Source organism: Marinifilum fragile JCM 15579, from assembly GCF_001310955.1.
Taxonomy (GTDB): domain Bacteria; phylum Bacteroidota; class Bacteroidia; order Bacteroidales; family Marinifilaceae; genus Marinifilum; species Marinifilum fragile.
Genome location: NZ_BAZX01000022.1, coordinates 1 through 57,671, shown reverse-complemented (window position 1 = coordinate 57,671; position 57,671 = coordinate 1). Strand labels below are relative to the sequence as shown.

The 57,671-nt window shown below is 36.1% G+C and carries 51 protein-coding genes, 2 tRNA genes and 3 pseudogenes (1 of these 56 running past the window's edge); 19 read left to right on the top strand and 37 right to left on the bottom strand.

Features of this window, described 5'->3' with window-relative positions; translation table 11 throughout:
* The 3 genes from JCM15579_RS14770 to mtaB form a co-directional block, all read left to right on the top strand.
* On the top strand, positions 1-288 hold the 3' portion of the coding sequence (locus JCM15579_RS14770) for a ferredoxin--NADP reductase (protein ID WP_054721209.1). Its footprint begins 357 nt before the window's first position; only the last 288 of its 645 coding nucleotides appear in the window; its start codon lies off the left edge, out of view; the stop codon is at positions 286-288.
* 93 nt (positions 289-381) lie between these two features.
* Positions 382-1,725: a tRNA (N6-isopentenyl adenosine(37)-C2)-methylthiotransferase MiaB gene (gene miaB / locus JCM15579_RS14765; protein WP_054721208.1), complete on the top strand. Its 1,344-nt coding sequence runs from the start codon at positions 382-384 to the stop codon at positions 1,723-1,725.
* Complete coding sequence (gene mtaB / locus JCM15579_RS14760) at positions 1,722-3,005, top strand: tRNA (N(6)-L-threonylcarbamoyladenosine(37)-C(2))-methylthiotransferase MtaB (RefSeq protein WP_054721207.1); 1,284 nt, start codon at positions 1,722-1,724, stop codon at positions 3,003-3,005. The genes miaB and mtaB overlap by 4 nt, the downstream gene beginning before the upstream one ends.
* 45 nt (positions 3,006-3,050) lie before the next feature.
* On the opposite strand, the gene JCM15579_RS14755 is transcribed toward mtaB, so the two are convergent.
* A complete protein-coding gene (locus JCM15579_RS14755) occupies positions 3,051-3,722 on the bottom strand; it encodes a universal stress protein (RefSeq protein ID WP_054721206.1) in 672 nt (223 codons plus the stop codon).
* Positions 3,676-4,176 (bottom strand): putative signal transducing protein, encoded by a 501-nt coding sequence (locus JCM15579_RS14750; protein WP_083464701.1) that lies wholly within the window; start codon positions 4,174-4,176, stop codon positions 3,676-3,678. Before JCM15579_RS14750 ends, JCM15579_RS14755 begins: the two co-directional genes overlap by 47 nt.
* Positions 4,177-4,465: 289 nt before the next feature.
* Here JCM15579_RS14750 and rpsF point away from each other — a divergent pair, with 289 nt between their 5' ends.
* The 3 genes from rpsF to rplI are packed head-to-tail and all read left to right on the top strand — an operon-like array spanning position 4,466 to position 5,556.
* The gene (rpsF, locus tag JCM15579_RS14745) at positions 4,466-4,816 is read left to right on the top strand and encodes a 30S ribosomal protein S6 (protein ID WP_110359545.1); all 351 of its coding nucleotides are present in this window, start codon (positions 4,466-4,468) and stop codon (positions 4,814-4,816) included.
* Positions 4,817-4,819: 3 nt separating this feature from the next.
* Complete coding sequence (gene rpsR / locus JCM15579_RS14740; RefSeq protein WP_054721204.1) at positions 4,820-5,089, top strand: 30S ribosomal protein S18; 270 nt, start codon at positions 4,820-4,822, stop codon at positions 5,087-5,089.
* A gap of 23 nt (positions 5,090-5,112) precedes the next feature.
* Complete coding sequence (gene rplI / locus JCM15579_RS14735; RefSeq protein ID WP_054721203.1) at positions 5,113-5,556, top strand: 50S ribosomal protein L9; 444 nt, start codon at positions 5,113-5,115, stop codon at positions 5,554-5,556.
* A 115-nt stretch (positions 5,557-5,671) separates the two neighbouring features.
* On the opposite strand, the gene JCM15579_RS14730 is transcribed toward rplI, so the two are convergent.
* Positions 5,672-6,175 carry a CAP domain-containing protein gene (locus tag JCM15579_RS14730; protein WP_054721202.1) on the bottom strand — a complete coding sequence of 168 codons (504 nt, stop codon included), beginning with the start codon at positions 6,173-6,175 and terminating at the stop codon, positions 5,672-5,674.
* A 278-nt stretch (positions 6,176-6,453) separates the two neighbouring features.
* On the opposite strand from JCM15579_RS14730, the gene JCM15579_RS14725 reads away from it, so the two are divergent.
* Positions 6,454-7,086, top strand: coding sequence for a TapB family protein (locus JCM15579_RS14725; RefSeq protein WP_054721201.1), 633 nt, complete (start codon positions 6,454-6,456; stop codon positions 7,084-7,086).
* Positions 7,087-7,102: 16 nt separating this feature from the next.
* Here JCM15579_RS14725 and JCM15579_RS14720 read toward each other — a convergent pair whose 3' ends face one another.
* From JCM15579_RS14720 to JCM15579_RS14710, 3 genes are read right to left on the bottom strand one after another with little or no spacing between them, the layout of a single operon-like run.
* Entirely contained in the window at positions 7,103-7,972 is an 870-nt protein-coding gene (locus tag JCM15579_RS14720) for a fructosamine kinase family protein (protein ID WP_054721200.1), read from the bottom strand.
* Positions 7,969-8,442 carry a low molecular weight protein-tyrosine-phosphatase gene (locus tag JCM15579_RS14715; RefSeq protein WP_054721199.1) on the bottom strand — a complete coding sequence of 158 codons (474 nt, stop codon included), beginning with the start codon at positions 8,440-8,442 and terminating at the stop codon, positions 7,969-7,971. The genes JCM15579_RS14720 and JCM15579_RS14715 overlap by 4 nt, the downstream gene beginning before the upstream one ends.
* A 10-nt stretch (positions 8,443-8,452) precedes the next feature.
* Entirely contained in the window at positions 8,453-8,662 is a 210-nt protein-coding gene (locus JCM15579_RS14710) for a zinc ribbon domain-containing protein (RefSeq protein WP_054721198.1), read from the bottom strand.
* A 405-nt stretch (positions 8,663-9,067) separates the two neighbouring features.
* Here JCM15579_RS14710 and JCM15579_RS21585 point away from each other — a divergent pair, with 405 nt between their 5' ends.
* From JCM15579_RS21585 to cysK, 3 genes are read left to right on the top strand one after another with little or no spacing between them, the layout of a single operon-like run.
* Entirely contained in the window at positions 9,068-9,421 is a 354-nt protein-coding gene (locus tag JCM15579_RS21585; RefSeq protein ID WP_245625927.1) for a hypothetical protein, read from the top strand.
* 26 nt (positions 9,422-9,447) lie between these two features.
* The gene (locus JCM15579_RS21580) at positions 9,448-9,906 is read left to right on the top strand and encodes a serine O-acetyltransferase (RefSeq protein WP_245625925.1); all 459 of its coding nucleotides are present in this window, start codon (positions 9,448-9,450) and stop codon (positions 9,904-9,906) included.
* A gap of 11 nt (positions 9,907-9,917) precedes the next feature.
* On the top strand, positions 9,918-10,826 hold the full coding sequence (gene cysK, locus JCM15579_RS14700) for a cysteine synthase A (RefSeq protein ID WP_054721197.1): 909 nt from the start codon (positions 9,918-9,920) through the stop codon (positions 10,824-10,826).
* A 55-nt stretch (positions 10,827-10,881) separates the two neighbouring features.
* Here cysK and JCM15579_RS14695 read toward each other — a convergent pair whose 3' ends face one another.
* The 4 genes from JCM15579_RS14695 to JCM15579_RS14680 all read right to left on the bottom strand — a co-directional run bounded on the left by JCM15579_RS14695 (position 10,882) and on the right by JCM15579_RS14680 (position 15,123).
* Positions 10,882-11,550, bottom strand: a complete 669-nt coding sequence (locus JCM15579_RS14695) for a TonB-dependent receptor plug domain-containing protein (protein WP_054721196.1) — start codon at positions 11,548-11,550, stop codon at positions 10,882-10,884.
* A 111-nt stretch (positions 11,551-11,661) separates the two neighbouring features.
* Positions 11,662-12,333, bottom strand: a complete 672-nt coding sequence (locus tag JCM15579_RS14690) for a TonB-dependent receptor plug domain-containing protein (protein WP_054721195.1) — start codon at positions 12,331-12,333, stop codon at positions 11,662-11,664.
* A 242-nt stretch (positions 12,334-12,575) separates the two neighbouring features.
* On the bottom strand, positions 12,576-13,844 hold the full coding sequence (locus JCM15579_RS14685) for an ABC transporter permease (protein WP_054721194.1): 1,269 nt from the start codon (positions 13,842-13,844) through the stop codon (positions 12,576-12,578).
* A gap of 52 nt (positions 13,845-13,896) precedes the next feature.
* Positions 13,897-15,123 (bottom strand): ABC transporter permease, encoded by a 1,227-nt coding sequence (locus JCM15579_RS14680; RefSeq protein WP_054721193.1) that lies wholly within the window; start codon positions 15,121-15,123, stop codon positions 13,897-13,899.
* 620 nt (positions 15,124-15,743) lie between these two features.
* Between JCM15579_RS14680 and JCM15579_RS14675 the strand changes: the two genes are divergently transcribed.
* Positions 15,744-16,373, top strand: coding sequence for a class I SAM-dependent methyltransferase (locus JCM15579_RS14675; protein WP_054721192.1), 630 nt, complete (start codon positions 15,744-15,746; stop codon positions 16,371-16,373).
* Here JCM15579_RS14675 and JCM15579_RS14670 read toward each other — a convergent pair.
* The 4 genes and pseudogenes from JCM15579_RS14670 to JCM15579_RS14655 form a co-directional block, all read right to left on the bottom strand.
* Positions 16,370-16,675 (bottom strand): annotated as a pseudogene (locus tag JCM15579_RS14670) (acyl-CoA thioesterase); the annotation flags it as partial. The gene JCM15579_RS14675 and the pseudogene JCM15579_RS14670 sit on opposite strands and share 4 nt — an antisense overlap.
* A gap of 155 nt (positions 16,676-16,830) precedes the next feature.
* A complete protein-coding gene (locus JCM15579_RS14665; protein WP_054721191.1) occupies positions 16,831-17,910 on the bottom strand; it encodes an adenylate/guanylate cyclase domain-containing protein in 1,080 nt (359 codons plus the stop codon).
* A 273-nt stretch (positions 17,911-18,183) separates the two neighbouring features.
* Positions 18,184-19,491, bottom strand: coding sequence for a GEVED domain-containing protein (locus JCM15579_RS14660; RefSeq protein ID WP_172677446.1), 1,308 nt, complete (start codon positions 19,489-19,491; stop codon positions 18,184-18,186).
* Positions 19,455-21,131: a C25 family cysteine peptidase gene (locus tag JCM15579_RS14655; protein ID WP_054721189.1), complete on the bottom strand. Its 1,677-nt coding sequence runs from the start codon at positions 21,129-21,131 to the stop codon at positions 19,455-19,457. The genes JCM15579_RS14660 and JCM15579_RS14655 overlap by 37 nt, the downstream gene beginning before the upstream one ends.
* A 668-nt stretch (positions 21,132-21,799) precedes the next feature.
* On the opposite strand from JCM15579_RS14655, the gene JCM15579_RS14650 reads away from it, so the two are divergent.
* On the top strand, positions 21,800-22,390 hold the full coding sequence (locus JCM15579_RS14650; protein ID WP_054721188.1) for a DNA-binding domain-containing protein: 591 nt from the start codon (positions 21,800-21,802) through the stop codon (positions 22,388-22,390).
* A gap of 553 nt (positions 22,391-22,943) precedes the next feature.
* On the opposite strand, the gene JCM15579_RS14645 is transcribed toward JCM15579_RS14650, so the two are convergent.
* From JCM15579_RS14645 to JCM15579_RS20300, 12 genes and pseudogenes are all read right to left on the bottom strand, one after another.
* Positions 22,944-24,023, bottom strand: a complete 1,080-nt coding sequence (locus JCM15579_RS14645) for a PepSY-associated TM helix domain-containing protein (RefSeq protein WP_054721187.1) — start codon at positions 24,021-24,023, stop codon at positions 22,944-22,946.
* A gap of 202 nt (positions 24,024-24,225) precedes the next feature.
* Positions 24,226-26,574, bottom strand: coding sequence for a TonB-dependent receptor (locus tag JCM15579_RS14640; protein WP_218186190.1), 2,349 nt, complete (start codon positions 26,572-26,574; stop codon positions 24,226-24,228).
* A 460-nt stretch (positions 26,575-27,034) separates the two neighbouring features.
* A complete protein-coding gene (carB, locus tag JCM15579_RS14635; RefSeq protein WP_245625923.1) occupies positions 27,035-30,274 on the bottom strand; it encodes a carbamoyl-phosphate synthase (glutamine-hydrolyzing) large subunit in 3,240 nt (1,079 codons plus the stop codon).
* Positions 30,275-30,348: 74 nt separating this feature from the next.
* A pseudogene (gene carA / locus JCM15579_RS14630) lies at positions 30,349-31,430 on the bottom strand (glutamine-hydrolyzing carbamoyl-phosphate synthase small subunit).
* A gap of 62 nt (positions 31,431-31,492) precedes the next feature.
* A pseudogene (argH, locus tag JCM15579_RS14625) lies at positions 31,493-32,769 on the bottom strand (argininosuccinate lyase).
* An 85-nt stretch (positions 32,770-32,854) separates the two neighbouring features.
* On the bottom strand, positions 32,855-33,931 hold the full coding sequence (locus JCM15579_RS14620; RefSeq protein WP_054721186.1) for a M20 family metallo-hydrolase: 1,077 nt from the start codon (positions 33,929-33,931) through the stop codon (positions 32,855-32,857).
* Positions 33,932-33,938: 7 nt separating this feature from the next.
* A complete protein-coding gene (gene argB / locus JCM15579_RS14615; RefSeq protein ID WP_054721185.1) occupies positions 33,939-34,715 on the bottom strand; it encodes an acetylglutamate kinase in 777 nt (258 codons plus the stop codon).
* Between the two features lie 33 nt (positions 34,716-34,748).
* Complete coding sequence (locus JCM15579_RS14610) at positions 34,749-35,885, bottom strand: aspartate aminotransferase family protein (protein ID WP_054721184.1); 1,137 nt, start codon at positions 35,883-35,885, stop codon at positions 34,749-34,751.
* Between the two features lie 15 nt (positions 35,886-35,900).
* The gene (gene argC, locus JCM15579_RS14605) at positions 35,901-36,866 is read right to left on the bottom strand and encodes an N-acetyl-gamma-glutamyl-phosphate reductase (RefSeq protein WP_054721183.1); all 966 of its coding nucleotides are present in this window, start codon (positions 36,864-36,866) and stop codon (positions 35,901-35,903) included.
* Position 36,867: 1 nt separating this feature from the next.
* Positions 36,868-38,067 (bottom strand): argininosuccinate synthase, encoded by a 1,200-nt coding sequence (locus tag JCM15579_RS14600; protein WP_054721182.1) that lies wholly within the window; start codon positions 38,065-38,067, stop codon positions 36,868-36,870.
* Between the two features lie 30 nt (positions 38,068-38,097).
* Entirely contained in the window at positions 38,098-38,685 is a 588-nt protein-coding gene (locus tag JCM15579_RS14595) for a GNAT family N-acetyltransferase (protein ID WP_245625921.1), read from the bottom strand.
* A 10-nt stretch (positions 38,686-38,695) separates the two neighbouring features.
* Complete coding sequence (locus JCM15579_RS20300) at positions 38,696-38,836, bottom strand: hypothetical protein (protein WP_157471498.1); 141 nt, start codon at positions 38,834-38,836, stop codon at positions 38,696-38,698.
* An 841-nt stretch (positions 38,837-39,677) separates the two neighbouring features.
* Here JCM15579_RS20300 and JCM15579_RS14590 point away from each other — a divergent pair.
* The 5 genes from JCM15579_RS14590 (at position 39,678) to JCM15579_RS14575 (ending at position 47,089) form a co-directional block, all read left to right on the top strand.
* Entirely contained in the window at positions 39,678-39,953 is a 276-nt protein-coding gene (locus JCM15579_RS14590; RefSeq protein ID WP_054721180.1) for a hypothetical protein, read from the top strand.
* A 416-nt stretch (positions 39,954-40,369) separates the two neighbouring features.
* On the top strand, positions 40,370-44,890 hold the full coding sequence (gene gltB, locus JCM15579_RS14585; protein WP_054721224.1) for a glutamate synthase large subunit: 4,521 nt from the start codon (positions 40,370-40,372) through the stop codon (positions 44,888-44,890).
* A gap of 85 nt (positions 44,891-44,975) precedes the next feature.
* On the top strand, positions 44,976-46,031 hold the full coding sequence (locus tag JCM15579_RS14580; RefSeq protein ID WP_245625919.1) for a glutamate synthase subunit beta: 1,056 nt from the start codon (positions 44,976-44,978) through the stop codon (positions 46,029-46,031).
* Positions 46,028-46,396: an FAD-dependent oxidoreductase gene (locus JCM15579_RS21575; protein WP_245625917.1), complete on the top strand. Its 369-nt coding sequence runs from the start codon at positions 46,028-46,030 to the stop codon at positions 46,394-46,396. The genes JCM15579_RS14580 and JCM15579_RS21575 overlap by 4 nt, the downstream gene beginning before the upstream one ends.
* Positions 46,397-46,585: 189 nt before the next feature.
* Positions 46,586-47,089, top strand: a complete 504-nt coding sequence (locus tag JCM15579_RS14575) for a DUF6155 family protein (protein ID WP_054721179.1) — start codon at positions 46,586-46,588, stop codon at positions 47,087-47,089.
* Here JCM15579_RS14575 and JCM15579_RS14570 read toward each other — a convergent pair whose 3' ends face one another.
* The 8 genes from JCM15579_RS14570 to JCM15579_RS14530 all read right to left on the bottom strand — a co-directional run bounded on the left by JCM15579_RS14570 (position 47,090) and on the right by JCM15579_RS14530 (position 54,946).
* The gene (locus JCM15579_RS14570) at positions 47,090-48,037 is read right to left on the bottom strand and encodes an NAD(P)H-dependent flavin oxidoreductase (RefSeq protein WP_054721178.1); all 948 of its coding nucleotides are present in this window, start codon (positions 48,035-48,037) and stop codon (positions 47,090-47,092) included.
* Positions 48,038-48,109: 72 nt separating this feature from the next.
* Positions 48,110-49,000 (bottom strand): alpha/beta hydrolase, encoded by an 891-nt coding sequence (locus JCM15579_RS14565; RefSeq protein WP_054721177.1) that lies wholly within the window; start codon positions 48,998-49,000, stop codon positions 48,110-48,112.
* Between the two features lie 175 nt (positions 49,001-49,175).
* Positions 49,176-49,257: transfer RNA gene (locus tag JCM15579_RS14560), tRNA-Leu, on the bottom strand.
* 214 nt (positions 49,258-49,471) lie between these two features.
* Positions 49,472-50,800 (bottom strand): Na+/H+ antiporter NhaA, encoded by a 1,329-nt coding sequence (gene nhaA / locus JCM15579_RS14555; protein WP_054721176.1) that lies wholly within the window; start codon positions 50,798-50,800, stop codon positions 49,472-49,474.
* Positions 50,801-51,022: 222 nt separating this feature from the next.
* Positions 51,023-51,676 carry a response regulator transcription factor gene (locus JCM15579_RS14550; RefSeq protein WP_054721175.1) on the bottom strand — a complete coding sequence of 218 codons (654 nt, stop codon included), beginning with the start codon at positions 51,674-51,676 and terminating at the stop codon, positions 51,023-51,025.
* Entirely contained in the window at positions 51,677-52,606 is a 930-nt protein-coding gene (locus tag JCM15579_RS14545) for a sensor histidine kinase (RefSeq protein ID WP_054721174.1), read from the bottom strand.
* A 585-nt stretch (positions 52,607-53,191) separates the two neighbouring features.
* Positions 53,192-54,130, bottom strand: coding sequence for a universal stress protein (locus JCM15579_RS14535; RefSeq protein ID WP_054721172.1), 939 nt, complete (start codon positions 54,128-54,130; stop codon positions 53,192-53,194).
* Between the two features lie 12 nt (positions 54,131-54,142).
* The gene (locus tag JCM15579_RS14530; protein ID WP_054721171.1) at positions 54,143-54,946 is read right to left on the bottom strand and encodes a hypothetical protein; all 804 of its coding nucleotides are present in this window, start codon (positions 54,944-54,946) and stop codon (positions 54,143-54,145) included.
* Positions 54,947-55,137: 191 nt separating this feature from the next.
* On the opposite strand from JCM15579_RS14530, the gene JCM15579_RS14525 reads away from it, so the two are divergent.
* Together JCM15579_RS14525 and JCM15579_RS14520 are read left to right on the top strand one after the other, a co-directional pair.
* Positions 55,138-55,407: a hypothetical protein gene (locus tag JCM15579_RS14525; RefSeq protein ID WP_157471497.1), complete on the top strand. Its 270-nt coding sequence runs from the start codon at positions 55,138-55,140 to the stop codon at positions 55,405-55,407.
* Between the two features lie 113 nt (positions 55,408-55,520).
* On the top strand, positions 55,521-56,144 hold the full coding sequence (locus JCM15579_RS14520; RefSeq protein ID WP_054721169.1) for a YqaA family protein: 624 nt from the start codon (positions 55,521-55,523) through the stop codon (positions 56,142-56,144).
* A 466-nt stretch (positions 56,145-56,610) separates the two neighbouring features.
* On the opposite strand, the gene JCM15579_RS14515 is transcribed toward JCM15579_RS14520, so the two are convergent.
* The 3 genes from JCM15579_RS14515 to JCM15579_RS14505 all read right to left on the bottom strand — a co-directional run bounded on the left by JCM15579_RS14515 (position 56,611) and on the right by JCM15579_RS14505 (position 57,580).
* Positions 56,611-56,692, bottom strand: a tRNA-Leu gene (locus JCM15579_RS14515).
* Between the two features lie 154 nt (positions 56,693-56,846).
* Positions 56,847-57,197 (bottom strand): hypothetical protein, encoded by a 351-nt coding sequence (locus JCM15579_RS14510; protein ID WP_054721168.1) that lies wholly within the window; start codon positions 57,195-57,197, stop codon positions 56,847-56,849.
* A 47-nt stretch (positions 57,198-57,244) separates the two neighbouring features.
* A complete protein-coding gene (locus JCM15579_RS14505) occupies positions 57,245-57,580 on the bottom strand; it encodes a DUF6686 family protein (RefSeq protein ID WP_157471496.1) in 336 nt (111 codons plus the stop codon).
* Positions 57,581-57,671 lie beyond the last annotated feature (91 nt).

The window sequence follows — 57,671 nt, the reverse complement described above, 5'->3', positions numbered from 1 at the left end:
ATAGCAACTCATCCCAATATGGATTACCAACTGTTGCATGGCGTGAGAAAGGAAGAAGAAGCCTACGAAAGAGAGGCCTACAAAAAAAACAAATATATATTGTGTACTTCCAGAGAGAAATCAGGTGATTTTCATGGTAGAGTAACAGAATATTTAAAACAAAACCCTGTGTCTTCTGATACGGTCTGTTATTTGTGCGGGAATTGCCATATGATTTATGAGGCATATGATATACTTGAAAAACAGGGCATTAATTTGGGACCTATTCATACGGAAGTATATTTTTAGTTCTGGATTTTGATTGAGTAAATTTTAGATATACAATATCTTAAATACTACTTATCAAATGCATAAAAGTAATTTACAATTCAAATAATAAACATGAAATATCACTTAGTATCGTTGGGTTGCCAAATGAATGCTTCCGATGGAGAACGTGTTCGTTCGGTTATTGAAAAAATGGGATACCAATGGACCGATCATGAAGAAGAAGCTAATTTAATTGGTATATTAGCTTGTTCTGTGCGCCAAAAAGCGATTGATAAAGTATACTCCAAAATTCATAAATGGAACCTTTGGAAGAACAAACGAAATCTTGTGACCTTTGTTTCTGGTTGCATTTTACCATCAGATTTAGAGAAGTTTTTAAAACTGTTTGATATCATTTTTCAGATGAAAGATTTGCCCAAATTGCCTGAAATGATTCAGCAATATGGAATTTCTACTCCAGTTGGATTGCAAAGTGGTTTTGATGCTCGAAATGAGAATATTTCTGAATTTTGGAATGTAAAACCAAATTACACTTCAGATTTTGAAGCATTTGTGCCAATTCAAAATGGATGTGATAAATTCTGTTCTTTTTGTGCTGTGCCATATACAAGAGGTAGAGAGGTGTCTCGCCCATCTGATGAAATTGTAAAAGAGATTAAAAACTTGGTAGAGAATGGTTTTAAATCCATTACATTGCTTGGACAGAATGTTAATTCTTATGGACTGGATAAAAAGGGTGAAGAGATTGATTTTCCTGAGCTTTTAAGACGAATAGGAAAATTAGGCAATGAACTACAAAAGGAATTTTGGGTTTATTTTACTTCGCCACATCCGCGTGATATGACGGATGAAGTGATTGAGGTAATTGCTAACTATGACTGTCTTGCAAAGCAGATTCATCTTCCTATACAATCGGGTGACGATAAGGTTTTGATTCACATGAATAGAAAACATGGTGTCGAAAAGTACCGCCAGATTGTACATACAATAAGAAGATTAATTCCTCAAGCAACTTTATTTACGGATATTATTGTTGGATTTACAGGTGAAAATGACGAACAGTTTGAGAATACAAGAAAAGCCATGAACGAATTCCAATACAATATGGCTTATATTGCCATGTATTCTCCTCGTCCTGGAGCATTAAGTCACAGATGGTTTGATGATGTAAGTTTAGATGTAAAAAAGCAGCGTCATCATCAATTGACCGAAGACTTAAAAGTTCATTCCAGAGCCTATAATGATACCATGGTTGGTAAAATATTTAGAGTCTTGGTAAAAGGAGAAGCAAGACACGATGGATATTTAACTGCATTAACAGAAGGAAAGATAAATGTTCGATTTTTATCGTCGGACAGTTCCTTAATAGGTGAGTTTGTTGATATTAAAATTACATCAGCTGCCGATTTTTCTGTAGAAGGAGAACTGGTTGCTGTAAATGAAAAAGTAGCGTGAAAAAAGTAGCTTTTAAAACCTTAGGTTGTAGGTTGAATCAATATGAGACCGATGCCATAGCTTCTCAATTTCAGGATAATGGCTTTAAGCTAGTTCCTTTTAATAAAGAGGCAGATGTGTATGTAATTAACTCATGTACAGTAACTCACCAAAGTGATCATAAATCTAGAAATTTCATCAGTCAAGCCAACCGAAAAAATCCAGATTCTGTTTTAGTGGTAACAGGATGTATGGCAAATAATGCCAAAAATGAACTCGAAGGCCGCGATGAGATTAATTATGTAGTTGAAAATGACCACAAAAGTTCGGTATTCTCGTTGGTAGAAGCACATTATAATGGTGAGATTTTTCATCCATCGAAATTAAATTATGATCTATTTTCTTATGGATCAACTGATAAGGGTTTTCACACAAGAAGCATGGTAAAAATACAAGATGGATGTGATAATTTTTGCACATTTTGTATCATTCCTTCGGTACGTGGTAGAGCGGTAAGTAGACCTATTCAGGACATTTTGGAAAATGTTAAAAGCGTAATTGCTAAAGGAGCAAAAGAGGTTGTTTTAACTGGTGTAAACATTGGCCGATATGAATACGAGAATTTCAAATTCGACGATGTAGTTGAGCAAATTCTGGATTTAGATGGAGATTTTCGTTTGCGTATATCATCCATCGAACCTGATGGCTTTGGTGATAAATTTTTGGGTTTGTTAAATCACCCTAAAATGACTCCACATCTTCATCTTTGTTTGCAAAGTGGCTCTGACCCTATCCTTTTGCAAATGAGAAGAATGTATAGTATTAAGAGATTTATGGAAATTGCAAATAAAATTAGATCCTATCGTCCTGATTTTAATATTACTACCGATATTATTATTGGTTTTCCTGGCGAGTCTGATCAAGATTTTGAAGCAACATGTAATGTCATCAAAGAGCTGCAATTTGGCCATGTTCATGCTTTTAAATATTCTATAAGAAAAGGAACACGGGCCGAACGAATGCAATCTCAGGTTGATGAAAGAATTAAAACTCAAAGAAGTGAAGTTTTAAGAGAAATTGCGGATGATGTAAAATTTCAATACAGAAATGGGTTTATAGATAAAGAACAAATCGTTTTGGTAGAAAAAACGGATGGGGAAAATGCGAAAGGATATGGAGAGCATTATGTCCCTGTAGAGTTTAAAGGATTCAAACTAAAGAAGAATCACTTCTACAGAGTAAAAATAAAGAATATCACTACCGATACAGAGCCTGTATTGATTGGGGAGCAAGTAAAATAAAAAGAGACGCAATTTGCGTCTTTTTCTTATTAAACCTATTGCTATTTAATGGAAAACCAAAATTGGCATATGCGTTTTTATAAATAGCTTTCGTGACATTTGCCCAAAGAATAATCTTTGCAACAGATTGTGTTTTCTAGCCAAAATTGCTATTACTCCTATATCATGATCATGAATATATTTGTCAATTCCTTCCATCTTTTCATCTTCATAAATAATTCTACAACTCACTTCAGAATCTCCAAATGCACGTTTTAAATACTTGCGAAGAATCTGCATTCGGTGTTCTTCGAGTGGATCATTAGTAGATTTATCTTCAAAATGAATGCAGTGTATTTTCATATCATAAGGCTGAGTAATGTATTTAAGATTGGCAATTGCCCTAAAATCTGCTTTATCAAAATCTGTCGCATACATGATGTTGCGAATGTTTTCAAAATCAACTTCATCACCTTGATCAGATAAAATAAGCATAGGGACATTTGTTTCTTCTATTACATTAGAAACTACACTGCCAAGGAGGTTTGTTGTTCCTGCAGTTTCACCTCTACTGCCCATTATCATTAAATCGGGTTGATATTTGTTACATATATTTAAAATTTCGGACGAAGCAGTTCCTCCGCTAAGTGCATAATCCACCTCTATCCCTTCAATTTTTTCCTTTTCTAACCTATTTCGTATATCGTAATACAGCTCTTTGATTTTTGCTTTTGTCATTCTTTTCAACTTCCGATAATACTTCTACAACAGTTGAATTGTAAGAATAACTATCAGAAAATGGAACAGTTTCAATGGCTGAAGCAAAATAGGTGTGAAAAAGTAGAATGTCAGCATTAAACTTTTTCGCAATCCCAACTGCAGAATCACAAAGCTTTGGAGAGAAATCTGAAAAATCAACAGGAACCAGAATGCGATTTATATCAATATTTTGATGTGGAAACGCTGCATCTAAATCTTCCTGTGCGTAACTTAAATCAAGTTCTTCGATAATTTTTAAAGCCCGATTAAGATCTTCTTCTTTTATTCTTACCTTTACTCCTCCTCCAATGGCAGATTGGATTAGGTTTAAATTTTTTAAATAGCACTCTACCCCTTCTGATTCCAGACGAGTTTGAAGCAACTGGGCTCTAGAGTAACTATAGGTCGCTAATGTTATCATCCTGTCCTTCATAAGCCTGAGTTTAGTTATACTGTTACAATAAGGTACAAAAAAATAGATATCTTGCCAAGGAAGTTAGAGAATACAGATTGATTAAAAACAGCATATTTTATGCCCTTCCAGCTTCAAATTACTTTAAATTAATTCGCTAAAGTCCTTTACTAATAAACTTGCATTCTGTACATTTGTAATTCGTAGCTGAATAAAGAATTGATATTCTTGAAAAATCAAAAAAGAATAGTTAATTTTGCGGCTCGATAAAAACACTTAATTATTAAGTATTAATTAAATTATTTAAGTTATGTTGAATCATTATGAAACCGTTTTCATTGTAACTCCCGTTTTATCTGAAGCTCAGGTAAAGGAAGCGGTAGAAAAATTCAAGACTCTTATTACCGAAAATGGCGGTAAGATTGAAAATGAAGAGAACTGGGGACTGCGCAAGCTGGCTTATCCAATTCAGAAAAAAAGCACTGGTTTTTACCAATTGCTTCAATTTGAAGCTCCAGGTGAATTCATCGAGAAATTAGAAGTTAACTACAGACGTGATGAAAGAATCATGCGTTTCTTAACTTTCAAGCTTGATAAATACGCTTATGAGTATTCAATTAAAAGAAAAGGAAACCTTAAAGAAACTAAAGAGGAGAAATAAGCTATGGCACAGAATCAATCAGAAATCAGATATTTGACCCCACCTTCAGTTGAGATCAAAAAGAAAAAATACTGTCGTTTCAAGAAAAACAAGATCAAGTACATTGATTACAAAGATCCTGAATTCTTGAAGAAATTCTTAAACGAGCAAGGTAAGATTTTACCTCGTCGTATCACAGGTACTTCTTTAAAATATCAAAGAAAGGTAGCTACTGCTGTTAAACGTGCTCGTCACTTAGCATTACTACCATACGTAACTGACATGATGAAATAATCTTTAAAGAAGGAGGAAACGAAATGGAAGTAATCTTAAAACAAGATATCCATACTTTAGGATATAAGAACGATATCGTAACTGTTAAGAATGGTTACGGAAGAAACTATTTAATTCCTAACGGTTTTGCTGTTTTAGCTACAGAGTCAGCTAAGAAAATGCATGCTGAAAACATGAGACAAAGAGCTCATAAAGAGGAAAAAATTAAGAACGAAGCATTAGAAGTTGCTAAAAAACTAGAAGGTGTTACTTTAAGTTTAGGTGCTAAAACTAGTACTACTGGTAAGATTTTCGGTTCTGTTAACAATATCCAAATCGCTGAAGCATTAGTTGAAAAAGGATTTGAAATTGACAGAAAAGTGATTTCTATTAAAGACGCTGTAAAAGAGATCGGTAAATATACCGCTTCAATCAAACTTCACAAAGAAGTTAAGGTTGAGATCGAATTTGAAGTAGTGTCGGAATAATTCGCTTCACAACAAAATTAATTTAAGTTTTAACAGACAGACTTAAAGCTTTTCAAACAAACAGATATAAGCCACACCGATTAACGCTCGGTGTGGTTTTTTTATGTCTGTAATTTTATCTTTGTGCTCCAAAATTCTGAGTCCAGTAGTTCCCCACTCGCCACTCGCCCATTTCTTTAAAATTACCGTTCATAATATTTGCACAATGTCCCTCACTCACTAACCAGCCATTTAAAACCTGCTGTTCATTCAAATAACCTTTAGCTATGTTTTCTCCTGCTTTAGAGTAATTATAACAAACCTCTCGCAAGCGCTTTGTTAGGGTACTTCCGTCAGGAGATTCATGAGAGAAAAAATTATTTTCATGCATGTCCTTGCTATGATTTACAGCCGCCTGTTCCAACTTATTATTCCAAACTATGGCATCTACCGGAGGATAGTATGTATTTCCACAAGTTGTACCTGAAGCTCTTACTTCATTTACCAAATCAATGAGAAGTTCTGAATTTATTTCGATAGTTTGGGATATCTCTTCTTCGCTAATTTCATCCACACTACTACTGCAAGCACTAAATCCCAATAGAATAGCGGTAAAACCTACTAAAAAATTTCTCTTCATTCATAAAACGTTTAAAAATTAATATTATAGGTTGGTGTTAAGATTGTAACAGCTAATATAGTGGATTTTAATAATAATTAAATATCTCTACCATAATTTAGAATACAATAGAAGTTTGACAAATTAAGGCAATAAAGTTTTTAGCCGCTTCTAAATTTATGTAAATTTGATTAAGAAACGACCTCTATCTTAATCTCAATTTAATGAAGCAAATTTATTCTATTCTCATTCTTATACTTTTTTCAGCTAATTGCTACGCACAAAGAAATTTTTCATACATGCCTTCGAAGAGAAATTTTAAGGTATGGTATGTAAATTACGACAAAAAAAATCGTAAAACTTATACCGAAGTTTGGCAATTGGTAGGAAAAACCCAAGATGAAAGAGACAAAATCAGATATAATATTGAATCAGAAATTACTACTGTAAAACAGGACACCTTCTACCAATATTTTCATTTCTCTTCAAAAGATTCAATTTTCTATATTGGAGTCGATAAATATTTGGATCCTATTAAATTGAATTCTTACAAGAAAATGGAAGTTAAAATTGATGCAGATAGTATTGTTTTGCCTTTTAAACCATTTATTGGAGAAATGCTGCCCGAAGCATCTTGTCAAGCCGATATTTTGAGGGGGACAGGGGCAGTTTTGATGTCTATGACTATTTTATTGGTAAATCGTAAGGTAGATGGAGTAGAAAATATTGAAACACCTGTTGGCAAATTTAAATGCTATAAGGTTTCCTCTGATAAAATCTCTTATTCAGGAATTTCACGAAACAAAACAAAGCTAATTGAATGGTACGCAATCAACGTTGGCTTAGTCAGAATAGAGGAATATCACAGAAATGGAAAGCTAATCTCCTATAAACAGCTTGAAAATATTGCAGAAGATTTCTTTTTGCCTTAACCCAATTAGTTTGTTCCTAGTGCAAATAAGACCATACCAAACGGACAGCTTGTCCATAATATGAAGATCCAAATAAATTTAAGTGATTAAGTACATGATATAACAGGTAAATATTTTCCCGGTAATCATATCCTTGTGGTAAAGGTTTGCTCTTACTGTAAGATTGGTAGAATTCATTATTAAATCCTCCAAAAAGCTTAGTCATTGCCAAATCGGCTTCGCGATGCCCATAATACACTGCAGGATCAATTAAAACCGGATTTGAAGCCAAATCACACAAATAGTTCCCTCCCCACAAATCTCCATGCAACAAACAAGGCTTTTCTTCACTTCCTTCAAGTATTTCCTCAATTCTGTTTTCGAGAACTAAAAATCCATTTTTTAATTCATTTCCAACCAATTGTTTTTTTTCTGCTAATTTATATTGATATAACAACCTTTTGTTATAGTAAAAGTCAATCCAACTATCAGCTTCAGTTCCCATTGGAATATTAAGCTGAGGCGTACTACCGATATAATTGTCTTCTTTAAAACCAAACTTCAAACTTGTGCGACTGTGCAATTCGGCCAGTTGTTTTCCAAATTTAATAAAGAAGTCCTGATTTTTAAGTCCTTGTTCAATGAACTCCATTAATAACAATTCTTCTTCAACGAGATAAATCTTTGGGGTTCTGATACAAGCAGCCTTCTCAATTTCCTTAAGTCCATTAGCTTCCTTAATAAAGCCATCGGAATATTCAGAACCTGTTTTAAGCAAACAGGTTCTGCCATCCTCTAATTTAATTAAATTGGTTTGGGAAATAGAACCTCCCGATACAGATTTTTGCTTCTGTATTTTGCATTCTGCCCAATCTTCTATTTTCTCAATAATTTGAGATTCTATCATTTACTGATTTGTTTTAATAATCCATCGCATGCATCTTCTAAAATATCAAGAACCAATTCAAAACCATCTGCTCCACCATAGTATGGATCAGGAACCGAATTGTAATGTTTGTATCGGGTACAATAATCAGTCATAGACTTGATTTTATGTAAATCTTCCGAATTTCTTGCTATATCTTGCAAATCGGATACATTTTGTGCATCCATACCAATAATAAGGTCAAATTCATCAAAATCATTCTTCGGATTAAACTGTCTTGCAATGCTTGTTAAGTCATAATCCCTTCGAGCAGCGTGAGTCCGCATTCGGCTATCAGCTCTTTCTCCAACATGCCATCCTCCTGTTCCTGCAGAATCACATTCGAATTCATCATTGAGCATATTTACTTTTAAAAATCCATTCATAACTGCCTCAGCACTTGGTGATCGACATATATTTCCCAAACACACAAAAAGTAATTTTTTCTTCATTAAAATGATTTTAATTGGTTAAGAAATCAAAGATATTTCCTAATTGGCTAGTGGTTCCTTTGTACAATTCAGTATAAGAACATCTGGAACATGTTATTGTAGTAAATTTTTTGTTTTGAACATCAAAAATCTTAGCAAACCTACCCCCTGTAGCTCTAAACTCATCAGTTTCAAACTTATTATTCCCACATTTCGGGCAAACATATTTTGATGTATTCATTTTCAGTTAGTTTGTGTTACAATATTAAAAGTAATAAAAAAGCTCGTTAAAGTTATTTTTTTACATTGCTAAAATAAATAACATTTTTTTAACAGAAATATTCAGACTTAAGAGTCTTGTTTAATTTATTTTTTTTAAGTTTGCTTCTAGAAACTTCAAAATGAAAAGGAATTTAAAGCATATCAGAATCAAACAATCAGATCGAACTTATTCGATTACGTTTGGCGTGCATTCAATTCAACAATCCTTTTCAAATTATTCCCAAATGTTTGAATACAACAACAATCAAGTCTGTTGTTGCTGTTGTTGTTGGTAGATAGTCAATCTTACTAACAATCCCCTCTTAGGTTTACTTAAATGTTTACCTAAATATTTACGTATCAATATATTAAAAATCATAAAACGATGAGTTATTTAAGTAAAGTAATGGATGAATTGCAAGCTTCCAGAAACAACAATGAAATTGACATGCCTGCAAGAGATTTAGCACACCGATTTGTTGAAGAGGCCATGAACACCCTATTTCCAATTAGCGCTAGGAGAAGCAAAAGTTGTTGTGCCGAAGAATCTTTACTTTATCAGATGGAATCAACTTTAAAACTATTGCTCTTACCTGTAAAATTTGAATTGAAAAAGTCGGTTGAACAAATCACACAAGATTTTATGGTAAAAATCCCATCTGTGTATCGTGCCCTTTTGAAAGATGCTGAAGCAATACAAAAGTTTGATCCAGCTGCGGAAACTATTGGTGAAGTATAATAGCCTATCCAGGTTTTTTTGCAATAATGGTTTACCGTCTTAGCAATGTCTTGTATCGACTTGGAGTTCCAACCGTTCCTAGACTCATGAGTGAGTATGCTCATACAAAAACGGGTATTGACATTCACCCTGGAGCAACAATCGGGGAATCATTTTTTATAGATCATGGAACTGGTGTTGTAATTGGTGAAACTGCAGTAATAAGGAATAATGTAAAAATATATCAGGGAGTGACTTTAGGAGCACTACAAGTTAAAAAAAGTTTAGCCAAAAAGAAGAGACATCCCACCGTAGAGGATAATGTAATTATCTATTCAAGTGCCACGATATTAGGTGGTGATACTGTAATTGGGCGAAACAGTATTATTGGGGGTAATGTATGGTTAACTTCGAGTGTAGAATCAAATAGTATCGTTTATCACAAACATGAAACTAAGGTTAGAACAAACCTTGATGAAAGTAAAATTATCAATTTTCAAATTTAAATATCAACCAAATGAAACTGAACAATATTTTAGAAGGAGTTGGAAATACTCCAGTATTAAAACTTAATAAAATTTTTAATGGTGCCAATGTTTGGATGAAACTTGAAAGATCAAATCCTGCAGGAAGTATTAAAGATAGAATTGCCTTATCTATGGTAGAAACGGCTGAAAAAGATGGATCTCTAAAGGAAGGATCAATAATCATTGAACCAACTTCTGGAAATACTGGTGTTGGATTAGCAATGGTAGCTGCTGTTAAAGGATATAAGTTAATTTTGGTAATGCCAGAATCAATGTCGGTTGAAAGACGAAGTCTTATGGCAGCATATGGAGCCGAATTTGTGCTTACACCAAGAGAGTTGGGAATGAAAGGTGCGATCGAAAAGGCCGAAGAATTAATTGCTAGCAATCCTAATTCATGGATGCCATCACAATTTGACAATGAGGCCAATGTTGAAATTCACAGAACCACCACCGCTAAGGAAATTATAGCAGATTTCCCTGAAGGTATAGATTACCTAATAACAGGTGTTGGAACAGGAGGACATATTAGTGGTGTTGCTGAAATTTTAAAGCAAAAATTTCCAAACCTTAAAGTATTTGCTGTAGAACCAGAGGCATCACCTGTAATTAGTGGAGGCCAACCAGGACCTCACCCATTGCAAGGCATTGGTGCAGGTTTTATACCTAAAAACTTAAATACAGAAATACTTGATGGAGCGATTCAGGTAAGTAAAGACGAAGCTTTTGCTAAAGTAAAGGAACTAGCTGTTAAAGAAGGCGTACTTGCTGGTATTTCTACTGGTGCATCACTTGCTGCAGTTAGCAAGCAACTAAATTCAGCTGAACCAGGTGCGACAGTTCTGACCTTTAATTACGACACTGGAGAAAGATATCTTTCAATAGATGAGCTATTTTAATACAGAGAGGGTGTCAATTTTTAATTTGACACCCTCTTTCCTTATTTATTAGCAATTATTTCTTGGTGGTTATCTTTACCACTCCATTTCCTCCTCGAACTCCATAGATTGCAGCATCGCTGCCTTTTATAATTTCAATTTTAGCAATATTTGTTGGTGATATATTAGACAATGCCGAATAATCTGTCATAACTCCATCAATCTCAATATTTGCAGCACTTGATCCATAGAATGATGATTTCCCTCGTATTATAATTTCTCCATTTGAAATTTGCAAAGTAGGAAATTCATTTCTAATAATATCCATAAAGGATGTGTATTTTGAGTAATCCTTTTGACCAGAATACTTTTTTGCTAATTCTTTAAATGACTCAATCATCAGAATATGTCCTTTATTGATTGCAATTTCTTCTGCTTTGGGAATTTTAGCCAATTTTAATTTGCCTATCAACTCATTACTCTTCTTTTTGACCTTTATAGTATATTTATTAAAACCTTTAGCAATAACTATTAATTTATCTTTTTCATTACACTCACATTTAAACACTCCCAAATGATTGGTTTTAACGGTTTCTTTAGTACTCTTTACTATTACATTGGCATTAACAACTGGTATAGAATCAAATACTACAACTTTACCTGTTACTAGTAATGTCTGGGCTTTAGTAAAAAGAAAAATGAATTGCGATAATGCTAGTAAGAAAATTACTTTTTTAAGTTTCATATTTTTACATGTATTAATAACAAGCTTGAAGCATTTTGCACTAAAGATTTATAAGCAAAATTTATTGGAGCCTAAAAAACAGAATTGGAACATTTTAAACATAGCGCAGTATTATTTTTTTGTTTTAATAACAATCATCCCATTTGCGCCTCTAGCTCCATACCTTGCAGCTTCACTACCTTTTACTACTTCTATACTAGCTATATTATTAGGATTTAGAGACTTCAACATACCTAAGCCTACTAGTACTCCATCCACCTCAATTCCAGCACTACTGGATAGTTGAATCGAGGAGGGCCCTCTTATTATTATTTCATTTGATGTAATTTTTAATAAAGGAAATTCATTGCTAAGAGCTTCCATTAAAGTGCTATATTTTGAATAATCTTTATGATTAACACCCTGATTTACAAGCTCTCTAAACTTATCCAATTCAAGTATATGAGCAGCTTTAATTGCCTTCTCTCCTGAATCAGCTTTAGAAGAGAGCTTCAAATCAACAGTAATATTTCCATTCTCATTCTTTTTGATTTTATAAATTTTCTTAATAAAACCTACAGCTGAAAATGTAATTTTATCTTTTATTTGGCAAACGCATGTAAATGCGCCCGTCTCATCTGTTTTAATAGTCTTTTTACTACTTTGAACAATTACATCAGCGTTTACAACAGGTATTGCTTTATAGGTTGTAAGTTTTCCTTTAATTACGATTTCTTGGGTAAAGCAATTTAAATGAGAGATTATTAGCAATAGCAGAGTTATTGTTTTTGTGAAAGTTTTCATGATTATTATTATTTTATGGTCCATCCAAAATATAAAAAAATAACATAAAATTCAAACCATTCACTTTACTGATTGTTATCCAATTTTGGGAATCTTTAATAGACAGTACTATTTTGATGGTAAATATAGTTTTTTAGCATGACCATACCTTCTTCTCAAAATTACATGAAAGCACACATCCATTCATAAAAACTACCATACTACAGTGCCGATTATCAATCATATACACCTAATATTGTTCATCATCCATCATCTCGAATTGCTTCAATTGGACGTACTGCCATTGCTTTTTTAGCTGGAATTATCCCTGCAACCAAGCCTGAGATGATTAAAATTATTAAGGCAATAATTGCAATATTGAAATCAACCTCTGGATTGGAGAACATACTTTCATCTCCTCCACCATTTTGAATTGCTTTTGTAATGACCTCTAAAAGAAAGACGCCAAAAACAAGACCAATCCAACCTGCTATAGCTGTTAGTACTACAGATTCTGTAAGTATTGAACTAATAATCACTGATGGAGAAGCTCCCAATGCACGTTGTATTCCAATCTCTTTGGTTCGTTTTTTAACAATGAATAGCATGATATTACTAACTCCAATGATACCAGCAAGGAGTGTGCCAGTACCAACAATCCATATTAAACCAGCTATACCTATAAATAAGTTGTTAATTTGAATAAACTCTTTTTCAACATTATTACTTCCAAATGCTCTTTGATCATCTGGATGAATTGTATGACGTCTTCGGAGTAAATTTTTCACCTTTTCTTCGACCAATGTTGCAGAGTATTCTTTTTTCGAGGTAATGGAGTAGTGACCTACTCGATTGCCATAATTGTATGTTTTTTGCAAGGTTGTAAATGGAATAATTACACATTGATTTTGCCAATCACCCCAACCCTGATTATGCATGGATTTAAAGGTTCCCACAATTTGAAAGTAAACCCCATTAATCTTAATATACTTTCCAACTGGTTCCTCACCTTCTTCAAATAGAACTTCAATTACACGCTTGCCAATTACTGCATTCTTTCTCTTGTCGTTGACGTCTACTTTATTAATAAATCTACCTGAAGTAATTGTTACCGGATCTATTTTATTAACTTCAGGAACATCTCCAAGAATACTAAATGCTCCCGTTTTTAAACCTCTAATTACATTATTTTCGCCATCACCTCCACCCCAGGCTTGAATACGCGGTGCAAGAATTTCTATTTCGTGGATGTTATCTAAAATGGCTTTTGTGTCCTGATTGGTGAAGTTATAGCGTCTTCCCTGTTTGTAACCCTTATATGGTTTGCTGGTTGGCTGGGCCCAGATAAATACTGAATTGGTTGCGAAATCTCCCATACCATGATAAACACCATTCTCCAAACCTCTTCCGGATCCTAACATGATAATTAACATGAAAATACCCCAGAAAACACCAAAAGCAGTAAGAAATGTTCTTAGTTTATTGCTTTTAAGCGCCATGTATATTTCGGTCCATCGATCTCTATCAAACATGATAATTCATTTAGTGATTAAAAGTTTTTTTATTGAAATGAGTTTTATTTTTCTATTCATCAGCCAAAGCTTCTATTGGCTTTACATTTGCCGCCTTCCAGGCTGGAAAAAATCCAGCTAATAAACCAGCAAAAACCAGTACAGCTGTAGCCTGTAAACCTACACTTAGGTCAACTGATGGATTCATGAAAAATTCGATTTGAGTATGTGGAGCCAGTAGTTCTAATAATAATACACCTAGTACCAAGCCCATATATCCAGCTACAGAGGTTATCAGAACCGATTCTAGCAATATTAACCCAACAATGGACTTGGGAGTTGCACCTAATGCTTTTCGAATACCAATTTCGCGGGTTCTTTCACGCACAACAATAATCATGATGTTACTAACACCTACAATTCCAGCTATAATGGTAAATACACCAATGATCCAAACAAAAATTCTAATGCCTGAAAACAATGCCATGGTGCGTTGATAGCCTTCCATATTATTATTAATCCACATGGCCCTTCTGTCTTTGGGATCAAACTTATGACGAGCAGCAAAACTCTTTCTTAAATAATTCTCCATTTGCTGTAATGCTTCAATATCATGAGTATTGGTAGTAAAAGACATGTTGGAAATTCGATTGGCACCATTAAACACCCTTTGAGCGGTTGATACAGGAACATACACTCTTTGTAAATCCCTATCAGAATAATCAGTAAAAACGCCAATAACCTGAAATGGAATGCCATTGAGTTTTATGTATTTGCCTACTGGCTCTTCTCTTTTAAAGAGTGCTTCTTCTAAAATGGTGCTTATGGCTACCACCTTCCTATACTGGTTTATATCCACATCATTTAAAAACCTTCCTTTAAGCGATGTTGTATTCTCTAAAACTTCAGTGTCAGGATGTACAGCAATAATTTCATAGGAAACATACTCCGTTTTGTACGAAATCACGTTGTTTCTATAAATGGAATAGCGAGAGCTAATTTTATCCACATCAAGTCCAGAGTCCTTGGTGCGGTCATAATCCTCATTGGTAAACTGTATTCTTCTGCCAGGCTGCATGCCATCAAATGCCATACTGGTTCTTCCACTATAAATCCAAAGGCTATTCATAGCATCACGCTTAAACTGATCTAAAACCCCATTTTGCAATCCGTTACCAGAACCCAAAAGGATAATCAGCATAAATATACCCCAGGAAACACTAAAGCCTGTAAGGATGGTTCGAAGTTTATTTTTTCGGATAGTTTCAAAAATTTCCTGCCATTTATCAAGATCGAACATGAAATAAAGTATTAGAGTTACACAATTAGCAATGAAAATATACAGTGCCACAACTTGTGATATCCTAATATTTTGGTGATAATAAGATAATTGGAAGGCTTTCTACATGCAATATAGAGAAACTAAAAATAGATGTCAATCTAAAAATGAAAAAAGATCAATATATGAAGTGTTAAATAATGTTTAAAAGTTCACATTTTATACAGGCAAGACTTGTAATTTCACAAATACTTTCTACTTTTGCCGCCGATTAAGGCTCACAACGGTTTTGCAGCTTGTTATTGTCAGGATATCAAGCTAATAAGCCAATTGAAAATTAGGGGATTTTCATAAACTGAGTTTTTTAGTTAGTTGGTTAATGGTTAGATAAAAATGGCTGAGTTTCTCAGCCATTTTTTATTCTATTACATTTAATCTTTTTTAACTTTCCTTTGCAGCTCTTAACCGCGTATTGCCTTACCTTTGAAATGTATTCAAGAAGAAAAAAGAATAGAGTAGTTTTATCATAGATTGAGATTAAGGTTAACATTTAATGTTAGGAAAGGATCGGAGGAGTTCGATCCTTTTTTTTGTTGCCTATAACTTGATAATAATGCTGTTTTTTTCTTCCTTAGGTGAACATGAATAAAAAAGACATTTATAAAGGAATACCTTTTGATAAAATACCATGGAAACGTGAAACGCCTCCTGATATTTTAATCAACACCATAGAAAGCTTAGCTCCATCACCTTCGCATTTACTCGATTTAGGTTGTGGTTTAGGATATTATGCTGCCTATTTTGCACAAAAAGGATACAAAGTGTCAGGAATTGACATTTCTCAAACAGCCATCAATCATGCTAATCAATTATTTGGAATCAAGAATTTAAAGGGAGATTTCTACGAGCTAGACTTGTGTAAGACCAATGATATTATATTGCCTACAATAGAACTCGCCTATGAATTTGAAGTCATTCATCATATTTATCCTGAATACAGAGAAATGTATGTGCAGAATGTAAGTAAGCTTTTATCTGAGGGAAGCTATTATCTTTCAATTTGTTTTAGCGAAAAGGATCAAAACTTTGGAGGAGAAGGAAAATACCGGAAAACACCTATTGGAACTGAACTCTATTTCTCATCTGTAGAAGAAATTCAGGATTTAATGAGTTCGCATTTTAAAATACGGGAAATAAAGGAGGTTGAACTAGAAGGAAAGCTTGTTCCACACCAGGCAGTATTTTGCCTGATGCAGAAAGTTAAATTTTAAACAAGATATTTACCAAACAATTCATTGAACACCTCTCCTTTGCTCAATCTGCCATTAACAAGACAAATCACAAATACCTTTCCTTTGGCACAAAGTTTATTGTCTGAGCTTCGGTAAATGTCCTCGTTGAATACCAATTTTAATCCTTCTCTTTCAATACTTAAACGTACTTCAAATTCATCGCCACTGGTTAGTGAGGTTTTATAATCTATCTCGATACGAGAGACCATGGCGTCTACTCCCTCTTCGTGTAGTTGCTTAAAGTTACTACCAATTGATTCCAAAAACTCATGACGTGCATGCTCTAAATAGTCTGATAGACTGAATTGTTAACTACTCCCTGGATATCGCACTCGTAATCTCGTACTTTAAGTGGTAATGTATAGATGTATTTGCTCATTTGATATTTATTTTGAAAGCATAAAACTATACAAATGATTTGAGGAATTTAAAGGATTCATAAATTTTGAATATAATCGTTAATGGAATATACAATTAATGGCCTCATTTTTCCTTTTAACTTTAACTGAGCTATCGGCTTGTAATTGCTTAAACCATTTTGTTTCTTAAGCTCGTTCATTACATTTTCCGAAACCAAAATACTCGTATCAAATTCATTGCACCTTTTGCACAAGCGAGAAGCTGTATTTATCGGATTGCCGTGATAGGCCAACTCCTTCTTGATCTCTCCTACCTCTGCAACGGTTACCATTCCCAACTCCGATCCGGCTTTAAACTTTGGTATCATTCCGTATCTTTTGGTGTAATAGGCACTCTTTGTTTTCATCATGGTTTGGTATCGAAAAAATACGTTCAAACAATCTTTGTAGTTGATATCTGCATTTTGCTTCCAAGTTAGTACAACTTCATCACCTACATATTGATAGATTTGTGCTTCGGTATTCGCAATCACTTTGGTTAAGTCATAAAAACAATCCTGTATCATCTCACTGTACTTTATATGTCCTAACTTCTCAGCGTAAATTGTTGAAGAATTAAGATCCATAATTAAAAACAACCTTGATTCTTCTCGTGGACGATGATACTTACCCAATAGAAAATTGACCAATACTCCTTGACCAAATTTCTCCGCCACACCTACCACAAACAAGGCAAAAAATACATTTCCTGCCCAAAAGAGAATACCTGTAAACATTCTCCATGAGACAACATAGTTGGTATAATGCATCCACACCTGGCGATCGAGCTTAAGCCCCTCCTGTTTAAAGGCTGCCACAAGCATAATGACCAGTGAATTAAAAATGATAATATTGAACAAGTAGAATGAGGATTTTACCAAAAGCGTATACAGAAAACTCCTTTTGCGAAACATTCTTGACAGGTATTTAATTTCAAGAAAGGCTATTAATCCAGCACTCAATAAAGTAATTAATAAACCTATACTTAGCACCTTAGGCAAGTCGTAAGGAACTCCTTCAAAGCGTAGGACCGACCACTCGTAAATGATAATAAATACTGCCGCTAATATCCAAAATGATATCAGAAACATCACTTTATTTCTATCGGTACGGTTCATTAAATAAGGTTCAAAGTGAAAGTATTAGTAAAGTTACGGCTTATTGAGAATATCACTGCAATAAGATTTTTTGATTCATTACAAATCGCATACTAATACAAAAAAGAACCGGAAGATCAATTTGCATCGAAAATCCGGTTCCACACTACTACGTAAATTCCACCTAATTTTAACTTAAGTGAACCTATTGGTGTGACTCAAGCACCAAATTAGTAAGGGGGTGGGACTGTGAGTAGGGGAATTCAACAGTCCCTGGGTGATTAGCATATCTAATTACTTCACCACTAACTTTTTAGTCCAGATCTCATCTCCAGAGCTTACTTGTACAATGTATATTCCACTGCTTAAATTGCTAATATCAAACTTATCTGAGCCGTCGGAAATAAAGGTATTGACTACAGTACCTGTAAGGTTGATGATCTTTACACTTACTTCTCCTGAAATTCCAATTTGTTCCAACTTAAAATAATCGGTAGCAGGATTAGGATACAGCTTAATGCTTGTATTTTCTCCTAATGCCCTATCTCTTGAACTGCTTCCACTTCCTACCTGAATGCCATAATCCTCTATTTCGCCATAGGTTGTATTTCCACAAGACTGAGGTGTTTCATTGTAAGTAACCCGCACTCTCATTCGGGTAGCACCTAAGCTGGCTGTTGCAGGAACCTGAATGCTACCAGTTGCCGTACCAACACTACTTCCATAATTGTAGCTTAATGCATATTCCTCATTCGCTCCACTAAACTCTCCATCACGATTCCAATCGAACCATACACTTACCTGGTTTCTTGAATCAGGACGACCAATGCTTACAGTAATATCATAGCTTTGTCCCTGTTCAACATTTGCCACCTGGGAGGTATTGTCAGAATATCCATTGCAAGTTGAATTGTTATTGATGGTTCCGAATGAAACGTTCGAGATGTACTCGTAGGAACTACAGCCATTTGTTGTTGCTTCGCAGTAAGTTTGAGCAATTGGTGCACTTACCGTAATCATATTGGTAATTGTTTTGGTATCGGTACTACTGCTATTGGCTGCCGTTAAGGATACCGAGTAAGTACCTTCAGTATTATAGCTTACTGTAGGATTTTGAGCAGTACTTACCGTTGGAGTACCACCGGCAAATGACCAATTCCACGAAGTAGGATTATTAGATGATAAATCCGTAAAGCTGATGCTTTCTCCGGTGGATATACTTGTTTTATTCGCTGTAAAATTGGCTACTACCTCTTCTACTCCACTTCCAGAAATGTTAATATCAGCAACATACGGAATCTTGTTATAGCCTGTAACTGTAAGTTTAATCGTTCCACTTGATGGCAATGGGCTAATGCTTACATTTGCCGAACCGTTGTTAATTTTAGCAGTACCAATAATCTCACCATTAAGAGTTAACGAAAGCCAGGCATCGTTGGTGTTACTGCTTACACTAAAGCTGTTGGAGCCTGGTGTAGCTGTTGCTGTATGATTCACCTGCATTGCTGTTGGTGTTTTGGTTCTTACTTGCAAAGAAGGATCACCAAATACAGTCCATGTATCAATCATATTTTCTCCGCCCGATCCGTAAACATCCACCATTTTAAACATCCCGTTAAGGCAATGCCTGTAAAAGTTCTTCTAATGTTATTGGCATAACTCTCAATTAAAATGTCGTTCATCTCATTCTGCGCGATCATAGGTGGCACCCACGATTGATTAATGGTAGAAGCACAAATGGCCATAGCACCCGTTGGTTTGCCATTGTTTGTAGCACGCAACCATGTTTCAGCAAAGCAAGTATTATTTTTAAAGTTCCCGTTCACACAAGCCACATCGAAAATAAAAGGCAGCTTGTTCTCATTGGTAAGATTGTTTACATTGGTATTGGTATATACCATACTTGCGAAGCCGGTGATAGAACCATGCCCAACGTAATTAATGATTCCTTTACCGGCATTCAGCAAGTTTGTTAATTGCGTAGCCGATCCTCCATTTTGGTAACAACGAGAAATGGTATATCCATAACCTTCCAGTTTGGTTTGAATGGCATTCATGTGCTCTTCGTCTGATGGGTTAGATCCTTCGTCGGATGCAATTCCAACACCCGATGCCAACCATGTGTCCGAAGAGTTGATATCACGTTCATAATGTATGCTTCTTTCTACCTGAGTAGTTACCTGTGCAGCAGTTTGTGCCGAAAAACGTCCTACAAAAATGTCGATGTAATGATCGTTCCCAGCAATAAAGCCATAGTTGTTATCAGAATCACCCGCACTTGTAGATGATGTTGGAACTTGTGGTGCATCACCAACCAATAGCAAATAAGTTAAACCCTTGGTGTTGTAATAATTACTCACATAGGTTTTAATAGCCGATGCACTACCAATGGTGCTGTATGCCACCATCTCAACAGGAATTCCTTTCTGCTTTTTCCAGGCAACGAAATCAGCCATTTCATCCATATAATCATCGTAACAAATAATCAGCATGTTGCCAGGCTCATCGTTCAAAGCTGTGTATTTCGTGCTCGAAGGAACGTAATTCAAGAAATGAGACTCATATACCTTTTCGAATCCCCTGTCAGGAGCAGCAGACTTGACACCAGTTAAAGTATTTTTGGTAGATGCTTTTCCGCTTGCACTCACCTTCAGTTCCATATGTGTATAGATTCTTAAGGTTTTCTGAACTGGATTGTAGGTGATCGGATTCACCACCAATGCCTGACCGCGAACACTTCTTAAGATGTATGGATCATTAAGCGAAGCCAAGTTAGAAGGATAATAATCATCCTGCTGATAAGCCTCACCATAGCTATAAGGAATAGACTTTGGATCGATATCACGGGTAAGATTACCTTTTGAAGGAACCACGTTGAAATCCTTAATTTCGATAAACTCCGAAGACAAAACTTCCACTTGCATATCCGCACTTGATGGAATCATGATGGATTGAGCAAAACGAGGCAAAGCCGGATTACCCTTTTCCAGAATATCTCCCATATTGTTGGCTTCCACCTTATAGGCATTCTCCGATGCAATATAGAGCAAATCATAGGAGTTTAGCTTAAAGTCGATCAGATAATCGCTACCGATGGCCGACTTTAAAACCAGCTCATTCTTGTCGTAACGAGTGTTTGGATCAATTTTAATGTGTTCTCGCTTCTGAGCCGAAGCACTTACTGAAATGAGCATGGCAATGGCCATTACCCATACTCGGAAAAAGTAAAGGTTCTTTTTCATAAATTAAAATTTAGAATTAGTTAATATGTATTATCAATAAATAAATATTAAAATGGTAGTGAGTCAAGTTACCACCTATCTTTCGATAGATCTATTCATTTATTACACCCCTTAATTCCGAATAAAGCAAAAAGGTAACCCTCGAAATAAAATATTTTATAGTTTATTTTACACATTAATTATTTAAAAACTCCACACACCCCATGAACACTATATGTGTAGCATAATAAAACAAATAAAATTCTCTTAAAACCTCAGCATAGTACTAATTATAAGTTGTAATACATCTTACAATACAACAATAATATTCCAGTAAAGATTCTTATTTAGAAAGTAAATTATTTTTAAAGTCTGTCTTAAAGCACATCTTAAAAATGAGAATCAATTCATTAGTTGGTTAAGTATATATTATTCATTTTGTTGTTCATCGACGAAAAATGGCGGTGAAGTCTTATTATAGTATAAACCATTTATAATATATAACATATTAAGTAATTTTATCTTTGTAATAAAATTATTATATCTTAATTTTAACTTCATGTAATTAAATACTTAAAGCATGATTCCTTACTACCTACAAGAAAATCCTTTTCAAAAGGGAAAACAGAAGTACATTGGCAAAGCTGCTTTAATGGAAAAATTGGATATCAAAGAGATTATTTCTCTCTGTGACAGCAAAAGGAAATAAAATTCCTGAATACATGGTTGAAAGTGTTATGAAGCGATTTGAGGAGGTAATTGAGGAAGCTCTAAAGAAAGGAATAGCCATAAACACTCCTCTCATTAATATCCAACCTAGTTTAACTGGCACTTTCGAAGGAAAGCAGGATAAATTCGATAACAAAAGACATCAACTTCATTATCGTATATCGGAAGGAACATTTTTAAAAAGAGTAGCCAAAGAAAGTGAGCTATTCAAAATTGTTCCTCCAAGCACTTTGATACAGATTCACTCTGTTAACAGTTTAAGTTCACCTGCTTCGAAGTATCAATTTGAGCCTGGATCGATACTTGAGCTAAAAGGCAAAAGCCTTAAATACGACAAACAAGATAAGCGGCAAGGCATATTTCTGGTGAATGAAGAAAGTCAAAAAGAGTACCGAATGGAATTAAGCCTTAAAAGCACCAAGAGTTATCAAATGTTTCAGGTTCCTTTAGATATTGAAAATGGCTGTTATGTACTTGAAGTACGATGCCTCCCTCCTCGGTACAATAGCATTAGACATGGTCGATTCTACAAAGCCATTAGTATTTTATAAACTACGGCTACTGCTTGTTAGCGTATCAAGTACTTGAAACGAACTGTATCAAGCCTATGATACGGTGCGAATCAAGTGTATGAAACGGATCGTATCAAGCTTATGATACGGTACGAATCAAGGCTATGAAACGAAACGTTGCAAGGCTTGAAACGATTGGCATGAAGTATTTGATACGGTAAGCTCCCTTATAATAAGATAGCAACAAGTAGCTAGGGACGACAGCCAGCATTAGCCTACTAAGAGGCACTACTCACAGAAGAGCTTGCTTTAATCATGATTAAACCTGTCAGATTCGGTAGACCTGGCAGCGTTTTGAATTGCTATTTCCCAAGGCTGACAGATCTTCGATGCTGTCAGGTTATAAAAAAACCTGTCAAGAATAGCTCCTGACAGGTTTCGCATTTTATATACTTTCTGAGGATATTACTTATAGTAATGCCCTCAGTGATAATTTCCAATAACCATTGGTACCCTATAGATTGAGAGCATCAAAGCATCTCTCCTACTAATCCTGCTTTTGCTCTGAGTAATCGCTAAAGCATTCGATTTATTAGCTTCTCCTTTTCTTGTAAAGTAAGTAGCCAGTAATCGGTAGTGTAGCAGCAAGTAAACTAATAACAAATAGCAATGTTTTTCCCCACAGTCCTAAAATACTTCCGGTATGGATATCATACATGGAGCTTCTAAGTTTTTCACCCCTATTCTTCTGCCAATCGTATTGCACCATTAGCAAGTCTCCTGTGTTGGGATGCGCATAAAAATTGTTCGAATAGGAAAACTGATCATCATCCTGACAAGATAGAATTCGTAGTGCAGATGTAGAATTGGTGGGGAAAAGATAAATATTCAATTTAATCTTTTCGGGGTTTAAGCTTTGTATCGTATCCTGAATACCATCAAGACTTTTGTAGTTAAACTGGGTTGAATCAATTGTAATGGTTTTACTTTCGGTTTTTGTTCCCAAATTTGCCAAATATAAAATGCTTTGCTGATAATTGGGAAAAGACCAAATTAAGCCTGATAAGCAACTAATTAAAAGAGGCAAAACAAGATATGCTCCTAAATTACTATGCAGTCGAAAGGTTTTAGGATTGCCTTTAAGAGAGAATTTAAACTTACGCAAGTCAGCATTTCTAAGTAAACTTAGCTTAGGAGGTAGCCATCGAATAAAACCGGTAATTAAGGATATAACAAACAGCACAACCGAATATCCTATTATTTTTTTGCCTATTGGCTTGGGAAGTAATAAGTGACGGTGCAGCCCAACAACGATTCCCCAAAAACTACTACTGTATTTGTATTCAGTTATAATTTTTCCGGTATAAGGATCAAGGCTACCATGGTAAATATCGCCATTTTTTCTGCTTCGGAAGCGTAAAGGTTTTTGAGGATCTTTATAGTCGTATATTCGTGTTATGCTTGCATTGGATTGCTGAGTGTAATTTTCTACCAATGTTGAAAGTGCAAGTTTTTTGTCACCCTTCATCACATCAAGTTTTGCTGGCTTTGACAATTCACTTATCTCTTTCTTAAATACATAAAGGCATCCTGTTATGCAAACAATAAACACTACTATACCTGTGACCAAGCCTATTACTGAATGAGCTATATGTGCAAAATTTCTGATCATTTTAAGGATATATTGGTAATGCGATTAAAAGGACTCAACGATTAGTCTTCGAGGAAGATTTTCACCCTAATAAAACAATTAGGATATCTTCCCTAAAGAAAAATCGTTGAGAACTAGAATTCTACGGTAAAAGCGATGAGATTACCGTTGAGTATTTAAATATTAAAATTTGTATGATATGCTTACTTTAGTATTTGCACCTTCACCTGCAGGACTTTGACCTCCTAGTGGCGCAGCCATTGAGCACGGCAGGTAAATACTTCTCGTTTAGCAAATTGTTAACTGCTAATGACAAGCTAAGATTCTTCTTTATATCATACGAACTGGTAAAATTGATCAATGTATATCCTTTTACCGGAGCTTCGCGATAGTTGTATTTCCAACCGCCATTACCATCACTAACAGGTTTAAAACGATCTCTGTCATTTACACGCACCATACGAATTGATGTAGAGAATTTTTTAAATGGTTTAACTGTTACATATGCAGTTAGTTTAGGTGGTGCAATTACGTCTCCCCCAATGTAAGTTAAATCGTTTTTATTGTCTTTAGGATGTTTTAATCCCTCTACATACGAATACGAAGATCCAAACAACAAAGTATTGTTAAAGAAATTAAAATCGATAATAGCCTCTAAACCATATATTTTTTGTGGAGAAGAAGAAATCTCGAATCGATTTGTTTCATCGTTAAAGTTAAGTCCGGTTCCAAAGTTGGAAGTACTATAATATCCTACTGCTTCGAATCGCACATGGTCGAATATCGACAAGAAACCAAACTCGTAGTTGTTTGTTACAACAGCTTTTAAATCAATATCGTTAACATCTGATGTAAGAGCTCCTCTTAATGTACGGCCTAAATCTGGTAAAGAAAAACCTTGTGAATAACTTATGTAAGGAATAAACTCGTTGTTTTTGATATATCGAATTCCCAAATTAAAAGAACTGTTGTTAAATTTCAAATCGGCACCTTTAACATCAATTGGATCAGTAAAATTACCATTCCCTTTTGCGTCATAAGGCAATGTTGTGTAATCTTCAATTTTTAATTTCATTTTATCATATCTAAATCCGGCCTTAAAATTCCATGACTGATTTACTTTTAGGCTTGCTTGTAGATAAGGAGCCATGCTAAGTAAATTTAAGTTTGGAACCCATAAACGACCATCAAGCAATCCTTGGTTGGTTTTGTCTTTTAACATGTCAACCCCATAGGTTATAGATGTGCTTAATGCATCTGTAATTTGCAACTTTGTATTGAAATTTGGTCTAAAACCATACTTTTCCGAATTAATTACTGATTGTCCTCCACCTTCAAAGTTTTCTGAATAAAAGAAAATATTCTTTGCTTTTTGGTAATACACATCGGCGTTGAAATTTGTAGTACCACTTAATAGGTTATTAGACTCGTAACTTAATCGTAAGTTGCTGTTGGTTGCTCCTCCTGGTTTATTGAGAATCGGTTGATCATTCTTCTCTCCATAGCCATGCTTCAAAATGTAATCTCCCTCTTCGTTTAAAACAGTCAATTCTGCATTAACCGGAGCAAAAGGAGAATCCTGACGAGATTTATAGTGGTTTCCACTAAAACTTATGGATTGGTTATCGGTAATCTGATATGACAGTTTTCCCAACACGCTTGTAATTTTAGTATTATCTAATCCATAGGTTGGAAGTAGAGCTGTACCATCGGCATCATACTTATTGCCTGTTTTCTCGTAACTACCACTAGCATAGTATGATATTTTTTTGTAATTGCCTTTTAACATTTGGTATACCCCATAGCCTTGTGCATCTGATGTTTTCGACAATCCTGATGTGCCCCAAACTTTGGTATTTCCTGTAATTACTTTATCGGACTGATTTTTCTTTGTAATGTAGTTTACAAATCCACCGTCACCGCCATTTCCATATATCGATGTTGCTCCTTTTATTACTTCAATTCGTTCTATGTCATTCGGGCTTATCGATTTTAATCCAACTTGTCCGCTTCTTAGTGGTGTTGATTGTGCAATCCCATCAACCATCACCAATAGTTTTCTTCCTCGTAAAGTTTGTCCCCAGTTTGAAAAGGTTCCTGTATTTGGAGCCAAACCTGGAACTGTAAATTCTAATATCTCATTAATATTAGAACTCGATTGTTTGAAGTGTTCTAGCTGTTGGTTATTAACTACACTAATTGAAGTTGGTATTTCTGACAATCGTTCAGGATACCTACTCGAAGAAACCACAACTTCTCCAAGTAATTCATTTGAATCATTCAACACAATATCTAACTGTAAGTCACTGTTTTTCACAAACTCAACTTGTCGTTCTTCAGTTTGATATCCTACCATGCTTACTTTTATATTCCACTTTCCTTCCGGGATGTTCTCGATTGAATAATTTCCTTGATAATCAGAGGTAGTACCTTTATTCAATTGCTGAATCCAAATACTAGCTCCTGGTAAACTCATTTTATTCTGATCAGTTATTTTTCCACTTAATTTGCATTGGGCATACAAACCTACTTGTAATAGTATCAATAAGATACATAATTGTACTTTTTTCATTTATAAGAATTTAGTTATAGTAATTTTAAGAAGATCATAACATGCCTATGTCTTCAACAATTTACCACGCAAAACTATACTCACAATTCATGCTGTACAATCACTATTTATTGGTATTTTCATTAACGGATCCTTAACTCTCAATTGGTAAATGAGTTTTGTTTTAGAATCGTATTATTGCTTTATTCCACGTTTAACAATCAGATATTTAATTAACATTGTTCATACCGATCTTTCATGACATATTTAAGAGATTAATCAGCCTCTTCTAATATTTATCCAGTTTTACTTCAATAATTAAAACTGAAATGATGTAAATAAAAAACCTGCCAGGAATAATACCTGACAGGTTTCGCATTTTATATACTTTCCGGGGTATCACTTTAAGTGATGCTCTCAGTTTTTTATTGCAAGTAACCATTGATACCCTCACTGAAGTGAAAGCATCAAAGTATCTTTTCTAGAAATCCTTCTTCTCTACATACTCGCTAAAGCTTTCGATTTTAAGATCGGCTTCGGACTTTTTGCAAATGGAATAGATGAAGGCTGATGCCAAACGAGCATTGGTTACCAAAGGTACATTCAAGTCGATGGCAGAACGTCTGATTTGGTAATCGTTGTTCAACTCATCCTTGCTTAAGTTCTTTGGTATGTTGATCACCAAATCTACCTCGCGATCGCGAATCAAACTTACCGCTGTTTTCTCTTCGTTTTCATCTGGCCAAGCTACGGCTTCAACGGTCACCCCATTTTCCTGAAGAAACTTTGCAGTACCTCTTGTACCGTATAGCTTGTAGCCACGCTCTTCCAACATCTTCGAGCTCTTCAGTAGCTCAATCTTCGAGCGAATAGGACCACTACTAATCAACACCGCCTTCTTCGGTATGCGATAACCAACTGATATCATTGATTTTAATATTGCATCGTAGTAATCGGCGCCCAAACAACCTACTTCACCGGTAGAAGACATGTCTACACCCAATACAGGGTCGGCTTTTGACAGTCTTGAAAAGGAGAATTGCGATGCTTTTACACCGATATGTTCCAGCTCAAACATGGATGGAAGATTGTTTGGAATCGGAACATCCAACATGGCCTGAGTTGCCGTTTCCACAAAATTATAGTCCATTACTTTCGATACAAATGGGAAACTACGGCTGGCACGAAGGTTACATTCTATTACCTTAATGTCGTTGTCTTTTGCCAACAACTGCATGTTGAATGGTCCTGTAATGTTCAATGATTTTGCAATCTTACGCGCAATCTTTCTGATTCTGCGTATGGTTTCGAAGTACAATTTCTGTGGTGGGAACACCAAGGTTGCATCACCAGAGTGTACTCCGGCAAACTCAACGTGCTCAGAAATGGCATCAATCACAATTTCACCATTCTTGGCAACACCATCGAACTCAATCTCTTTGGCTTCCTGGATAAACTCACTCACAACCACCGGATACTGCTTAGAAACCTGTGCAGCCAAATCAAGGAAGTGTTCCAACTCCTCGCGGTTCGATACCACGTTCATAGCTGCTCCGGAAAGAACGTAACTCGGACGAATCAGTACAGGGAACCCCACTTCATCAATAAACTCATGAATGGCTTCTATACTGGTCAACTCGCTCCATCTTGGCTGATCCACTCCCAGTTCATCCAACATAGCCGAGAAGGTCTGACGGTTCTCTGCTCTGTCAATTGATTCAGGAGAAGTACCCAACACATTCACATCCGCTTTATGTAGACGCATTGCCAGGTTCTGTGGAATTTGTCCACCAACCGATACAATAACACCTCTAGGCGATTCCAAATCGATGATATCCAACACTCTTTCGAACGAAAGCTCATCAAAGTACAGTCTGTCGCAAACATCATAATCGGTACTTACCGTTTCCGGATTGTAGTTGATCATTACCGAGCGCAAACCTTCTTTGTTTACCGCATTCAGGGCATTTACGCTACACCAGTCGAACTCTACCGATGAACCAATACGATAAGCTCCCGATCCCAACACAATAACTGATTTGTTATCGGCAACATAGTCGATGTCATTTTCATCGCCACTATAAGTAAGGTAGATGTAGTTGGTTTGTGCAGGATACTCCGCCGCAAGCGTATCAATTTGCTTCACAACCGGAACAATTCCTTTCTCTTTACGATGCTTTCTTACGGCCAATAATTCCGATTCCATATTGGTATTTTCTGGCTTCAGAACGAATCTTGCCAACTGGAAATCCGAGAATCCATATACTTTAGCTGCTTTAAGCAATTCATCAGGTAAAGCCTGTAAGTTGTTATGCTTTTGCAGATCCCACTTAATTTTTGTGATGTGCTCCAACTTGCTTAGGAACCATTTGTCGATCTTGGTTAGGTCGTGTACCTGATCGATGCTGTAGCCTTGTTCGAAAGCCTGTGCAATGGAGAAAATACGCATATCCGTTGGGTGCGTAAGCTCCTTCTCTACATCTTCGAACTTGGAGTGTACATTCCCTACAAATCCGTGCATTCCCTGGCCAATCATACGCAAACCTTTCTGAATGGCTTCCTCGAAGTTACGACCAATGGCCATTACCTCACCAACCGACTTCATACTCGATCCAATCTCTTTGGTTACCCCTTCGAACTTGTTCAAATCCCAACGAGGAATCTTACAAACTACGTAATCAAGCGCTGGCTCGAAACATGCCGTAGTGGTTTGTGTTACCGCATTCTTTAATTCATGCAGTGCGTAACCTAAACCAAGCTTGGCAGCCACAAATGCCAGTGGATAACCCGTTGCTTTCGATGCCAGTGCAGATGATCTTGACAGACGAGCATTCACCTCGATCACACGGTAATCTTCCGATTCAGGATCCAGAGCATACTGTACGTTACACTCTCCCACAACGCCCATGTGACGAATGATTTTTATCGCCAATGCTCTTAGCTTGTGATATTCAGAGTTGGTTAGCGTTTGCGATGGCGCAATTACAATACTTTCCCCGGTATGGATTCCTAGTGGGTCGAAGTTTTCCATATTACAAACCGTAATACAGTTGTCGTAAGCATCACGTACCACCTCGTATTCTACCTCTTTCCAGCCTTTCAGCGACTCTTCAACCAAAATCTGGTTCGAGTATGATAAAGCATTCTCCGCAAGCTTTTTCAGCTCATCCATATTAGAACAGAAACCAGAACCTTGTCCTCCCAGAGTAAAAGCTGCACGCACAATTATTGGGAAACCTAATTTCTCTGCTGCATCCAATGCTCCTTGCACCGATTCTACAGCATAGGATTGAGGTGTTTTTACATCGATCTTGCGCAATTCGTTGGCAAAAATCTCTCTATCCTCGGTTTTGATAATGGCTTCGATAGGTGTACCCAATACCTTAAGGTTGTACTTTTCAAGAATTCCTGATTCGAAAAGTTGAACCCCGCAGTTTAGTGCAGTTTGTCCACCAAAAGCTAGAAGGATACCATCAGGCTTTTCCTTTAAGATTACTTGTTCTACAAAAAAGGGAGTAACCGGCAAAAAATAAATTTGATCGGCAACTCCCTTAGAAGTTTGTACGGTTGCGATATTCGGGTTAATCAATACGGTGTAAATACCTTCCTCTTTCATGGCTTTTAATGCCTGCGATCCGGAATAGTCAAATTCACCAGCTTCACCAATTTTCAGGGCTCCTGAACCTAATACGAGTACTTTCTTTATTTTATCTTTAATCATTTCTGTCATCTTTTATCCACTAGCTAAAGCTGGTGGCAATTCATCAATTACCTTTTTCCTTTACACTTTTTCCTTTATCCTTGATTCTTTTCCATCATTTCAATGAAATCATCAAAAAGGAATTCTGTATCAGTTGGACCACTAGATGCTTCAGGGTGAAACTGAGAAGCGAAAAATGGTTTGCTCACATGTTTGATTCCTTCACAGGTATTGTCGTTGGCATTAACGAATAATGGCTTCCACTCTTTCGGTAAAGTATCATTGTTGATTGCATAACCATGGTTCTGAGAGGTAATGAAACAACGCTTGGTTCCTTCCAAAACTACTGGCTGATTGTGACTTCTATGTCCGTATTTTAGTTTATAAGTATCAGCTCCGGCAGCCAATGCCATCAACTGTGTTCCCAGACAAATTCCCATGATTGGTGTATCCTGCTCAAAAGCTTTCTTTAGGTTAGCAATGGCAGCTGTATTTTGCTTCGGATCACCAGGACCATTAGAGATGAATAATCCGTCGTATTCTTCCTGAGTGAAGTCATAGTCGTGTGGAACTCGAATCACTGTTGTATCGCGCTTTAAAAGACATCTGATGATGTTGTTCTTTACTCCGCAATCCAACAATAGTACCTTGTGCTTTCCTTCGCCATAAACTTTCTTCTCTGGTGTGCTAACCTGTGCAACCAAGTTCTCAAGGTTAGGATCTTTCCATTCAGGTTCATTCTCTTCAAAAACAATCTTAGCCAGCATACTTCCCTGTTCACGAAGTTTTTTGGTCAATGCACGTGTATCTACCCCATAAACACCTGGAATTTTGTGCTCTTTCATCCAATCTGCAAGGCTTAGGCTTGCATTCCAGTGACTAAACTCTTCTGTGTAATCTGATACAATAAATGCCGATACTTGAATCTTTTCTGATTCATAAAATCGGAACAGCTCATCCTCTTGCAATGTTCCCGGAACACCGTAGTTCCCAATCAAAGGAAGGTACTCACCAAAATCTGCCCTTTATACGAAGGGTCAGTCAAACTTTCCGGATAACCGGTCATTGCTGTGTTAAACACCATCTCTCCTGCCACGGAGCCCTCATACCCAAAAGATGTACCGACGTACTCTGATCCATCTTGTAAAATTAGCTTTGCTTTTGTCTGTTGTGACATAAAAGTTCTATAAAATGGTTATTAAATTCGATTAATAGTTAAATGTGCCGTATCGACCGTTCTTATATTCTATTTAGTAAGTTCATATAAGCCTCTTTGGTCTTGTGGAAGTTGAATGCTACAAATGTTTCATTCATCTTGCATACGATTCTATCATTGCATAAATTCCCAAGACTTCCTTCGTGAACGTGATTAATTTCGCCCTCGTGCTTGAACTCTCCTGCCTCTACCAATTGTCCAACCTTCTTGTAAGCATCACGGAAAGGGATTCCGTCTACAACCATCTTGTTTACTTCTTCAACGGTAAACAGATATTGATAACGCTCATCATTCAATACTTCTTTGTTAATTTTCACTTCTGATAACATGATTCTGGTCATTTCCAGACATGAAAGCATCTTATCGAATGATGGCATAAAGAATTCCTTGGTCAACTGATAATCCCTGTGATATCCCGAAGGTAGATTTGAAGTTACTGCCTGAATTTGCGCAGGAAGCATTTGCAATGCATTGGCATGTGCTCTAATTACCTCAAAAACATCCGGATTTTTCTTGTGCGGCATGATACTACTACCTGTTGTCAACTCATCAGGGAAACTTAGGAAGTTAAAGTTCTGCGAATTGTATAAACATGCATCCATAGCCAGCTTAGCAATGGTCATGGCCATATTGGCAAGTGCAGAAAGAACTGTAAACTCCATCTTTCCACGTCCCATTTGTGCATAAACCACATTGTAGCTTAGGTTATCAAAACCTAGCAAATCAGTTGTCATTTGACGATTTAGAGGGAAAGATGAACCATATCCTGCTCCTGATCCCAATGGATTTTGATTTACTACCTTATAAGCTGATTGAAGTACCAACAGGTCGTCCGTTAAACTCTCAGCATAGGATCCAAACCACAAACCAAACGATGAAGCATTGCCACTTGCAAGTGAGTATAGCCTGGAATCAAAACATCCTTATAAGTATTGCTTTTCTCAATCAACAAGTCAAATAATAATCTTGCCTCACGCACGATCTCCTCTAGCTTGTTTCGAGTAAACAGTTTCAAGTCCAAAAGAACCTGGTCGTTTCTAGATCTTCCACTGTGTATTTTCTTACCAATATCTCCTAAAGCCTGTGTAAGCAAATACTCAATCTGCGAGTGAACATCCTCAATTCCTTCTTCGATCACAAAGGCTCCATTTTTTATGGATGAATATATTTTTCTTAGTTCTTCCTGAATTAGTTTTAATTCTTTCTTTTCCAACAGACCTATAGACTGTAGCATTTCAATGTGCGCAAGTGATCCAAGAACATCAAAAGCAGCCAGTTCCAGATCCAATTCACGGTCCATTCCAACCGTAAATTGTTCTATTTTCTTATCTACTTGTACGCCTTTGTCCCAAAGTTTCATATTTGTGTGATTTAAGTATTTTAGGTTATTTATTTGTTGTCAATTTTAATCCGTTCAACAAGTTATAATATTTTTCGATGCCTTGCCCAATTTCTTTCACATAGATAAACTCATCCGCTGTATGCGATCTTGCAGAATCACCTGGTCCCAATTTTAAGCTTGGAAACCCTTTCATAATTGCCTGATCAGATGTGGTTGGGGATCCATAATAGCCCATTCCTTGTTCTAAACCAGCCTGTATTAAAGGATGTTCCAAAGGAATACCTGATGAATTCATTCTAAATGATCTTGCTTTTACATCACTTTCAACATTTGCTTTAATGATCTCAAAAGCTTTCTCGTTTGAGTAATGCTCGTTGGTTCTAACATCTACAACATAGGTACATGATGCTGGAATTACATTGTGTTGTTTTCCTGCATTAATCTGCGTAACAGTCATTTTAACCGGCCCAAGCATTTCTGATTCATTCTCGAATTGGAAAGTGTGAAACCACTCAATATCTTTCATGGCAAGACTTATGGCATTAACACCTTCGTTTCTGGCAGCATGTCCAGGAACTCCTATGGCTTCACAATCAAGCACCATTAGTCCTTTCTCAGCAATGGCCATCTCCATTAGGGTTGGCTCTCCAACGATACCAACATCAATTCTTCCAATTTCATCCTGAACCAACTCAAAACCATTCTTACCCGATATTTCCTCTTCTGCTGAAGCACAAAACACTCGGTTGTATTCCTGATCGGTTTCATCCAGCGCCAGGAAAGTTGCCATTAGTGATACCAAACAACCTCCTGCATCATTACTTCCCAATCCGTAAAGTTTTCCATCTACCACTTCAGGATTGTAAGGATCTTTGGTCCACTTTTCGTTTGGTTTTACGGTATCCAAATGAGAATTCATTAGCAAAACAGGTTTGCCTTCATTAAAATTCTTATTGAATACCCAAACATTATTCCCTTTTCTATACACTTTATATCCAAAGGCTGATAACTTCTTATTCATCACATCAGCAACAAGATTTTCCTCTTTGCTAAAGGATTGGATCGAAATCAGTTCTTTTAGTGTATTTAGGGCGATATCTGTGTATTTATCTAAATTCATTTTTCTTCTATTGAATAATCTGAGTTCCTGATGAATGATTGTTCGCCATCGAAACAAAATTGCCAATGATTACCTCTTCAACACCTTGTTTAAGTGCGTAAAAAGCATTTTCTGTTTTTGGCATCATTCCAGTATTAATGCTGCCATCTTTTACCATTTGTGCACACTGTTCTGCATTTAAAACAGGCATTACACTGCTGTCATCATCGGCATCCATTAAAACTCCTAATTTTTCGAAACTATATACTAACTTCACCTTGTAGAAACGGCTTAAAGCAGCAGCAACTTCGGTTGCAATGGTATCGGCGTTTGTATTTAGCAATTGCCCTTTGCCATCGTGAGTAATTGGCGCAATAACCAAAGTAGAGTTGCACTCAATCTGTTTGCACAAAGCCAGTGTATTCACCTTCGTGATATCACCTACAAAGCCAAAGTCAATTGTTGGATGATTACGCTTTTCTGCCAGAATTAAATCCTGATCGGCTCCGCACATTCCCATTGCATTTACGCCTCTGGCCTGAAGTGATGCTACAATATTCTTGTTCACCAATCCAGCATACACCATGGTAACCAGCTTTAGGTTTTCAGCATCAGTAATTCTTCTGCCATTCACCATTTTGGTTTTCACTCCAAGTTCTCCTGAAAGATCCGATGCCAGCTTTCCTCCTCCATGTACCAAAACCACTTTGCCACTCAAGTTTGAAAATGCATCCAGAAAGTCATTCAACTTATCTGGATCATCAATTACGTTTCCTCCAATTTTTACTACAGTTAGTTCGCTCATTTCTCTTTACAATTTGGGTTTTACTACTTTGCGTTAAGCCGCACAAGTGCTTGCTAAAACACAATTAAACGCTTTAATGAATTGGTCTGCCTCTTTCTTTGTAATCGAAAGTGGTGGCAACAAACGAAGTGTGTTCTGTCCTGAAGAACCGGTAAATATTCCATGTTCTTTTAGGAGCTTCGTTCTAATTTCCGACATGTTTGCTATGTCGATACCAATCATTAAGCCTTTCCCCCTTATTGCTTTAATTGCTTTATTCTCTTTTAAGTTTTCCATTAAATAATTCCCTATCTCAACAGAATTATCCAATAGTTTTTCTTCTTCAATAGCTTCCAGTACGGCTGTTGCAGCTGCACAAGCCAGGTGATTTCCTCCGAAGGTAGTTCCCAACATTCCTTTCCATGCCTTGATTTCCGGAGCTATCAGAACTCCTGCAATTGGAAAACCATTTCCCATCCCTTTTGCTGTGGTAATGATGTCTGGTTTTACACCTGAATACTGGTGGGCAAAGAACTTTCCGCTTCTTCCAAATCCTGATTGAATCTCATCCAAAATCAAGAGCGCACCATTCTGTTCGCATGCTGATTTTGTTGCTTTCAAGAAATCGACACTTGGTTCAAAAACACCATTAACACCTTGAATTCCTTCTATGATCACCGCTGAAACATCACCTTTTTCAAGCTCTTTTACCAGGCTCTCCGTATCATTCATTTCAACAAAAACCACATTGTGCTTTGCATTGAATTCAGATGATAATTTTGGATTGTCGGTAACCGAAAGAGCTCCCCCAGTTCTACCATGAAATGCTCCTTTAATCGAGATTATCTTTGATTTCTGATTGTGGAATGATGCTATTTTCAATGCATTCTCATTGGCTTCTGCTCCCGAGTTGCATAAGAACAGGTTGTAATCATCATATCCGCTAAGCTGGCCCAATTTACAGGCCAGTTTTTCTTGTAATTCATTCTTTACTGCATTTGAATAGAATCCTAAACAATGCAGTTGGTTTTCAATTCTAAACATGTAATGTGGATGAGAATGACCAATAGAGATCACTCCATGTCCACCATAAAAATCCATGTATTGATTTCCTTTGTCATCAGAAAGTTTCATGCCCTTTCCGTTAACAAGATTTATATCGTAACAACTATATACGTCGAATAATTTCATTTTTCTTTCCTCCTTTTAAAAACCTACGGGTTTTAAGCCTAAGCCTTCTTTTTCATTCAATCCAAACATGATGTTCATATTCTGAACAGCCTGCCCTGATGCTCCTTTTAGTAGATTATCAATTACCGAAACAATCATTAATTTGTTTCCATGCTTCTCAATGTATAACACGCATTTATTGGTGTTAACTACTTGTTTTACATCAGGAACAACATTCGATATGGTAACAAAAGGATGTTCTGAATAATAAGATTGATATTTCTCTTTCGCTTCTTCTAGGCTCCACTCACAATCCGTATAAATGGTCGCCATGATTCCCCTGCTAAAATTCCCTCTTACCGGAATAAAGTTGATGGCTTTTGAGTAATCAGGCTGCAGCTGATGTACAGATTCAGTAATTTCCGCCAGATGCTGATGCGTAAAGGCTTTGTAAACCGCTACATTGTTATTCTTCCAGCTAAAATGAGAAGTTACTGTTGGATTTTGTCCTGCTCCAGTCGATCCTGTTATTGCATTTACATGAATTTCTTCACTTAATTGCTTTTCTTCTGCCAATGGAAGTAATCCCAATTCAATGCAAGTAGCAAAACATCCTGGATTAGCAATTCTGCTAGCTGTTTCAATGCTTTCCTTATTCAATTCCGGTAATCCGTAAACAAAACCAGCATCATTATTTTTAGGTCTGTAATCGGTACTTAAATCAATAATATACAAATCATTCGGCAAGTTATTCTGCCCTAGGAAAGCTTTGGTTTTTCCATGCCCTGAACAAATAAATATTGCATCTACCGCTGAATAATAGGCCTCTCCAAAAATTAAATCTGTATCACCAAGTAAATCCTTGTGCACATCTGTAATTGGATGCCCGGCATGGCTCGTACTCTGTACAAAAGCAATATTTACCGTTGGGTGCCAAACTAATATGCGTAGCAATTCTCCTGCAGTATATCCTGCACCACCTATAATTCCAACATTCACCATCTTATTGCTTATTTACTGTATGATAAATCTTAAGAGAATTGGCCAAAATATTTGTGAAGCCTTTTACATCATCTGCTGTCCAACCTTCATTACTTTCGCCATACTGACCAAACAAATCAGACATTAGATCGTTAGGTGATTCAATACCTTCAACAAAGAACTGTTTTGGGCTCATATTAATGAAAACTGTACCATTCACATTCTTTTGTGAATCAACAAGGAAAGTCTCCATATTTCTCATTACCGGCTCTAAATACTGTGCTTCATGAAGCAACATGCCATAGAAGTTGGAAATTTGTTCTTTCCAGTACATTTGCCACTTGGTTAAAGTGTGCTTTTCCAAAGTCTCATGAGCTTTTATAATCATTAAAGGAGCTGCCGCTTCGAATGCTACTCTACCTTTGGTACCAATAATGGTATCACCTACGTGCATATCTCTTCCGATACCGAAGGCTGCACCAGCTGCTTCTATTTTTTGAATTGCCTCTAAAGCGTGTGCTACTTTTTCGCCGTTAACCGCTACCAATTCACCTTCCTTAAACTCAATGCTTAATTTCTCTGGCTCTGTTTTTACAACTTGCTTAGGGTAAGCTTCCTCAGGCAATGGTTGACTTGAGGTTAGGGTCTCTTTTCCTCCAATACTGGTTCCCCAAATCCCAGCATTAATGGAATACTTCATTTTCTCGAAGTTCGCATGAATACCATGATCTTTCAAGTACTGAATTTCAGTTTCTCTGCTTAATTCAAGATCTCTGGTTGGAGTAATAATTTCGGCATTTGGAGCCATAATTTTAAAAATCAAATCGAATCTGATTTGATCATTTCCTGCACCTGTACTCCCGTGTGCGATATAATCTGCATTAATGGAATGAGCATATTGAGCAATGGCCATTGCCTGAAAAGCTCTCTCTGAACTTACGGATAATGGGTATGTATTATTTTTAAGCACATTACCCATAATCATGTATTTGATACATTTTTCGTAGTATTCTTTTGTAATATCCAGCGATACGTGTTCAACAACTCCCAATTGCTTGGTTCTATCTTCAATTTCAGCCAGTTCTTCATCACTAAAACCACCCGTATTTCCTAATGCTGTGTACACTTCCATCCCCAACTCCTTAGAAAGGTAAAGTGCACAATATGTTGTATCTAATCCGCCGCTATATGCTAATACTACTTTTTTCTTATCTGTTGTCATTGTTTTCTCTTTTTAGATTGATTGAATTGTTTATTTGCTTTCGTTTGAATTGGGTGTACCATTTTTACTCGGATCGAATAACATCCCTGTACAAAGGCACATTTTCTTATCCGTTCTTTGCAGAATATCGTAGTTCACACAACTACTACATCCTTTCCAAAATGATTCATCAGTAGTTAACTCTGAGAATGTTACTGGTCTATAACCCAAATCCGAATTGATCTTCATTACAGGAAGACTGGTTGTTAAACCAAAGATTTTAGCCTGTGGATATCGCTTCCTCGACAACTTGAATGCTTCTGCTTTAATTAATCTTGCTAATCCTACTGCTCGGTATTCCGGATCAACAATTAAACCTGAATTGGCAACATATTTACCATGCTCCCAAGTTTCTATATAGCAGAATCCAATTACTTTTAAGTCATCAAAAGCAATGATAGCTTTCCCTTCCTGAATCTTTTGTACCAGGTACAAAGGATTTCTTTTTGCAATTCCGGTACCGCGTATTTTTGCGGCCCTTTCAATCATATCGCAAATTTCTGTTGCATAATCAATATGTCTTAAATCTGCTACAATGACACTTATTTTTTGCTCAACTTCCATTAATGTGTCTATCATTTGTTAGTCTCTAGGTTTCCCAAAATAAAGCTACACCAGTAAGGCATAACCACTTGTTATTAATATCAATAAAGAATGTTTCTTTTAATTTTCCGTTGTTTAAAATCCGAAACCATCGTCGTCGGAGTTCTAAGGAGTTGTTTGTTTTCATCTTATTTTGTTTTAATTATTTCACACAAAAAAAGCCTACCGCAGGAACGGTAAGCTTAATACAGTTTATTATATATCTGACAATCAGATACAGCAAGCTCATCCGTCCCTCCAGGGTAACAGTTACTTCGCAAGTGGCGTCTGCTTTCTGTATAGATTATACTTTTCATTTTTATATTCTTTAATTCAATTGCTTTCAAATAGTTCAAAAAAAAGGCTTACCGGGAAAACGGTAAGCCTTCTATATATTGTTCTTAATCATTGATTACACGACAATAAGACTAAATCCGCTTTCCCTAAAGGTGCGCTCATTCGTCGTCGTCGGATGTAAAACAATTGAATCATTTGGTTCTTCTTATTAAATAAATTTCAAAAAAAAACTTTCCGAATTGGAAAGCTTGGGAAAAAATCATACCAACACTTGTCCTTATCGTTAAAATAAAGATCTAAAAATGCGTCGTCGAATGATTAATACTTTTTCCATGCTTCTTTTGACTTGTTGGGTACAAAGATAAGTGCAAAAAAAATTAAAATCCTAATGAAAAAGTATTTTTTTACTACACCCCATATTTAAAACCTTTGCGTAAGAAAAATAGAAAATATTTTCAAAAGCCTCATTTAAATTCAAGGGTAAGCCTTTTATTATCCCATTTTGTAGAGGTTTTGGCTGAGAACACATTCAACTTCCAAATATAAATTAAGATACATTAGTCTTTTTTATGTTCTCACCCTTAGCTTAGTTAATGATTTTTAACACTTTAAATGTTGATTTTTTTCAAACCATTTATAAATTGCGCCGTAGAATTGCTTTAGTTGTCAAAAATTAAATAGTTGAAATCATTATGGAGTGGAAAAAAATTGTTGGATTTGTGTTGTTTGGTTTAGCTGTTGTTACTTTTATTCTTACTTTCTCTTTTCCTTTTATTCTTGCCGGAACTAAAAAAGTTGTTTTCTTTACTGCATCTGTTTACGTCTTAAATAAAGTATTCTTTTATTCTTCTTTGTATATTTTGGGTAAACAATTTATTACAAAGATTGGAAAATACCTTCCTAAATGGATTGAAAAGAAACTTCTTAAAATTTTAAAAGTTCAACCTGTTATTGAAACTGCAAAATAATGATAATATCCTTTTTAGGATATTTTTTTTGCTCAATCATCAAAACTTAACATTAATATAAAATTACCAAAATAGGTAATTTTAAAATGTTTCTTTATGGATATTTCGTAATCAACTGATTATCACGAAAACCTTTGCGAGAAAAAAATATGACATTTTTCAGGTTTTAAAACGTTTGCGAATAAATACTAAACAATAATAGTTGTTTTAAAGCATTTTTTTAAGCTATATTTGTTGCAACGGATTAGACAAGCTTAAATTTTTATCACTACATTTTCAGAATGTATTCTTAAAGACAGCGACAATCGGATTCATTGTGTCGCTACTGAATAACAGAGATAGTTGGGGACTTTCTCATTGCTCAGTGTCTTCAAAAAAGAAAAATCATGGCCTGGCTTCGCACTTAAATAATGCCTATGCGAAACCTAAGACCAAGTCGACAGGGTCTGTACGACCCGATGAATGAACATGACAATTGTGGAATTGGCTTTGTAGCCAATATTAAAGGAAAAAAATCGTACGAAATTATTACGCGCGGTCTGGAAGTTCTATGCAATATGGAACACAGAGGTGCTCGTGGAGCCGATAATGTAAGTGGAGATGGTGCAGGCATCTTGATGCAAGTGCCACACAGTTTTTATAAGAAAATTGGCATTAAACTTCCATTAGCCGGTAAGTATGGAACAGGACTCATTTTCTTACCACAGGACGAAACAGAGGAGAAATTTTGTATTGAAGTCTTAATTCAAATTCTGGAAGAAGAGGGATTGGAATTTCTTCAATTACGTGATGTCCCAACAGACACTAACGCAATTGGGGTAATTGCAAGACAATCGGAACCCGTAATTAAACAAATCTTTATTGGTGGAAACTACGAACAAGATGACTTAGAACGTCGTTTGTATCTTGCCAGAAAACAAGCCGAGAGCTATGTTAGAGCTACCAAGATGAAAGAAAAAGAGATGTTTTACATCCCAAGCTTATCATCTAAGGTAATTGTTTACAAAGGAATGTTTGCCAGCGATCAACTTGGAAAGTATTTTGGCGATTTGCAGGATCCAAGAATGGAATCGGCCATTGCCATGGTACACTCCAGATTTAGCACCAACACCTTCCCTTCATGGGATTTGGCGCAACCTTTCCGCATTGTTGCTCATAACGGAGAGATTAATACCATTAAAGGTAACCGTTTATGGATGCAGGCTCGTGAATCTCTTTTAAAGTCGGAACTTTATGGAGAAGACATAAAAAAACTATTCCCAGTTGTAGAGCCAAACAAAAGTGATTCTGCTTCATTCGATAATGTTCTGGAATTCCTTTTCTTAACAGGTAGAAGTTTACCTCATGCCTTAAGTATGATGGTGCCTGAATCGTGGAATGAAAAGAATCCAATTCCAGATAGTTTAAAGGCCTTTTATGAGTATCATTCAACCTTTATGGAACCTTGGGATGGTCCTGCATCTTTGGTATTCTCAGATGGTAGATATATTGGAGGTACCTTGGATAGAAACGGATTGCGTCCATCTCGTTATGTCATTACTCAGGATGATATGATTGTAATGGGCTCGGAAGTTGGTATCCAAAATTTTAAAGCAGAAGAAATCAAGGAGAAAGGAAGATTGCGTCCTGGAAAGCTATTATTGGTAGATACTCAATTGGGTATTATCATTCCTGATCAGGAGGTAAAATCACAATTGACTTATAGAAATCCTTATCAAAATTGGCTAAAAGAGAACAGATTGGATCTTAAGGCAATTCCTGTTGAAAAAAGAGTACCATCGGACATCGGGGATCATTTCGAAGTTTGCAAGGATGTATTTGGTTATTCCAAAGAGGATTTTGAGCGCATTATTTTGCCTATGGCTACAGGCGGTCAAGAACCCGTTGGCTCAATGGGTAATGACTCCCCTATTCCAGCCTTATCAGAAAAACCTCATTTGCTTTTTAACTATTTCCGTCAGCTTTTTGCACAGGTAACCAATCCACCGATTGATTCTATTCGTGAGAATCTGGTAATGGATTTGACCAACTATATTGGAGCGGTTCAAAAGAATCTGTTAGATGAGACACCACAGCATTGTAAGTTGATTCGATTCAAGAGTCCATTGATTACGAATACAGACCTTGGAAAAATCAAGAAGTTGAGACATGAGGAATTTAGACATGCAACGCTTGATATGCTTTTCAAGGCTGCCGATAATGGTCAAGGTCTTGAATATGCTTTGGATTCCCTTTGTAAGCTTGCAGAAAAGGCTGTAGATGATAAAAAGAACTATATCATCCTTACCGATAGAAATGTAAGCAAAACAATGGCTCCTATTCCTGTTTTGTTAGCTGTTGCTGCTGTTCATCACCACTTGATCAAGAAGCGAAAGAGAATGCAAATTGGTTTGGTTGTTGAAACAGGAGAAGCTCGTGAGGTAAATCATTTCGCGCTATTAATTGCTTATGGTGCCAGTGTTATCAACCCATACATGAGTTATGCCGTAATTGATAAGCTTGTAAAAGAAGGTAGAATTAGCTTAGAATATAAGTCAGCTCGTAAAAACTATATCAAATCTGTGGACAAAGGATTACTTAAAGTGATGTCGAAGATGGGTATCTCGACTATTGGAAGTTACTTGGGAGCACAAATTTATGAGGCTTTAGGTATCAGTAATGAAGTAATTAATAAGTATTTTACAGGTACTGCATCAAGAATTGGTGGAGTTGGTTTAAAGGAGATCTCTGAAGAGATGCTATGTCATCATAAGAAAGCATTTACTGAGAAAGATCCTTTTGAAAATCAGGATTTATTAACCACCAATGGAAGTATTCATTACCGCAAAAACGGTGAGAAACACAGTTGGAATCCAGAATCGATTGGTTTATTACAATGGTCGACAAGAACAAACAACTATGCCAAATACAAAGAGTATTCGAAATTAGTTGATGCAGAAACCAGAAATCCAAACTTCTTGCGCGGATATTTCGATTTCAAATCAAATCCTATTGATATTTCTGAGGTTGAGCCTGTAGAAAATATCATGAAGCGATTCTGTACCGGTGCAATGTCTTACGGATCTATTTCAAAAGAAGCACACGAGGCATTGGCAATCGCCATGAATCAGATCGGTGGTAGAAGTAACACTGGTGAAGGTGGAGAAAGTGCCAAAAGGTTCTTCTCCAGCGCACGCAGCTCTATCAAGCAAATTGCTTCTGGTCGATTTGGTGTGAATACTGGCTATTTGGTGAATGCTGATGAGCTACAAATTAAGGTAGCACAAGGTGCAAAACCAGGCGAAGGAGGACAGTTACCGGGCTTTAAGGTGGATAAGATAATTGCCAAGTTGAGAAATTCAACACCGGGAATTACGTTGATCTCTCCTCCTCCACATCACGATATTTATTCAATTGAGGATTTGGCACAGTTGATCTACGATTTAAAAAATGTGAATCCAACAGCATGTGTAAGTGTGAAATTAGTATCTGAAAACGGTGTTGGTACAGTTGCTGCTGGTGTTGCCAAAGCCAACGCTGATTTAATTGTAATTAGCGGTGCCGAAGGTGGTACAGGTGCAAGTCCATTGAGTTCCATTAAAAATGCAGGTTTACCTGTAGAACTAGGGCTAGCTGAAGCTCAGCAGACATTGGTACTTAACGGCCTTAGAGGAAGAATTAAACTACAAACCGATGGCCAGCTGAAAACAGGTAGAGATATCATTTCTATGGCTTTATTAGGAGCTGAAGAGTTTGGTTTTGCCACAAGTACTCTGGTAGTTTTAGGTTGTGTAATGATGCGTAAGTGTCACCTAAATACTTGTCCTGTGGGAATTGCAACTCAAAATAAAGAGTTAAGAGAAAAATTCCTTGGACGCTCGGAATGGGTAGTAAACTTCTTCACTTTCCTTGCAGAGGAATGTAGAGAGTTAATGGCTGAGCTTGGAGTTCGCAAGTTTGATGATTTGGTTGGTAGATCAGATCTATTGGTAAAACGTAAGGATATCAAGAAATGGAAAGCAGATACAGTTGACATTCAAAACTTATTACACTTACCAGAAACTGATGGACATGAATTGTGTGGTGTTAATGCTACAATTAAATCGATTGGCGAGGTATTGGATCATGAACTAATCAAACAAGCTGAAAAGGCCTTACATGATGGTGAAAAAGTATGGATTGATTCGAAAATTAAGAATACAGATCGTACAACCGGTGCCATGTTATCAGGTAAAGTTGCGGCTTTAAAACCAAAACGAGAATTAGAAGAGGACACCATATATTGTCGATTTAGAGGTTCAGCAGGACAAAGTTTTGGAGCATTCCTTGAGAAAGGTGTGACATTTAAACTGGAAGGTGATTCAAATGACTATTTCGGAAAGGGTCTTTCGGGTGGTAAAATCGTGGTTCAACCACCAAACAAAACTACGTTTAAACCTGAAAAGCAGATTATCATTGGTAATACTGCTTTGTATGGGGCAACAAATGGTGAAGCCTACATTAGAGGTATGGCAGGAGAACGTTTCTGTGTGAGAAACTCTGGTGCGAAAGCTGTGGTTGAAGGCGTTGGGGATCATGGTTGCGAATACATGACTGGTGGTCGTGTAGTGATCTTGGGACCTACTGGTAGAAACTTTGCCGCAGGTATGAGTGGTGGTATTGCCTATGTTCTGAATATGGAAGGACAATTGGATTATTTTTGTAATCAAAGCTTAGTATCTCTTGAACCAGTAGAAAATCTGCAAGATATACATGAGCTTCAAGGCTTGATACATCAACATTTACTTCTAACTCAAAGTAGTGTTGCCTCTAATGTTTTAACTCATTGGGATGAATATCTTCCTCATTTCGTTAAGGTAATTCCTTACGAATACAAGAAAGTATTGGAAGAGAAGAAACTGATGAAGATTCGTCGCAAGCTGAAGCAGGCACAATCACAAACAGAGGTACATGAGTAAATCAATAAACAGAGAACAGTTATCAATGAACTATATTGTTTTACAGATTGATAACTGTTGACTGATAACTGTAAATTGAAAGATTATGGGAAATCCGAAAGGTTTTTTAGAGATAAAAAGAAAAGAGGCCGGTTATCGTCCGGTAAGAGATAGAATTGGAGATTTTGGAGAAGTAGAACAAACTTTGAACTTGGAAGACAGAATTGATCAGGCATCAAGATGTATGGATTGTGGCATTCCTTTCTGTCACTGGGCTTGTCCAACCTCAAGTAAAATACCTGAATGGCAGGATGCAATTTATAGAGAGAATTGGGAAGAAGCAGCTCAGATTCTTCAGTCCACCAATAGTTTTCCTGAGTTTACAGGAAGAGTATGCCCTGCTCCATGTGAAAAATCATGTGTGCTGTCATTGCATAATTCACCGGTTACCATTCGCGAAAATGAAGCATCTGTAATTGAAAAGGCATTTGATTACGGATATATCAAAGCTAGACCTGTTGCCAAAAGAACAGGTAAAAAAGTAGCGATTATAGGATCTGGTCCTGCAGGTTTGTCCGTAGCCGATCTTTTAAACCAAGCCGGACACAGCGTAACAGTGTTCGAAAGAGATGATGCCATTGGTGGTTTGCTAAGATATGGTATTCCCGATTTTAAACTCGACAAACATGTTATTGATAGAAGATTGGAATTGTTTGTTGAAGAGGGAATTGAATTTAAAACCAATCAAGATATTGGTGTAAATGTATCATTCGCTGACTTGGAAAAGGAATACGATGCCATTTGTCTTGCAATTGGAGCAATGAAACCACGTGACTTACCTATCGAAGGCCGTGATTTAAGCGGAATTCATTTTGCTATGGACTTTCTAAAACAACAAAACAAAGTGGTTCGTGGTGATGAATTTAGCAAGCAGGAAAGAATCTCTGCTAAAGGTAAAAATGTGGTAGTAATTGGCGGTGGTGATACAGGTTCTGACTGTGTGGGGACATCAGTACGCCAAAAGGCAAAATCGGTACTTCAAATTGAATTGTTACCTAAGCCACCAGCAGAAAGAGAGGAACACAATCCTTGGCCTTACTGGCCAAACACTTTAAGAACCTCAAGTCTCATTTGGAAGGATGTAAAAGACGTTGGTCTTTGAGTTCGAAGCAATTTAAAGGAGAAAATGGACAAGTTAATCAACTTGAAATTGTACAAATTGAATGGACAAAAGATGCCCATGGACAATTTCAGATGAAAGAGATTCCAGGTACAGAAGAAACAATTGATGCGGACTTGGTTCTATTGGCAATGGGCTTTGTTCATCCGATACACGAAGGATTGGTAAGTGAATTGGGTTTAGATTTGGATGCAAGAGGTAATATTAAAACCGATATCCAAGGCAAAACTTCTAACTCAAAGATTTTTTGTTGTGGTGATGCCACTACTGGTGCAAGCCTTGTAGTACGTGCTTTGGATAGCGGCAGAAAAACTGCATATTCAATTCATAAGTATCTAAGAAAGTAGAAAATATACAATAAGCCCACACAAAGCATAGGCAGTTGAGTTTAGGAACCGATAGGTAACAAATCATTAACTATCGGTTCTTTTTTTAGATTACTTCTGCTAATCATGGATAACTAACCTGTAAAATGCCAATGGTCAATTCTTGATTCAATTGCTATTTATCTTACCTTTGGATTTCAATTTCCTGATATGAGCAAGAAAGACTTAAAAGAATACATTCATCACCTCACTAAAGAACAATTACAAGATCAAATAATTGATTTGTATACCAGATTCAAAGATGTTAAGGAGTTTTATGATTTTGCTTTTAATCCCAAGGAAAACAAACTGATGGAGGAATGTAAATTCAAGATCTCCAAAGAATATTTTCCTGTTAATGGCAGAAAAGCAAAAATGAGACGCTCTGTTGCTCAGAGCTACATCAGGCACTTTAAAAGATTAGGTGTAGATTCTTCCTTAATTGCTGATATCATGCTCTACAATATTGAAGTGGCTCAAACCTATACAACCGAACAATTTATCAAGCAGGAATCATTCTATAAAAGCATGCTTAAATCATTTCAGGAGGCCGTGAAATACATTCGTGACAATAGTCTGGATAATGAGTTTAAGGCTCGATTGAATAAGATCGTTGATGAATCGATAGATCAAAACTGGATGAACAGCAAAGGATTTATGATGGCTTACAAATAATTAATCTTCAATTAAATCATTTATAATTTCCTTTACGAATCGAACCTCTCTAATTGCACCAATTGCTGGTCCTGCACACCATACATTGTCATATCCTGCTTTGAATGCGGATTGCTGAACTTTCCTCATTCCTTTCCATGCCAATATCATTTTAGCATACTTCTTCAATTGCGGACTATTATGAATCATCCATTCCAGAATATTTTCCTTTGTTCCTATTTTTTGTACATATGGAGTGTTGATAACGGTTAGTGGAGATCCTGTTAGCTTTGTAATTTTTATAATATCATCTGAACCAAAATTTACAAGAGCCTGTTTGTATTCATTACTCACAGGAGACTCATGACTGGCAATAAAAATGGTTCCTACAGATACTCCTGCAGCACCACATTCGATTATAGATTTAATATCATTGCAATTGGTTACCCCACCAGCTGAAATGATAGGAATATTTATTTCTGCTCTTAATTGTTGAATCAAATCTACAGCTTTTATACTACCACAATGTCCACCTGCATCAGAATTAACGGCAATTACAGCATCAGCGCCAAGTTGTTCTACTTTCTGTGCATACTTCACATCAACCACGTCGCAAAATACTTTAATGCCTAAAGGTTTGCATTTTTCAATTACTTCACGCGGACTCCCTAAGGAAGTGATGATATAATCCACTTTAAGATCGAGAAGCGTTAAGAGTTGTTTTCGGTATTTCGGATTGGACTTATTGACAATTAAATTAAATCCAAAAGCTTTATCATTGCTATTTCTGATTGTATATATAGCATTACGCAGTTCCTTGTCAGTCCTATAATTGTGTGCAGGTATTGCACCAGTACAGCCCATTTCCAAGGCTGCAATAATCATATCAGTATTCGACACCAAAAACATAGGTGCCATCAGAATAGGATGTTTGATGTTCAGAATTTGAGAAAGTGTTTTTGCTGTCATATCCTTAAGATACGAAATCCAACTAATCCAATAAACAAAAAAAAGACTTCCAGAATGGAAGCCTTAACTGTCTTATTTCTTCATAACAAAAGAAATAGGGATATGCAATCTTTTGCACCAGGAAGCTTCGGAGTGGTTCTCTCCTTCAAATTCCATTGTAATCCAGTTCTCTTTTGAGTATCCTTTCTGTCTCATGATTTTATCTACCTCCATCTGTAATGGTTTGTATAAGCTATCAAGGGTTTCCGTTCCATAATCAAAATAGATTTTGTGATTTTCCGGAGAAGGTAGATTGTTTTTCAGGTAAGAATAAAAGGCTTCTGGAATTTTGTTATCACTTATTTTAGTATCACCTGGCCAATGAGTAGATATACAAGCCGCAGCCTCAAATACATCAGGATATTCACAAATGGCATACATCGAAATTAATCCTCCCATGCTGGAACCTGCTATATATGTATTGGCTTTATCGGTTTTTACAGAAAAATTCTTGTCGATAAAGGGTTTTAATTCTTTGGTTAGAAACTTTAGGTATTCGTCTGCTCTCAAATCTCCCAATAAAGTATCTTTCAACTGTTTTTCCAATTCCAAGGGTAAATAGCTGGCCGCTTTTTCAGGAAAATAATCACTGTGACGATATTTACCTCCATTCCAAACTCCAACAACAATGCAATCTTCTATAATTCCCTCATTAATTAGTTTAGAAACCACTTCATCAACCATCCATTCCTGTTTGTTCCAACTTTTAGTTGCATCATATAGCATCTGACCATCGTGCATGTATAAAACCGCATACTTTTTATCCGCTGTATATCCGTCTGGCAACCAAACATCAACATTTCTAGGAACTATATATTTTGACTCAAAGTTTTCAAACCTTTTTATGGTTCCGCTCGCAACTTCAGGCAATTGTGCATTGGTCGATAATGAAAAACACAAACAGACTAACAATAAAATCCTCATATCAACAAGTATTAATTTAGTATCAGAAACCCAATTTGAACAGGAATAAGCAGATTTACAAATTTTAAGTACAAATGCATTGATTCAGCATACAAACTACCAGAATAAGCCATAAAGAGCTTTGAGAGATATACAAAAAAAAAGGACCAACTATCGTTGATCCTTTTCGTTCGAGTGCGGATGAAGGGACTCGAACCCCCACGCCCGAAGGCACTAGATCCTAAGTCTAGCGCGGCTACCAATTACGCCACATCCGCCTTGCGTTTGATTGCGATGCAAATATGGTGGATTTTTTCTTTACTACAAAATATTCTGATAAAAAAATATCGCCACACTCCCCTATTTTAGGGCTATTCAATACTAAACTACCTGATAAACAAGTAAATTATATGACATTATTTTTTCAAAAAAAATAGCCGAAGTGTAAACTTCGGCTATTCATATAAACAATGAAAACTTATGAAAAAATTATTATTGATTTTTAGATAATAACTTTAGTATTAAAAAGCCCGTTATTCCGGAGAAGAAAGAGGCAATTAAGACTGCTAATTTTGCCAAACTCAATACTTCACCATCCGTAAATGCCAATTGAGAAACAAAAAACGACATTGTAAATCCTATTCCTCCCAGGAAACCAATCCCAAGTATTTGTGACCAACATATTTCACTTGGCTTTTGTGCCAACTTCATTTTAACTCCAATCCATGAAAACAGGAATATTCCCAACGGTTTACCTACAAAAAGCCCTGCAATAATTCCAATGGATATGGGTTCAAATACTCTACTTGTTAATTCTGTATCAATTATTACCCCGGCATTTGCAAATGCAAACAAAGGAACAATTAAGTAGGCTACCCATGGATGGAACGAATGTTCCAATCTTTGCAGTGGTGATATCACTTTTATACAAATACTCTCAATAGAACTAACTGAAGACTGTATGAATTTCTCGTTTGGCTTCTTTGAAAGCTTAGATATTTTTGTTTCCAGGTTTTCCAATAACTCTTGATTTGAACCAATAAATTCGAATAGATTTTTACTCGCTCGTGCTGGAATTGTAAGAGCCAATAGAATTCCTGCCAAAGTAGCATGCACTCCCGATTTTAAAAGTACATACCAAAGAAATACTCCAAAAATCAAGTAAACCGGTATATTTCTAATTTTAAGATAATTAAAAAACCATAGCACGGCATAAATTCCACCGCCGTATAATAAATATATCCAATCTATTTCGCTGGTATAATACAATGCTATTACTATTACAGCTCCAATATCATCTACAATAGCTATGGAAGTTAGCAACAATTTAAGCGAAATTGGAATTCGTTTGCCCAGTAGAATCAGAATACCTAACGCAAATGCAATATCTGTTGCCATTGGCACTCCCCATCCATGTGTTCCAGACCCTTGTGTATTAAAACTTACATATATTAATGCTGGAATTAACATCCCACCAATAGCTGCAAAAATTGGCAAACTTGCTTTCTTAATCGATGATAATCCACCGGTTAATAGTTCTCTTTTGATTTCTAACCCAACCACAAAAAAGAAAACTGCCATTAAACCATCATTGATCCAATGCAGGAAAGACTTTTTTAGACTCCAATCACCGAACTGAACTCCAAAATAATTGCTCCAATAAGCAATAAAAGATTCTCCTATGGCAGAATTGGCCAATACCAAAGCCATAACGGTAAAAAACATTAAAACAATACCACTAAACGCTTCTAATCGTACGAATTCAACCAAAGGATCTTTAATCCTATGAAATAATTTTTGCTTTTTTAAAAATTGAATCATCTTTCCCTAAAATTTAATACTAATACCGAATGGTATTTAATCCCAAAAGCTTTCAGGATTAAAATATAAATGTTGTAACAATATCGTTATCCAATCAAATGGATTGCGAAAATATCAAGCAGAGATGGCAATTACAATGGGGTTTTCCCTACTTCACACCCAATCTGGAAGAATAACAATTGAGGTCAATCAATTGTTCTATAATAAAAAATATAGTTAAGCCTAAAATTTAATGATTTGGTGCTTAAATGCATAAATTACCAAATTAACAGTATTAAAGGTTCCCGTTTTTTGAAACAAACTGCTTTTGTGTTTTTCAATGGTTTTAATACTTAAAAAAGTAGCCTCGGCAATTTGCTTGTTGGCATAACCTTTACAAATTAGCTCCAATACTTCTTTTTCTCTTTCTGTAAATTCAGGCAAATTATCTTTCTTCTCTTTCTTTTTGCGAAGCATGTTCAACTTACCCGATAATAGACTTACAATTTCATCAGAAAAATAATTTCCTCCTTCATATACCTTCACAATCGCCTTTTCGAACTCTTCAATCTCAGCACTTTTTAGCATATACCCTTCAACACCAGCCATTAACATTTGTTCAAGATAATCATCATCAAGAAATGTGGTTAAGGCAATAATCTTTAGATCCGGATACATTTCAAGAGCTTTCTGACTTGCCTCTACCCCGTCAAGCTGTGGCATATTGATGTCCATAAAAATAATATCGGCCTGTTGATCAGTAATTAATGAAAGAAACTCATTTCCATTTGAAGCTTCGGCGATGACTTCCACAAAAGAAAAGCTCTGTAGAAGCATACGAAATCCATCTCTAAATATCTTGTGATCGTCAACCAGTATTATTCTTATTTTATCCATCTATTTTTGATTTGATTTACTCAGTGCAAATTGAATTTTTATCTTAAACCCTTTATCCTTTGAAGTTTGTATTTGATAGGTTCCATTAATGGATTCAACTCGCTCAATAATATTTTGCAACCCCATGCCTTTTCCATCTATGGTTTTCAACCTCTCTAAATCAAAGCCAACACCGTTGTCGGAGTATTGTAATACCAAAATGTTTTCGCCAGATAGTTTTATTTGAATATCTGTGGCCTTTGCATGTTTTAAGGTATTATTTATCAACTCGCTGCATATGCGATAAATCACCACTTGTGTACTTTGAAGCGGTTGCCCTTTAAAGTCATTTACATGCAAGGTAACATCCACATTATCAAGATTGTTGATTTTATCCACCAGGCGTTGCAGGGATTCCTGAAGGTTGTACCTGTTTAAAACAGAAGGATTCAGGTTATTAATAACTTCAGATACCGTATCAAGCGCTTGTTTTGACAGCTGGTTGATTTGTCGTACTTTATCCAGGGAGTTTTTGTTATCTATTAACTCTTTTCCAAGCATTTTACCATACAATCCGATACTGGAAAGTAAGGCTCCAAGCCCATCATGCAGCTCTCTGGCGATTCTTTTTCTTTCGCGCTGCTCCACTGTCATCGTGTTGCGTACCAATTGCAAATGAGCATTGGTTAAAGAATTCATTAAACGAATCACCAGAAACAAACTACCTAAAAGTAGGATCAGTATAAAAGCAAGTAGGAAAAAGATATTTCGCTTAAACTTTTGGTTGGTTTGATAAATGTAAAGGTGCAAGGCTTTCTCGTAATTTGCGAAAGTTTTTGTAAACGCACTAACACTTTGTTTAAGATTTTTACCTTGCGATGGAACCTGATCATTTCTAACTATTGAATCAAAATCAAGAATTGAACTCTTTACTTCCATTAGTGCAATCATGAAATTGCTATTCTCGCTTGTGTTGAATTCAAATTTTTTGGAAGCAATAATTTGAATATTTTCGATATTCTGATAGACTTTGGCAAATAGAGAATCGATAGCGAAGGATATTGTAGAATTTGTGTCCTCCTGGTAATCGCCATACTTGATTCGAATATCATATACCTTGTTTCAATCTTTTCTGAATTTTCAACCAATGCAATATGCTCATTATCCAGATCAGAGCTACGATCTAAAATATATAAAATAGCAGCTATGGCAATAAGACTGAAACCTATTAAAATCAGGGCAATCTTTTGCTTTACAAAAAACCTTCTATTCATTGAAAAATATATCCAGAATTACATTTAAGTCAAATCTACTAAATATTTTATTGTAATAAATAGTTGGCAAGAAGTTATCGTCACATTTTAATCCAAGTGATCAGAAAGGAAAGCTTCCAAAAACTAACTATGGTTTCACTATCTCAATGCCCTATTGGAAGCTTTCCGAAGAAAATCATTCGTATATCCCCTAATAATCAATTATAATTTATGATTTTCCTTTCTGATCTGCTTTGGTTGGTTTGTGAATGTATATTTGTAACTACCACTTAAATGCTTTATTTGATATTCTATCTGAGAGAACCACTTGCTTGCTGTTCATCATTAGCAAATTGGAAACAAATCCTTCATCTTTTACTCCCAGACTAAAAATTGGTCGGCTTGAACTCTGTAAGAAATCACTCAATAGTCTTTCGCTTGGTGAATTGCTAAACATTAAATCCTGAAAACCCTGAACCAATAGTAAATCGGCTTGTGTTTTTTTTGCAGATTCAATCAAAACATCACTCCTGGTATTGCTTTCTTTCTCCACAACTTCCACCGAACACTTTACCCCTTCATTCTCGATCAGGTGCTGCATAATTTGGGTTTTCTTATAAGCTAAACTTCTTTTAAGCTCAATATTAACGGTTAATGCAGCAAGCAATTTTATTTTCGCATTGAATGTTTTTCCCAGCAGTATCGACCAGTTCACCAAATCTCGCGATTGTCTTGAAGTATCTACCGGAACCAACACATTTCTAATGCCACTTCCTGTCCACCTGTCATTTACGCTCATAATCGGACATCTCGACGCTCGTATAATCTGGTTTACACTATTGCTATTGTATCTTTCGGCCAAACCATCAATTCGGTTGCTTCTGTTTAAAATGACCAAATTGAAAGATTCGGAATCTATTATACTTTTGATTATTTGTACATGATTACCCACTTCAACTCTAAGATTCACATCTTCTGGTATTCTTCCCCTAAAATGCGTTTTTGCAAAGCGTATTAAGCGCACCATTCCTCTTCCCTGAAGGCTGTTTTTTAGACTTGGCTGAAATACATTAGATAAACCTCCCACCTTCTGAACCACGTGCAACAATGTAATTTCAGCTCCAAACTGTTTCCTAAAAAACAAAGCTTGTTTAAAAGCTGTAGTACTTTCAACAGCTAAACTTACTGGCACCAATATCCGATTGAATCTATTTGCTTTCATCCTCACCCACTTTTAAAAGTTATCAACAGTTATTCCCTTACTCTTAACAAACCACTTATCGAAATAGCTAATAAGATTTTTCTCTTCGCACTTTACTTTCTTATCATTATATATCCATAACACACAATCATTTCTGTTTAGTTCCAGTTTATGATCTTTTGAAAGATTTTCGAACCTTACAGAGGCATTAGAACAAGCTGATGAATACGCTTTCACCAAATTTGCCTTATCATGAATCGAAATGTCATTTATACTTAAACCTACATGAACATCGCATTTCTGAGTCATGCAGATTTTTTGCAATGGACCAAGAATCGCTTCCGAAATTTCTGAATTCGAATTGCTGATACAAATACTCTTTACACTTCCTGCTGACTTACAATTTTGTAACACATAAAGCGGTTGTTTAACCGAAGTAAGAATGTTTTTAAACCTCGGATTGCGCTGTAAATCATTGTAAAAATCATTTAAAGCAAACACCACCTGCCAGGAATACTGTTTATACATTTCAGTATTAAAAAAATCAGTCAATTCACCTTCGTATGATAACAACTCTATATCTGCAGCATCCAAATGATAATTCTTGACTGCATCTGCTTTTAAAGCTTTTAATTCCCGATCAGAAATATCTTTTAAGATAGGAGCCAAATCTCTTACCATTGATGCTCCATATGACGGTTTTTGCCATGTTTGAATAAAATATATCTTTGAACCTTTATTGTAAAGATATTTCATAGCAAAATCTATTGCAGAATGATTTCCTTCTGAGAAATCTGCCAGTATCAATATTTTGTTGTTATGGTTCCTGTTCATCATCGCATTCTGTTTTGACACAAAGATATGACGGTGTGCAAAGCTGCGAAACAGGCGTAATCCTAAATCGTATGGGGGCTTTCCCTACTTGTTAAAGTTTCATAATTTTCGTTCTCAAACAGCTTGTTGTATATCTATTTTTAATACTTTTGCCTATCATGTTATCGAAAATGAAAGAGAAATCAATATTTGTTATGCTAGTTAGTTTACTAGTAGTATTGGCTACCATGCTGAATTCAATTGATATTCAGCAGGAGACTTCTTTTTCTTTTAGCATGGAAAATTGTTCCGATTTACAAGATACATCTTCTGATTATGAAGAGATGGACACCGAAGAGTTTGATGAGTTTTCGAGATGTAATTTTACTTTCTTTGCGAATGTAATTCTTCAGGAACATTTATATGAGTGTCAAAAATCCAGCACCAAAGTCTTTCGATTAATTACACCGCCACCTCAGGTGTAAACCAGCGCTTCATCTTATTTATTGCCATTTATAGCTCATCAATTCAATGAGTTAGGTAGTTCATGTTTAATTTTTAGATCTCTTGCATTCGGTGCAAGAATTACAGTTGTTTTATGAAATTACAACCAAGCAAAAAGAGCCGTAAACCAAGACTTGTGCTCTTACACCAGTACTATTCATATACTGGATTTTATAATTTTATCATTTCAAATCTTAAGAAAGCAATTCTTCCATTACTTCTGATTGTGGGATTGTTGTTCTTTCTGGAATACTATGTACTCGATTTTGAGAACCTCTTCTATACAACTACTAAGGATTTGCCTACCATTGGCCTTTTAAGCGTATTCTTTGTTTCAGAATCTTTACTTGGATTAATTCCACCAGAACTGTTTATTGCATGGGTTAAAACCCTTCCTAGCCCAATTGTTTACCTGTCGATATTGGCGCTTCTATCCTATTTGGGTGGTTGTGTTTCCTATGGCATTGGACGATTGGTTTTGCGCATTCCAAGTCTGAAAAACTGGATTGAAGTAAAAATAGGCAAGCACATTCAAAATATTAGAAAATGGGGCGGTTTTCTGATTATTGTAGGAGCATTACTGCCAATCCCATTCTCCATTGTAAGTATTGCTTCTGGAATTATCCGATTTAGCTTTAAAAAGTACTTGTTCTATGGATTATTCCGCTTTCTGCGATTCTATATATTTGCGATTGCCATATTTCGATTAATGAGCTAATCAGGGAGCAATGAACAATTATCAATTAATAGTGAGCAGCAAGCTATAAAAAGAGTACAAGAAAAAGTCCTTTTTAGGGGATGTAGGGATAGAATAAAAAAAAGCCTGTTTTTAAACTGATGCTTAGCTGTAAATTATATTTGTAGATACGGTGTAAATGCCGTATTTACAAAATCAATTTGTGAACTTTTCTTTACACGCTTATCAAGTATATAAAGCAGCCTGAAACATCACAGCGGAATCATGGATATAAAAACATTCATGATTCAAGGGAAAACGCCCAGTAATGAAAGTTTTTCATACTTGGTGGTTTTGTTATGTGTGAAAGTGAATAGCGAATTACATGAAAGTGTTTTATCGCATTGACTTTTCAATTTTACAACTTTTCCACTTTTCACCATTCAAACTTTTCAAGACTTTCAGAAAACAAAAAAGGACCAACTTTCGTTGATCCTTTTCGTTCGAGTGCGGATGAAGGGACTCGAACCCCCACGCCCGAAGGCACTAGATCCTAAGTCTAGCGCGGCTACCAATTACGCCACATCCGCCTTGCGTTTGATTGCGGTGCAAATATGAGTATTTTTTCTTTTCCCACAAAATTCTTTTGGCTAAAAAATCTCGCCAAACCCTTTGAAAATGGAAGATTCAGCCACAACACACTGATTTTCAAACGAAGATTTTTTATGAAAAAATTCACTTTAATTAGTCAATTGGCTTCATCACAAAAACACCATAGCACTCGTGATGATCGTAGCTGTGACCTACAATTTGGTCTTGAGAATTCAAGATGCCTTCCCAGGTATCCAAATGATATTCAAACTGCTTTTCACAATCTAAAAGCTCCACATTTGTACCTGTTACGCTAAAGTTGGCGCCATCGAAACTTCCTTCCACATCTTGCTGAACACGAAAAGGAGTTTCTCCTTCTATTCGTTCGGTATAAACTACAATCCCGGTAAGCTTCTCTCCTTCTTGGGTAAATTCGGCAAAACCTTCATCGGTACCAAATCCAAAATCTTCGTTAAACGACCAACGTCCTGTAATGTTCTTCATCAATTTGAGGTATTTAATAAATGAGAAACAAAAGTAGGAAACATTATTTAGTTTAGACTAAAATCAATCTCAAGTTTCGACATGTTGATAATATTTGTATCGAGCTGTAATAGACAAAGTCTTTTTAAATCTTCTAATTCACCAGAGTGCAACATGAAATTACAGCTACCACTCCCAATAGGGATTACAATTTTTCTTTGATAAGGCGAATGAGCATTCTGCTTTACCACCGACGCAATATTAATATCTTGAAGATATTCTGCAAACTGATAATATTTATCCTTACTCGGAAAGTTGATATTTATATTATTGAATTCCAAATGGATTGACTTGCAGGAATCACATTTAAATAAACAGCCATTAGACGTTCTGTTGTATATCATACTGTTTTTTATTTAGATTAATTACACAAATTAACCGTAAAATTGCAGCTTTAACAATACCAATATGTTGGGATATTTTAAAATCCAAACC

Bases quoted from the DNA above. Each gene is read 5' to 3' on its own strand.
- JCM15579_RS14510 (WP_054721168.1), bottom strand. From the start codon at position 57,197: ATGAAGAACATTACAGGACGTTGGTCGTTTAACGAAGATTTTGGATTT.
- JCM15579_RS14530 (WP_054721171.1), bottom strand. From the start codon at position 54,946: ATGATGAACAGGAACCATAACAACAAAATATTGATACTGGCAGATTTC.
- JCM15579_RS14655 (WP_054721189.1), bottom strand. From the start codon at position 21,131: ATGAAAAAGAACCTTTACTTTTTCCGAGTATGGGTAATGGCCATTGCC.
- JCM15579_RS14725 (WP_054721201.1), top strand. From the start codon at position 6,454: ATGCCTTCGAAGAGAAATTTTAAGGTATGGTATGTAAATTACGACAAA.
- JCM15579_RS14505 (WP_157471496.1), bottom strand. From the start codon at position 57,580: ATGATATACAACAGAACGTCTAATGGCTGTTTATTTAAATGTGATTCC.
- JCM15579_RS21580 (WP_245625925.1), top strand. From the start codon at position 9,448: ATGGTTTACCGTCTTAGCAATGTCTTGTATCGACTTGGAGTTCCAACC.
- JCM15579_RS14660 (WP_172677446.1), bottom strand. From the start codon at position 19,491: ATGGTGGATGTTTACGGATCGGGCGGAGAAAATATGATTGATACATGG.
- miaB (WP_054721208.1), top strand. From the start codon at position 382: ATGAAATATCACTTAGTATCGTTGGGTTGCCAAATGAATGCTTCCGAT.
- JCM15579_RS14610 (WP_054721184.1), bottom strand. From the start codon at position 35,885: ATGAAATTATTCGACGTATATAGTTGTTACGATATAAATCTTGTTAAC.
- JCM15579_RS14620 (WP_054721186.1), bottom strand. From the start codon at position 33,931: ATGAATTTAGATAAATACACAGATATCGCCCTAAATACACTAAAAGAA.
- JCM15579_RS14730 (WP_054721202.1), bottom strand. From the start codon at position 6,175: ATGAAGAGAAATTTTTTAGTAGGTTTTACCGCTATTCTATTGGGATTT.
- rpsF (WP_110359545.1), top strand. From the start codon at position 4,466: ATGTTGAATCATTATGAAACCGTTTTCATTGTAACTCCCGTTTTATCT.
- JCM15579_RS21585 (WP_245625927.1), top strand. From the start codon at position 9,068: ATGAGTTATTTAAGTAAAGTAATGGATGAATTGCAAGCTTCCAGAAAC.
- argB (WP_054721185.1), bottom strand. From the start codon at position 34,715: ATGAGCGAACTAACTGTAGTAAAAATTGGAGGAAACGTAATTGATGAT.
- rplI (WP_054721203.1), top strand. From the start codon at position 5,113: ATGGAAGTAATCTTAAAACAAGATATCCATACTTTAGGATATAAGAAC.
- JCM15579_RS14640 (WP_218186190.1), bottom strand. From the start codon at position 26,574: ATGAAAAAAGTACAATTATGTATCTTATTGATACTATTACAAGTAGGT.
- JCM15579_RS14710 (WP_054721198.1), bottom strand. From the start codon at position 8,662: ATGAATACATCAAAATATGTTTGCCCGAAATGTGGGAATAATAAGTTT.
- JCM15579_RS14600 (WP_054721182.1), bottom strand. From the start codon at position 38,067: ATGACAACAGATAAGAAAAAAGTAGTATTAGCATATAGCGGCGGATTA.
- JCM15579_RS14680 (WP_054721193.1), bottom strand. From the start codon at position 15,123: ATGTTCGATCTTGATAAATGGCAGGAAATTTTTGAAACTATCCGAAAA.
- JCM15579_RS14535 (WP_054721172.1), bottom strand. From the start codon at position 54,130: ATGAAAGCAAATAGATTCAATCGGATATTGGTGCCAGTAAGTTTAGCT.
- JCM15579_RS20300 (WP_157471498.1), bottom strand. From the start codon at position 38,836: ATGAAAACAAACAACTCCTTAGAACTCCGACGACGATGGTTTCGGATT.
- JCM15579_RS14665 (WP_054721191.1), bottom strand. From the start codon at position 17,910: ATGAACCGTACCGATAGAAATAAAGTGATGTTTCTGATATCATTTTGG.
- JCM15579_RS14750 (WP_083464701.1), bottom strand. From the start codon at position 4,176: ATGAAGGACAGGATGATAACATTAGCGACCTATAGTTACTCTAGAGCC.
- JCM15579_RS14570 (WP_054721178.1), bottom strand. From the start codon at position 48,037: ATGACAGCAAAAACACTTTCTCAAATTCTGAACATCAAACATCCTATT.
- JCM15579_RS14645 (WP_054721187.1), bottom strand. From the start codon at position 24,023: ATGATCAGAAATTTTGCACATATAGCTCATTCAGTAATAGGCTTGGTC.
- carB (WP_245625923.1), bottom strand. From the start codon at position 30,274: ATGATTAAAGATAAAATAAAGAAAGTACTCGTATTAGGTTCAGGAGCC.
- cysK (WP_054721197.1), top strand. From the start codon at position 9,918: ATGAAACTGAACAATATTTTAGAAGGAGTTGGAAATACTCCAGTATTA.
- JCM15579_RS14550 (WP_054721175.1), bottom strand. From the start codon at position 51,676: ATGGATAAAATAAGAATAATACTGGTTGACGATCACAAGATATTTAGA.
- JCM15579_RS14675 (WP_054721192.1), top strand. From the start codon at position 15,744: ATGAATAAAAAAGACATTTATAAAGGAATACCTTTTGATAAAATACCA.
- JCM15579_RS14565 (WP_054721177.1), bottom strand. From the start codon at position 49,000: ATGAGGATTTTATTGTTAGTCTGTTTGTGTTTTTCATTATCGACCAAT.
- JCM15579_RS14590 (WP_054721180.1), top strand. From the start codon at position 39,678: ATGGAGTGGAAAAAAATTGTTGGATTTGTGTTGTTTGGTTTAGCTGTT.
- JCM15579_RS14580 (WP_245625919.1), top strand. From the start codon at position 44,976: ATGGGAAATCCGAAAGGTTTTTTAGAGATAAAAAGAAAAGAGGCCGGT.
- gltB (WP_054721224.1), top strand. From the start codon at position 40,370: ATGCGAAACCTAAGACCAAGTCGACAGGGTCTGTACGACCCGATGAAT.
- argC (WP_054721183.1), bottom strand. From the start codon at position 36,866: ATGGTGAATGTTGGAATTATAGGTGGTGCAGGATATACTGCAGGAGAA.
- JCM15579_RS14595 (WP_245625921.1), bottom strand. From the start codon at position 38,685: ATGATAGACACATTAATGGAAGTTGAGCAAAAAATAAGTGTCATTGTA.
- JCM15579_RS14720 (WP_054721200.1), bottom strand. From the start codon at position 7,972: ATGATAGAATCTCAAATTATTGAGAAAATAGAAGATTGGGCAGAATGC.
- JCM15579_RS14525 (WP_157471497.1), top strand. From the start codon at position 55,138: ATGCTAGTTAGTTTACTAGTAGTATTGGCTACCATGCTGAATTCAATT.
- JCM15579_RS14755 (WP_054721206.1), bottom strand. From the start codon at position 3,722: ATGACAAAAGCAAAAATCAAAGAGCTGTATTACGATATACGAAATAGG.
- JCM15579_RS14695 (WP_054721196.1), bottom strand. From the start codon at position 11,550: ATGAAACTTAAAAAAGTAATTTTCTTACTAGCATTATCGCAATTCATT.
- JCM15579_RS14685 (WP_054721194.1), bottom strand. From the start codon at position 13,844: ATGTTTGATAGAGATCGATGGACCGAAATATACATGGCGCTTAAAAGC.
- JCM15579_RS14690 (WP_054721195.1), bottom strand. From the start codon at position 12,333: ATGAAAACTTTCACAAAAACAATAACTCTGCTATTGCTAATAATCTCT.
- JCM15579_RS14545 (WP_054721174.1), bottom strand. From the start codon at position 52,606: ATGATTGCACTAATGGAAGTAAAGAGTTCAATTCTTGATTTTGATTCA.
- JCM15579_RS14715 (WP_054721199.1), bottom strand. From the start codon at position 8,442: ATGAAGAAAAAATTACTTTTTGTGTGTTTGGGAAATATATGTCGATCA.
- JCM15579_RS14520 (WP_054721169.1), top strand. From the start codon at position 55,521: ATGAAATTACAACCAAGCAAAAAGAGCCGTAAACCAAGACTTGTGCTC.
- rpsR (WP_054721204.1), top strand. From the start codon at position 4,820: ATGGCACAGAATCAATCAGAAATCAGATATTTGACCCCACCTTCAGTT.
- JCM15579_RS14575 (WP_054721179.1), top strand. From the start codon at position 46,586: ATGAGCAAGAAAGACTTAAAAGAATACATTCATCACCTCACTAAAGAA.
- nhaA (WP_054721176.1), bottom strand. From the start codon at position 50,800: ATGATTCAATTTTTAAAAAAGCAAAAATTATTTCATAGGATTAAAGAT.